The organism is Chryseobacterium rhizosphaerae, assembly GCF_003385455.1.
In the GTDB taxonomy this organism is placed as follows: domain Bacteria; phylum Bacteroidota; class Bacteroidia; order Flavobacteriales; family Weeksellaceae; genus Chryseobacterium; species Chryseobacterium rhizosphaerae.
In genome coordinates, this window is record NZ_QNUF01000008.1 from 115,344 (window position 1) to 173,014 (window position 57,671).

Below are 57,671 nucleotides of genomic sequence, written 5' to 3' on the forward strand. Positions count from 1 at the left end.
TTTTACAACCTAATGTAGAATTTCTAAAAGTTGAAGATCTTCAGGGGATCACAGGGTTGCTGGCACTGAGAGTTTCATTAAAATAAAAAATAACAGTAAACTATTCATGATATGTTTACTTTTTATCATCAATAAAAATGCTCATTTCGAATTCCTCTTTTATTGGAAACCTGTGTACTTTTGCAGACACCCAAGCATTGAGTTCTATTAATTTGAAAATCCTTTCAATCTCTTTTTTAGTATCGTCATCAGTATAACTTAGAATATCTACATTTTCAATAGTATCCTGTTTACCAATTGTTACACGAAACCTATTCTCTCCTTTTTTCGCGTTTTTCGGAATTTTAAAGTTTTGAAATATTCTCTCCCGAAATTTAGCATTTCCACCTTTAAAATTAGCTTCATGCAGACCCATTAATTCCACGTCATCAATACAAGCAGCACCATGAATTTTAACACATTTCTCTAAAGACGTTATAGCTTCCGATTTTAATGAATCAATTATCCGAGATTCTTCTTTTGTTGGTTGAAATGTTCTTATATTTTCTAAAGTTGAAATATGATATGTTACTGATTTTCTCGTTGTGACACAACTGGTGAGGAAAGACAATAATATCAGTGCCAATATTTCTTTTTTCATACTTCCTGTTTTCAATAAAAGCTTCATTAAGTAGAAACCCTCTTCACTGTAAATAAAACAGTCAGCCAACTCAACGCCGGCTGACCATTATAATATATTTTTTGGGTTAAATGCTAAAGAATGCAACGCCAAAAGACAGAACAGAAATAATAATCCCCGCCATAAAGACTTTATACGTTATAGACAGCAGCTTGTATTTCCTGTCAAGCACTTTACCGAGATAATAAAGATCCTTAACCATAGAATCATAAATGTAATCTCTGTCTTTGATCAGGTCTTTCATAGCATTGTGATAATCATCAAACAACATTTGATGGAAGTTACCAAAAAACAGCAGGTTTACTTTTCTGTTAGCAATATCCTGAGGAGTAAACGTCGTTTTAGTAACATTGGGTTTAGTAGATAATATCGCAAAGACGATAGTAAGTACACTGGACAACAGCAATATAAAACTCGGAAGAATCAGGTGTGAGTTTTTAGGAGCGTCCAGTTTCGGAACCAATACGGAAAGACATACGGAAATAATCACGGCATTTACAGACAGCAGAATATTTGCTTTACTGTCGGCAATATCACTCAATCTCGTATGATTATTAAGGGTTACCCTGAATAACGTATCTACACTTCTGTCAGATTTTTCCTTCTCTTTTTTCCCTTCAGAATTATCTTTTTTATCTTCTTTCTTCTCAGCTTCTTTTTCCAGCTTTTTTTCAATCTTTTTGATATTCTTATTTTTTAAAGGTTCCCAGTTTTCTTTCGCATAATCTGTATAAAAAGTATGTCTGTTTTTCAGCATATCCAGATTTCCGGCGTTCCATTCGTCGTTAGAAAAACATTTTACATTGGTAAGTTCCCATTCCTTTCTCAAGGCATCAGAAATATCATTGTAATCATGACCGGCAAAATGACTGAAATCAGCATCCTTCACTATTTTTTCAAGTAGATTCTGAGGTTCATAAGTAATTTTTGTTGCCAGGATCAGCTTTTCAACATCTCCGATATAGTCTTCAGGGTAATTTTCCTGATGTAAAAAATCCTTCATAATCTCTACCCCCCTCTCTTCATGATTCATCGCACATTCTATGTAGCCGGTATCATGGAACCAAAGTGCCACAAGTACCTTCTCCTGATCCGCTTCGGAAACAGGAGTGTTTTTCATGATTTCTTCTGCCTTGTTTACGGTGTAGGCAGTATGAATAAAATTATGATAAAAATATACCGAAGATAACTTATCTTTGAATAAGATTTCAACATAATTTTTAGCTTTGTGTAGAATGCTCATTCCTGAATTTTTGTTATTGTAAATTTATGAATTTATCCTTTAAAACTCATCTAAAAAATACTTCTATTGTTCTAAGGACAGTATTATCCGCAGGAGCCCTTTACTCCTGTGCAACCTATAACGTACAAAAAGGCAAAAACTTATTTGAAGTAAAAGATTCTGATATAAAATCTGAAAACGATTTTAAGCTTTTCCTGATTGGTGACGCCGGAAACACAGATGAAGTTCAGGCACAGAAAACATTGAACTTACTGAAAGGCAAGCTGGATTCGGCAAACAGCAACTCTATGCTGATCTTTTTGGGTGATAATATCTACCCTAATGGAATGCCTAAAGAAACTGATAAAGACTATAATCTTGCCAAACAAAAACTCGAAAATCAGCTTTCTATCACCAAAAACTTCAAAGGAAAAACATTGGTGATTCCGGGAAACCATGACTGGTACAGCGGTATGGATGGATTAAAAGCCCAGGAAGCTTTTGTAAAGAGTTATTTCAATGATAAAAAACCCTTTTTACCTAAAAGTGGCTGCCCTATTGATGATATCAACGTATCCAAGGATATTAAATTAATTGCTATTGATACGGAATGGGTTATTGCCAACTGGGATAACTACCCGGGAATTAATAAAAACTGCAATATAAAAACCCGTGAAGATTTTTTCACAGAGTTTAAAGACCTGGTCATCAAAAATCAGGGCAAAAGAATTATTGTGGCCCTGCACCATCCCATTATCAGCAGCGGAACTCATGCGGGATTCAGCTCTGCAAAATCTCATCTCTACCCTCTTAAAAGTAAAATCCCTGTTCCCATTGTGGCCAGCGCCATCAATATATTGAGAAGTTCATCGGGAGCAAGCCTTCAGGATATCAATAACCAGCATTATGCAGATCTTGCCAACCGGTTGAAAAGTATTGTTCAGGATAAAGAAAATATCATCTTTGTTTCCGGACATGATCACAATCTTCAATATCATGAAGATGGAAATCTAAGACAGATCATCAGTGGTGCGGGTTCCAAAATTGATCCATCCACCATTGTTGAAAAAACAGATTTTTCTTATGGAGGAAATGGTTTTGCCGTTTTAAATATCAGAAATGACCAAAGTACCGATGTTGAATTCTTTTCAACAAAAGATACACAGCTTCAGAAGCTGACTCAGATCTCGGTCATTTCAAAACCGGATGTGTTTGTGAATAACTTTCCAAATTCTTTTCCGTCAACAATATCTTCCACTATCTATCCACTCCAGCTTACCCAAAAAAGAAAATTCTACAGGTGGCTTTGGGGAGATCACTACAGAAGATATTATGGAATCCCTGTTGAAGCTCCTACAGCCAATCTTTCGGAACTTAATGGTGGTTTTATCCCTTTCAGAGAAGGAGGAGGAAATCAATCAAACAGTTTAAGATTACAATCTTCAGACGGACAGGAATTTGTAATGCGGGGTGTAAAAAAAAGCGCCATCCGTTTTCTCAACAATATGGCTTTTACCAAAAGTACATTTGGTGAGGAACTTACCGATACTTTTCCTGAAAAGTTTTTACTAGACTTTTATACCACCAATCACCCTTTCACTCCTTTTTCAGTTGGAAATATGGCGGATAAACTGGGGATTTTCCACAGCAATCCAAAATTGTATTATATTCCTAAGCAACAGGCTTTAGGAAGATACAACCAAAACTATGGAGATGAAATGTACATGATTGAGGAACGTTTTTCTTCAGATCCCAAAACCTTAGCCTCACTGGATAACGCAAAAGATATTGTATCAACTGATGATGTACTGAAAAACCTTATCAAAAACTATAAATATTCTGTTGATAAAGAATCCTATATGAGAGCCCGGATCTTTGATATGCTAATCGGGGATTGGGACCGCCATTCTGATCAATGGAAATGGGCTGAATATGAGAAAGGTGATAAAGTGATTTATAAACCAATCCCTAAAGACAGGGATCAGGCTTTCAGTAAATATGATGGAGCTGCATTCAAACTTATTATGAATGTTCCGGCCATCCGCCATATGAAAACATTCACAGATGATATCAGTAGTGTAAAATGGCTAAGTATGGAGCCTTATCCAATGGATTTGGTATTTCTAAAAGGATCTACACAGGAAGAATGGGTAGCACAGGCAAAATACATCCAGGAACATCTTACCGATTCCGATATTGATGAAGCGTTCAAAAATCTTCCCAAAGAAGTACAGGACGAAACCATTGCCGATATTCAGAAAAAACTGAAAATAAGAAAAACCAAATTACAGAATTACGCCTTTGACTATTATGATGTACTTCAGAAAAAAGTTCCACTGGCAGGAACCATAAATCCTGATAAATTCGTCATTACAAAGAATGGGAAGTCTGTACTTGTACAACAGTATAAATTAGGTAAAAACAAAGATAAAAATGAATTGGTTTTTGAAAAAACGTATGATGATTCAAAAACAAAAGAACTATGGATTTATGGGCTGGAAGATGACGACATTTATGAAGTAACAGGAACCGGAAATCCTAAGATGAATATCAGATTGATTGGTGGATATAACCACGATGTATATAATGTGGCAGACGGAAGAAAAGTGAAAATCTATGATTTTAAATCACAGAAGAATACTTACAATGCCGGCAATGCCACCAAGAATATTTCTGATGATTATGACCTCAACAGCTACAATTATAAACACCCGAAATACAATTCATTTGCCGGGTATCCTAACTTTGACTATAACCCTGATGACGGGGTAATTGTTGGTGTTTTAGCTAATTATACCGTGAATAACTTTATTCGCGATCCCTACACCCAAAAACACAGTTTAAAAGCCAACTTCTATACTGCTACGGCTGGGTTTAGCCTTACCTATAAAGGGATTTTCAAACAGGCAATTTCAGGATGGGATTTCAATATAGATGCTGCCTATACCACACCAAGGTTTTCTCAGAACTTCTTTGGCTTATCCAATGAAAGCCCATATGACAAAGAAAATACAGAAAGAGAATACAATAGAGCCAGAATTTCCAAATTCAATGTAGCTCCTTCAATCTCCAAGAAAAGCTGGATGAATCTTAATCATCAGATTCAGCTTACCTTTGAAGACAATAAAGTACAGGTAAAGGAAGGAAGATTCATCAACCAATCTCCCGATGTAAGACCTGAAGTCTTCAGTAGCCAGCAGTTTGTAGGGGCCAATTATACATTCAGCTATAAAAATTCAGATAATATAGCCTTCCCTACCCTTGGAATGGAATTCATGCTTAATGCCGACTGGAAAGCAATCTTATCAAATTTTAACCGAAATTTCCTCACCCTGAAAGGTAAGCTGGCCATTGACCACAGAATTGATAAAAAAGGAAATTTTGTTTTTGCCAATTCCAGTCATGCCATGTGGATTAATAATGATAGTTTTGAGTTTTATCAGGCTGCAACTATTGGTGGAAACAATGGAATGAGAGCATTCAGAAATGAAAGATTCTCCGGTAGATCATACTTTATCAATAATTCAGAGATCCGATGGGATTTTGGAAGAATCAGAAATAATATTATCCCTGCTAATCTGGGAATTTTGGTAGGCTACGATATCGGACGTGTATGGAATGATGGTGAATATTCAAGAAAATGGCACCAATCTGCAGGGGCAGGCGTTTGGCTAAGCCTTGCCGAAATGATCTCTGCAAGGTTAAATTATTTTTACGGTTCAGATGGCGGAAGGATTTCAGCAGGTATTGGAATGAAATTTTAAATGAATAAATAACGAAATAAAAAAACTCAGGTTGCCCTGAGTTTTTTTATTTATAAATATGTTTGTATTATTTCTTGATGAATTTAATACTTTCAGAAATTTTACGATCCTGTATTGTAATAACATAAGTACCTTTCACTAAGTCAGCTACACGTATCTGACTATTCTCAATTTTACCTTTCTTTACAAGCTGTCCTACAGCATTATGAATTTCAAATTGTGCTTCTCCAGAAACAGATGAGATATTAAGTATATCATTAACCGGATTAGGATATATTCCAAAATTATTTTTCGTATCCGTTTCCTTAGTTCCCAATGTCTCTCTTGTTGTGAATGTTTTAGTTTCATAAACAAACTCACCATCTTTATGGAATACTACCTGTCCTGAACCTGTAGATAAATCTACATAACCATTTGTTAAGCCATCCCCAAAATCATCAGAAATAGTAAATGCATAACAATCTTGAGGAAGAGTCCATGTTTGTGTAAGGAGTGTTGGACTTGGCTGCCCCGGTTGTGTGTTAGAGTAGTTTCCGGACTTAACAATCTGGCCGGCACTGTTTCTCAGGTTCCATCTTGTCTCATTTCCATATCGGTCTCTCAGTAATTTAAAAGTAAATGTAGTAGTACCAAAATATTCAGGTGCTATAGGTTTCACATAATTACCGTTGGAAGTATTATTTGTACTTCTTTCATCCGTTGTTCCGTTGACTGAGGTGATAGCTAATGAAACAGGAGAAGAAGGCACAGCTCCATCAACAGGAATATTGATAACGCTTGATTTATCCTGAGCTAAATTACCTGTCCAGTTATAATTTTGGGCAGTACCACCATTAAATGAATAGGAGATAACAGCTGATGTCAAATTACTTGTACCTCTGTTATTAAGAACAAGACGCACTACTCCGTCCCCACAATTAACCACACCAATTGAACAGCCTCCATCAAATTTAATCTCAGCATCATTAGCAAATAAAGGAATAGGCTGATCTGCATTAGACGTCTTCAGCTCTACCCTTCTTGGAGAGTTGTCCATTACTGTTCTGATTCTTGTTTTCTGATCATTCGTATAAATGTTCATACAGGTATCATTTGTATAATCCATATAATTCTGAACCATTTCATAGACTGATGTATTATCACAGCTAGCTATTGTAGCATTACATGTATAATTTGCGGTATGTGCTGTTGGAGTATCTGCGCAATAGTCATTTCCACAGTTAGCATCTCCCCAGATATGTCTTAATCCTACAAAGTGTCCTACCTCATGAGTCATTGTCCTTCCTCTATCATAACCTGCCTGCATAAGAAATGTTCCATCATTATAATCCATACTTCCAAAAGTAGAGAACCCCGCAACAACACCATCTGTATTGGCTAGTCCACCATTAGCCTGAAGTCCCTGAAGTCCGGAATTAGATGGAAATTGAGCAAACCCCAGCAAGCCGCTGTCTGCAAAATTCACACTCCACATATTCATATATTTTGTAGGATCCCAGATTGTTCTGGGCTTTACGGTACTATTAATAAAGTTTTCATAACCATCTGCAGGGGATCCGTTTGCCCAGAATTCCCGGCAAAGATTTACTCTATCAATACCATTCGTAGGATTTCCGTTAGGGTCCACCTTTGCAAGTACAAATTGTATTTCAGTATCTGCTCCTACAAGGCTGGCATTAAATCCCGGAGTTCCCGTCATTCGTCTAAAGTCGTTATTCATTACTGTAATCTGCGACAGAACCTGGCTATCTGTAATATTGGGAGCAGTTCCTATATCCTGACCGTTGTGAATAACATGCACCACTACCGGGATGGTAATGACATTTCCGTTCTGGGATCTATTCAATTTATTCTTTTCTATCAGAGGAGCCAGCCATTCTTCAAATTGTTCCGTTGTGAACCTTTCAGGAAACTGCTTCCTCAGACCTTCTTCATACGCAACAGTTCCACATCTTTCAATTCCCCGAGGATCCCTGTTCACCTCTGCAGATCGTTTTGAAAATTTTGAACCTTCTTTATTTTGAGCATTGGTAAATACAGCTCCGGAAAATAATAGGGGTATCAAAAAAAAATTCGAAATAGTAGTTTTTCTCATGTTCTTTTTTATATTTTAGCAAATATATAAACAAAAATAAAAAATCAAGCAACAATAGTCAGTAAAAACACTAATTACATAAAAATAATTCAATGAAAAAGCATTTTATATTAATTAATTTTATATTAATATTTTCAATTATAAGTTGTATTAATCAAAATAAAAGTGAAAACAACGGAAAAAATTTAACCATAAATACAAAACAAGGGAAAATTGAAAAAGTGCAATTAATCGAACAAACAAGAGGAGTTAATAATAGTGTGACTTTCACAGCTACCTCTAAAGCCTACACCTCCAATAATGCAGACCCAACCAATTCTTCTATCTCTCCTTCTGAATGGGAAAGCATTTCCAAACAGGCAGAAGCACTTGATTTATCTGCTATATCCAAACTCCAATCCCCCACAACAGGAAGATATTCTGATAGCGCTTTGGCTGCTACCATTATTATTACTTCGGGCGGGACAACATATACCTCTGCAACTTTTGACTCAGGTCATCCGCCTAAAGAATTGGAAGCTTTGTATAATGAAATTCAAAAACCTACAAGAATTCTAAAAAAGAAACCTTAAATAAATCAACAAAAAAACCACAGATATTTTCTGTGGTTTTCTATTTATAAAATATTGATGCATTTAAAAAGCAAGCTGGTATACATTTCCTCCTTCGGTCTTAGCCCTTTCATCAGCAATTATTAGTGTTTTGTCATTAAGGAAAACAATGGCTTCTTTCTGCGAATTGTGATCTAATGGTATTTTCTGAACTTTGGCAGGACTGAAATCCTCTGCTGTAAACCCGGTAAGAACATGAATATTTTTATGAGTCAGCAGTACAATTTTATCTTTGGTACTGTTAATTGTTGCAGAAGTAATAGCAGCATCATTATAACCTCCATCAAGTTTTAATCTTCCGATTAATTTCGCTTCAAAGTCCCCTTCTTTATTAGGAACTTTAAAAACAAGGAAAGTTCCATCAAAACCCTTGCTTCTATTTTTAGTAAAAAGATAGAAATTACCATCCATTTCTACAAAAGCCTCGCAGTCATATAATAGGTTTGATTTTTTGGGAGGAAATTCTGTCTGTCCCTCATAATGAAATTTTGTCGTCTGAATCACTTTGGTTGTTGTCTGAGTGATATCTTTCAGATCGGTTTTCAAAATAGCAAGATCCTGCCTGCTATTATCATTGTTACCGAAATCTCCGATATAAATATTTCCCTGTGCATCTGAGATAATATCTTCCCAATCTGTATTTTCAGCATTTTCAACCGGAATACGGGCCATCAACTCTCCTTTATCATTAAGTCCGTATACAGCATTTTTATTTCCGCTGTCTTCTATGACCCAGGCAGTTTTTTTATCCTGAGACAATGTAATCCCGGAAACTTCCTTTAACTTTTTAGGTAAGGTATACTGTACTTTCAATTTATCATCATTAGTGGGTTGATTCTGCGCCTTAGGATTGCAGCTCAGTAAAAGTGAAATAGGTAAAATAAGAAATCTCAACATGTTGTATTTTTTTAAAATTGTAATAAAAATAAGAAGCATTAATTGTTCCAAATATGACTTTATGAAAGAAGCTTTGCTTTTTCCCAAAGAACATCCATTTCTTCAAGAGACATATCGGCAAGTTTTAAATCCTGCTCATTAGCCAGTACTTCCATCTTTTGAAATCTTGAAATAAATTTCAGATTTGTTCTTTCCAATGCAGAATCAGGATTAATACCTGAAATCCTTGCATAGTTGATCAATGAGAAAAACACATCTCCCAGCTCCTGTTCTTTTTTATCAGGATCCGTTTCCTCATGAAACTCCTGAATTTCTTCATCCACCTTTGCCCAAGCATCTTCCGCATCATGAAATTCAAAACCAATCCCTTTTACCTTATCCTGGATTCTGTAGGCTTTTACCATACTTGGAAGACTTTTCGGAACTCCTCCAAGGATAGATGTATTACCCTCCTTTAATTTTAATTTCTCCCAGTTCTGTTTTACCTCTTCTTCATCTTTTACTTCAGTATCCCCGTAAATATGAGGATGACGGAAAATCAATTTTTCATTAAGAGAATTGATCACATCTGCGACATCAAAACTTCCCTTCTCAGATCCTATTTTAGAATAGAAAACAAGATGAAGCAATACATCTCCCAATTCTTTCTTTATTTCCTGTAAATCTTCCTGAAGTATTGCATCTGAAAGTTCGTAAGTCTCTTCAAGAGTCAGATGACGAAGCGACTGTAAGGTCTGCTTTTGATCCCACGGGCACTTTTCACGCAGATCATCCATAATATCCAGTAGTCTTCCGAAAGCTTCCAGCTTTTCCTGTTTTGTATTCATAAGTAATGGGAAATTCAAACTTATACAAATGTAAGGGTTATTTTGACTTTAGTGCAAGCCTTGGAGTTGAAAGTTAAGGGTTGAAAGTATGAAGCAGAGGAATTGTGAATGGTCAATCCGCTACACTTGTTAATTTTTAGAGATAGCAACTATTCACTTGCTAAGCAGAATTCTCTCCTGGCTTAAAGTTGTATCCAAAACATACAATATCTGAAGTCTGGCATCTTGATTTTCCTCCACAAAAGAAAAAACCTTGTCAAGAAAATTCTCAACAAGGTTGTATTGTAAAATCCGGTGATTGGATTATCCTTTTTTAGTGTGTGTACTTTTCGGAGCTGATTTTGCAGCTGAAGTAGCTTTCACTTTTGGAGCAGCAGGTTTTTCTGCTTTAGGAGCAGCTTTTTTAGTTTCCTTTTCAATGCTCACTTCTTCTGCAGGCTCACCTTCCAAAGTTTCAGGCTCTGCTTTTACAAAGCTTTCAGGAGTGATATACCCTGCTTTGTGAAGAATATTGTACCACTGAGCCAATTTCTTGATGTCAGATGCGTATACTCTTTCTGTATCATAATTAGGAAGAGAAGACAACATAAATTCCTTCAATTCAGCATCAGAAGATTTGTGAGAAATAGTTTCTTTATAATCATTGTTTTTAGCAACATTTTCAAAAACCTCGAACAAAGGAACTTCTTTATCAAATGTAAACATTGCAATATTATCCAATAAGCTTACCTGGCTAGAGTTACCAATGCTTACTTTTTTCTTGTTTGTAACATCTTCAATAATGAATCCGTTTCTTAATTGAGAAACTAATTTGAAAAGTCCTGGTTTTCCAGAAATTGAAATTATTTTTTCTAACAGCATAATTTTATTTTTTGTAAATTCTGCAATCAGCTTTCAGCTTTTTGCCTTTTATTATTCGTTTTAATCCTTGTTTAAATTATTTTGGAAATCTCATTTTGTAACCAATGCTTACCTCACCTTGAGAGATCTTTGTCAGTTTTCCCTTTACGAGCTTCTTCTTCAGTGCACTCAGATGATCGGTAAATAAAACCCCTTCAATATGATCGTATTCATGTTGAATTACGCGGGCTCTAATATCGGAAAAAGTTTCTGTATGTTTTACAAAATTTTCGTCATAATATTCAATGACGATGGTTCCTTTTCTTTTCACATCTTCTCTTACATCCGGAATAGACAGACAACCCTCATTAAATTTCCATTCTTCCCCTGATTCTTCAAGAATTCTGGCGTTGATGAACACTTTCTTGAACTCTGCCAACTCATCTTTAATATCTTCATAATCCTCATCATCCGCAAGGGGCGTCACATCTATTATAAACAGACGGATATCCAATCCGATTTGAGGTGCAGCAAGACCAATGCCATTTGCACTGTACATCGTTTCGAACATATTATCCAGTAATTCCTGTAATTCGGGATAATCTTTATCTATATCTTTTCCTACTTTTCTCAAAACAGGATCCCCAAAAGCTCTTATCGGTAAAATCATCTTAATCTTTGTTCTAAAAAATTCTGCAATATGATTGTTGCACTTACTTTATCTATTAATCCTTTTTCCTGTCTCTTTTTTTTGCTTTTCCCACTTTGGGAAATAAAAAATGAGGCCATTTTGGAAGTAAATCTTTCATCAAAACGGTGGACTGCAATATCCGAAAATTCTTTCTTAAATTCTTCAATGAATTTTAAAATATCCGTTTCCACTTCTGAATTATTCCCTTTCAAATCTATGGGAAGCCCAACTACTACTTCATCCACCTTATTTTCGCTGAAATATTTTTTCAAAAATTCCATGAGAAAACGGGTCTCTACAGTATCCAGTCCACTGGCTATAATCTGCATATCATCTGTTGCAGCAATGCCACAACGCGCCTTTCCATAGTCTATCGCAAGGATTTGTCCCATAATTTTGCAAATTTAGTAAAATTTAATGATTTTATTCATAACGCAGTTTTTTTATATAAATCATGTTTTATTCCATTATTTTTTTTATAATTTTAATCCTCCAAAAAACAAATATATGAAGAAACTCATCCTCGTACGACATGCAAAAAGCGACTGGCCGGAAGAAACGGAGGATTTTGACAGACCTTTAGCAGACAAAGGTTTAGAAGACGCTATGAACATGTCCAGGTTCCTGAAAAATCATCAGATCTCTATTGATCATTTTATTTCAAGCCCGGCAGTCCGTGCGTTGAATACCTGCAAAATTTTTAACCAAACATATCAGCTTAATTTTTCTACTGATGAAAAACTCTATAATCCTTCAGAAAGAAATTTTGAGTCTGTAATTTATGATCTGGACGACAACCTTTCCTCAGTTGCCTTTTTCTCCCACAATAACGGAATTTCAAATTTCGCCAATTCTATTTCTGAAGATATTTTTCATTTTCCGACCTGTGGTGTCGCAGGGTTTGAAGTAGACTGTACTTCATGGTCTGAATTTGACGGAGCCAAAAAGAAACTTCTTTTCTTTTATGAACCGGGAAAAATATAGCTTCTTTTCAATAATTCTTTATTCAGTATTATGTACCTTCTTTTTTTCTTGCCAAAAAAGGGAGAAAACGTATTTTGAAGCTATTGCTACCAATGATATAAAACTTTCTGAGCCCCAATCAGGAAGCTGGAGATATAATCATCAGGAAAAATTCCAGCAATTCGAAGATTTTCAAAAATCAAAAAAAATAAAACCGAAACCAGGAAAAAATACTATTTATCTTCAGCCTATTGGAGAATTTAGTGAACTTCAGAAAAAGGAAATCGAACTCACAAAAGAATATCTCAGAATATATTTCCAGCTGGAAACAAAAATATTACCAGCCTTACCAAATACTATTTTTCCTGAAAAAGTCAAAAGAATCTCAAAAGAAGGCCAGGAGCAGATTCTGGCCGGCTATATTCTGGACAGTATTCTGATCAAAAGAAAACCTAAAGATGCTGTAGTACTCATGGGGATTACAGAGAAAGATCTTTTCCCAAGAATGGACTGGAATTATGTTTTCGGGCAGGCTTCTTATGAAGATGGTGTGGGAGTAACATCTATCTACAGATTTTCAGGTGGTCAGGTAACAGACTCCAATTTCAATGAGAGCCTTTTAAGATTAATAAAAGTGGGTTCACACGAGATTGGACATATGTTCGGCATCAGCCATTGCCTGAATGCCAACTGTGTAATGAACGGAAGCAATTCACTCCCTGAAACAGATTATCACCTTGCCAGAGCCTGTTCACTTTGTCAGCAAAAACTGAATTCAAGCATTCATTACGATCATAAAAAACGATTGCTTGCCTTAAAAAACTTTTTTGCAAAACAGCACCTTAATTCAGAGCTTTCAAGAGCTGAGCAGGACATAAATGTACTCCAATAAATCTACATTTATTATTATTTATGACCTACTTCTTTCAGGTATCTGTTATAATCTGAATAAGGTTCATGACTTTGCCCATTGGGTTGTAAATAAAGTATTCCTTCCTTATTATCCAATATCACATTAAACTGACTGAGAATCTGATTTCCAAATAAAGTGGGTCTTCCAGTTGGTTTTAAAGGGTCCGCTGCATTGGTGACAATATCCTTAAACGCTCTCCCTCCTATAAAAGCATCCAATCGGATAAGTTTTCTTTCATTCAGCATCTGCAGCTCTTTCAGTTTTCCCCAGTTTTCCCCCTCTCTTGTAAAATCATCTCCAATAAGCATGGTCCCTTCACGTCCGGTATCGAAAAGAAACCAGAAAGAATATTTTCTATTATTCTGGGTTATTTCTGCTTTAAATTTTGGACGGTGCTGTTCATAAAATACAGCCTGCTTTGTAAAATCCTTTGCATTTTTCGGCAGCTCATTATAAATTAAAAAGACCTTTCTGTCATAATTGATCTCTATAATTTTATCCCTAAAAAAACTGTTCCCCATAATAAGATCTTCATCGGGTTTCATATTACCTACTTCTGTTAAAGGGACAGCGTTCCAGACAGCATCACCTATCTGTATTCTATTTTCAGAACTTGTACGTGCTTCATTGATCCCTTGTGTATTGCTGACCATTAATTTTCCTGAAAACAACAGTTTTAATTTTTCGGAGGACTGCTTGCTGACACAGGAAGTACCCGCCCCAAGATCAAATTGTATATTCACTTCTTCTTTCTGATTCAAAAGCCCTTTAAAGTAAATCCGGGACCCGGTCATTGTAAACGGAATTTCCAAAGGATAAGGCTTATTTTTATTTTGTGTCAATACAATAAAGGAAGGATCTTCTTTAGCCAGAATACGAACAAAGCAACTGTCTTTACCGTTGAGTAAAACAATCAGATCATGACTTTTTCCATATTGGGTCTTGAAACTTATTGCCCCCTGGTCGGTAACCAACTTTACCTTACTTTTTTTATATGGTAGATTTACATAATAAATATCCGGACGTACTTTCGGATTCAGTTTCCAGTTTAGCTTTACATTTTCACCATCATAAATCACAGCATTCTCATGGGTCGCTTTTAGAACAAGAATCTTATCTTGTGCTGATACAGTATTTATCCAACCGAAGGAAACTAAAAGAAATGTAAAAAACAGGAGAATAAAAGTTCTATTTTTCATGGCAATATCAGCTATAATATCCATTTACCCTAAAAACATTTAACACCTTCATTTACAAAAGAGTAAACCCATATTTATTTACAATAAAGATATAAATAAATATGGGTTTTTTATTTTAAATTGAAAAGACTGTTTATTTCCTTTTCAGATCAAGATCATCAAAATCAAAACTGAAATCTGTAACATCGGAAATGGCTTTCAGTTTCGCGGATTGTGCTTTTCCATTCTCATCATAGCTGAAAACAATAAAAGCATCTGCATCATAGCTTCTGTCATCCCATTTTACAATGAAAGAATTGTTGGAATAGGGAAGCAGCTCACCTTTCAATCTTGGAGAATTTTTACACAATATTCTGTAGGTATTTCCTTGTTGGGCAATCTCTACATCTCCAAACCAGATGTCATGATAAGTTCCGGTAAACTGTTCTGCTTTTGGCTGAAGTCCTTTATCTTTTTTAAAAGTCTCAGATTTTACATAAGCTTCTTTCTTTTGCTTATCATATTCTGCATTTATTTTAGACATTCTCTCACCATAAGTTTTCAGCCAGTTTCTGTCTGCTACTCCCAGATAGGAATCTTTCACCGTATTGGTAATTGTATTGAAAGCAGCTCCGGATTGCTGGTTGGTTAATACCACAATTCCAAGTTTCAAATCAGGAATCAGGGTAAATTGTGTCACCGTACCTATAAGTCCACCGGTATGCTGAACCTGCTTATGACCTTTAACATCACTTAAAAACCATCCTAACCCATATCCGTAAAAACTGGTATCATATGGATTTTTTGCGGCCACTCTATCTGGAATCTGTAAACTCCAAAGCTGCTGAACATTCTTATCAGATACTAATTTTTTACCCTCTTTCGTTGTAAAATTATTCAATAGACATTCTGCCCACGTGGTCATATCTTTGATATTACTCATGATTCCGCCTGCCGCATTACCGGTTTCATTCCAATCGTGGGGAACAGCAATTGCTTTCCCATCTACAGGAGCATGTGCATCAATTTTATTGGAGCTAGCTTTCGCTCTGTTATAGCTTCCAAAACTCGATGTCATCCCTACCGGCTTCATAATTCTCTGCTCAATAAATTCGGCCCAGCTTAATCCGGAAATTCTGTGGATAACTTCTCCAGCTACAATGAACATGATATTATTGTAATCTAATTTCGTTCTGAAAGCGTTTTCAGGCTTCAGATACCTTACATTGTGAACAATATCGTTAACCGTCAGGTTTCCTCCTTCCGGAAAGAACATCAGATCTCCCTGTCCCAGCCCTAGCCCGGCTCTGTGAGTAATCAGATCCTTTATGGTTATATTTTGAGAAACGTATGGATCGTACATTTGGAATTCAGGGATATATTGAGAAACTTTATCATCCCAGTTCAGCTTTCCTTCATCTGCCAAAATAGCCAATGCTACGCAGGTAAACCCTTTGGAGTTGGAAGCTATACCCACCAGAGTATTATCATCCATGGGTTGTTTTGTGGTAAGAGAACGTAGTCCGAAACCCTTTGAATAGGTTACTTTTCCATCTTTTACAATACCTACTGACATTCCCGGAACATCGAAGGTCTTTAATGTATTCTGGATTAATTCATCCAGTTTTTTTTCTTCAACCTGGGCAAAGGAAATCAAAGAAAAAAGAATAAAGAACAAAGAGAAATTATGCTTCATTATTACAAATTTTCTGTGAAGATAAGAAATTTGGGGTATGCCACTTACATTTACTTATCTAACAAAAAAAGGAAACTTATCAGTTGATAAGTTTCCTTTTTTGTAAAAATCTAATTTTGAGTCAGATTATTTCCATGATCATAGTAATTAAAATCCTTAATATGAAGATGTTCATTATTTCCCCATAATGATATGGGTGGGTATGTGTTCCATTCTGTGAATTGAAAATCATCCCTGAAAGCATTTCCCATCATATTTAAATAATGCTCGTGATTGGTATATTGTAGCTCTTGATTATAATATCTGAAATCTATGACAATATTATGTGTAGCACCTTGATACACTCTGCTAAAACTGTTGCCTATCAAATTTATTGTACCTCCGGTATAAGGAACGTAAAACAAGTCAACTCCATTTACTGTACCCTCAAAATAGCAGTTAATTAAGTTTAAAGAATTTTTGCCATTTTTACCGATATATGAGCAGACTAGAACATCTCCAAAATTACCTTCAAAATCACAAGTGTCAAATTTTACATTATGCGCGCCTTCTAAGTGAACTCCTAAAGTTTCATTAGAATTAAATACACAGTTCACAAAATTTAATAGATTAGGGTTTGTGACATTGTTGGTCGGAATAGGGTCATTACCAATATCGGCTTTAAATGCTTCTTTACAATAATCTATTTTTAAATTTTTAAAATAAGATACACAACAGTCAATTAATGTAAACCCTCTTGTAAATCTAAAAATATGTATTTCCTCAATATTTAATAAAATTAACTTTTCAATTTTTATAGCAGTTCCACCTGTTGCATTAGTTGTATCAGCCCTTTTTATTGAAAAATGTTTGGCATTAAATCCATTAACACGATCAGGAGAACTGCCTTTTACATCAAAAACAACATGTCCATCATCGCCTTCATCATAAATCTGAGTCAAATTTATTCCTCGTCCTATTAATTCAAATTTCCGATCTTTACCATTGCTGTTTCCATCATTATTATTAGTTGTAAAATCAATAGCTATTGTTTTTGAAACTTTTATTTTGCCCGCCGGCAACGTAATATTCCACCCTACTCTAACCCCAAAATTTACAGCTTTCTGTAAAGCATCGGAATCATCAGTAATATAATCAGCTTTTACACCAAATCTTTTTGCCGATATTTCTGAACCTGACAGAATACTGGTATCCACATAATATTCACCATTTCTTTTTCGATAAATAATCCCATCCACTTTAGAATCGTCCATTAAATAATTATTAATCCAATGGGTAATCTTTTTAAAATTTACATTTTCGTGGGTGTAGCTATCAACTAACTGTACTAAATCATCATTTTGATAAGTACTTCCGGCTGTAAAAAAATCTTCTGTATAAATCATATTTTTTAATTTTGTTTCATAAATATAGGATACATCAGCGCCAAAACTTGACGCATTAAAAAAATAGATATCTTATAGTTGCAAAGAAGTTTTTTTTGCGCATAATTCTTTATTAATTTTGCAGAAATAAAATACATCCCCTTTCTGAATGACAAAAATCCTTCTCCTTTCCGACTCCCATTCTTATATTGATGACCGAATCTTAGAATATGCATCCCAGGCAGATGAAGTCTGGCATTGTGGTGACTTTGGAAGCATGGATGTTATAGAACAGCTGGAAAAAATAAAACCATTAAAAGGGGTTTACGGAAATATAGACAACGCTCAGATCCGTTCTGAATTTCCTGAAGTAAACCGTTTTCTTTGTGAAAAACTGGAAGTTTTGATGATCCATATTGGAGGATATCCCGGAAAATACACTCCATTAACCAGGAATGAAATAACCCACAAGGCTCCAAAACTGTTTATCTCAGGACATTCCCATATTTTAAAGGCTATGTATGATGAAAAGAACAACCTTTTACACCTCAATCCCGGAGCTTGTGGAAAACAGGGATGGCACAAGATGAGAACCATGATGCGTTTTGTCGTTGATGGGGAAGAAATAAAAGACCTTGAGATTATTGAATTGGGACCGAGAGTGTGAAGAGTTTGAGGGCTTGAGAATAAAGGAGCTTGCCTTCAATACATTTTACTTTTTACCTTTGTACAAATTAGTGATCCAGACAAGTCTTAAAAAATTATGAAGATTGGCGATAAAGTTTCTGTGGTAGATGAAGATTTAAGCGGAGTTGTAACTTCCGTGAAAGGAAATATTGTGGTTTTTAAAGATGAATACGGCTTTACTCATCAATATCCAAAAGAAAAACTGGTTCCCAAAGATGCTGATCTTTATGAAAATATAAGAATCATAAGAAAAGCAGAACCTAAAAAAATCATTTCTAAGAAACATCAGAAAAATCATTTGGTTCTGGACCTTCATTTTCATAATTTAGTAAAGAATCCCAGCGATTATGACAGTTTTGAAAGACTGTTTATTCAAAAGGAGAAATTGACAGAAGTGTTGGCCTTCTGCAGAAAAAACAATTTGAAAAGACTTGAAATTGTTCATGGTATTGGGGATGGTACTTTACAGAGGATGGTACGGGATGTTTTGGAAAGCCAGGTGAATATTGATTTTTATAATAAGGAAATACTTCACCACCAATCGGGTGCGGTAATGGTAGAATTTCACTAAATTTGCAGCAATTGAAATATGAACGTACTTAATTTACTTTTTACCAAAGACGGATTGATCTACCAGATTGTGAAGAATAAAAGCATTCTGGAGGAAAAATCTTATTTCGTTACAGAAGAAACACCAGCCAATCTTATTGAAGAAAAGCTTGATGATATTCTTATCAAACAGCGTTTTGATGAGATTCAGATCATTTCTGCACTGAATCATTTTACTCTGATGCCGGAAGGATTTTCAGAACATGATGCAGGATTTGACCTGATAGCCTTCAATGCTCCGGCAGACAGGAACAAAGAAGAGCTGATGCTTTCAATTAATAAAAAATTCAATATCCAGTTTTACTATACTTTTCCAAAACATTATTACAAAAAAATAAAAGAACTGGCTGTTCCGGTGCATTTTAATTTTTCCGGAGAGAAGTTTTTAAGTTCTATCAACAATAAAAATAACAAAGAAATTCACATCAATCTTTACCATAATCAATGTGAGTTTTTTGCTATCGATCAAAAAAAAGTAATCCTGTACAACAACCTGGATGTCAATTCAGAGGTTGACTTCCTTTACTTTATTATGTTCACGTTAAGCAAATTAGGTTTTGGAATCAATGATACCAACTTTTTCGCTTATGGAGAAACCACGGAAAATGAAACATTCATTTCCGAGCTGCAAAAATTTGTCAGAAATCTTAAAATAGTTTTTGACAATGTTCCCAACAAAAATTTTATACTTAATTAGATTACAGCTACAGGAAACAGAGAGGGAATCTCAGAAATATGTACCCTGTTTTTATAATCTACCACATAAACCTTAAAAAAATATGTTCAGAATAATATCCGGAAAATGGAAAGCTAAAAAAATTGCCGCTCCAAAAAACTTCGATGTAAGACCCACTACGGATTTTGCTAAGGAAGCTTTATTCAGTATTCTGGAAAACAAATATGACATGCAGTCCATTTCCGTTCTTGATTTATTTGCGGGAATCGGTTCCATTTCATTAGAGTATGCTTCCAGAGGATGCAAGAATGTAACCTCCGTAGAAATGAATCCTAAACACACAGGTTTCATTAATTCTACAGCATCTGAATTGGACATGTCACTTCAGATCAATGTACAGAGAGACGATGTTTTCGACTGGCTTAAAAAGTTCAGAAATAAAAAATCTTTTGAAATTGTTTTTTCAGATGCCCCATTCGAAATGGAGGAGAAAAAATATTATGAACTGATTTCTTTAGTATTAAATAATAAATACTTAAAAGAAAACGGAGTTCTTATTGTAGAGCATCAAAGCAGAATGAAGCTTGAGCATCCCAATCTGGTAGATACCAGAAAATACGGAAATGTAAGTTTCAGTTTTTTTGAGCCGAATAAAGAAAATGATAATCAGGAAATTTAATTCCTGATTATTTTTTTTGATATATCAGGTGCACTTTTCCCCCAGTTTGTAATTGCTTCCAAAACAGGCAGCAGGGTTTTTCCAAAATCAGTTAAGGTATATTCTACCATTAAAGGTGGTTTTTCCGTGAACACTTTTCTGTCAATAATTCCATCTTCCTCCATCTGTTTAAGCTGAAGGCTCAACGTTCTTTCCGTAATGGTGGGAATTTCCTTTCTTATTTCATTATATCTTTTGGCTCCTGCAATTAAATGATATAAGATTACCGCTTTCCACTTGCCTCCTATAAATCTCATCGTTACACTGGTGCAGCAAGGATATGATTTGTTATCTACTGTGTACATTTTTTATACTATCATTTTTTACCGTTATTGCAAAGTTAATAAACTTAAATTAATTTTGTAACTATAAAAATGATAGTATAAAATTATGAGTTTTTTAGAAAAAATGAAAACAAGGTATACTGTAAAAAAGTATAACCCACAGGGAAGCATCAGTGCAGAACAAGTGAAAGAGCTACAGGAAATTCTGAGCCTTAGCCCTTCTTCTATCAACAGCCAGCCATGGAATTTTATCTTTACAAATAATTCTGAACTTAAAAATCAATTGGCAGAAGTCTCTTACATCAATAAAGAAAAAGTATTGGATTGCAGTCATTTGATTATTTTCCAGGTATTAAAAAATACACAAGATTTTGAAAGACAAATTGAAGAGAATCTTCCGGAAGGAGCTGTAAATTATTACCGAAACAGGGTAAAACCTAAAGGTGAAGCAGCGGTAAAATCCTGGCTAGCCCATCAGGTATATTTATCATTAGGAATATTCCTATCTGCATGTGCAGCGATGGGTATAGACTCTACTCCTATGGAAGGAATAGAACCTGAACAATATGATGATATTCTGAAAAATGAAAAGTATGAAACGCTGTTCGCCGTAGCTATTGGCCAAAGGGAAGAAACAGATTCCAATCAACCCAAATTCAACCCGAAAACAAGGCTGAAAGCTGAAAAAGTAATTATAGAGGGATAAAATATCTCTTTACAAAACCTGGAATACGAATGGATCAATGCATATAATATTCCAGGTTTTCTTTCGCTATAATTTGTACCGGTGACATATAAAAAGAATTCAGCTGTTCTCCATGTACAAGATGTTCAAACATAAGTTTGACACTTTTATATCCTTGCTGAAAAGGTTCCTGACCAATAAGAAAAGTAATAATATCCTGATTCAGATATTTTTTATTCTCCTCAGTCACATCATATCCAACGACCAGATCCAGTTTTATCTGGTGTGTTTCAAAATACCGTCCTGCTTTGGTTATGGAGTTGGAGGGAAAGAACACTCCACCAATATCTTCATGAGCATGTAAGCTTTCTCCTAACAATTTATAATAGAGTTGAGTATTTTTATTCGGAACTCTTAATTTCTCAATGATCACATGAGAAGTATGGTCTGAGAAAAAGCTCATAAATCCTTTCACCCGCTGGTCCAATCCATAATAGTTTTCAAAGTCTTCTAAAACCTCCACTATTAAGACCCGGGGTTTATTCGTATTTTGAGCGATGTGGAAAATTTTGGCAGCAAGCCTCCCGCTTGCAAAAGAATCCTGTCCTACAAAAGAAATGTTATTGAGTCCTTTCAAGGGAACATTCAAAAACAGATAAGGAATATTAAGGGCATCCAATGCAGCACTTCTTTCCTGTGTTTCTTTAGCAAAATGTGGAGCTATAATAATCCCGTCCAGATTTTTATTCTTCAGGATTTTATCTAATTCCTTATTGTAAGAATCTACATTAAATTCATCAAAATAAGAAACGGAAACTTTCATTCCATAGCTCGAAACTTCTTCTACTGCTTTAAGCACTCCTTTTTTAGGATATTCCCAAAATGGACTGGCCGCATTAAACAAAGGCATTAAAACCGCTACCTGATACACTTTATTAAGTGCCAAATTACGGGCAATAACATTAGGCTTGAATCCGCCTGCCTGTTCTATTATTTCTATTACTTTCTTTTGGGTACTTTCCGCCACTCCCCCTCTGTTATGCAGTATACGGTCCACTGTTCCAGGGGAAACATTCGCTAATCGGGCAATCTCCTTAATTGTCAAAATATATGATTTAGTGTAAATAAGTCTTCAACAAATATAGAAAACATTTCATTCCTTTTGTTCTACCCGTCTCAAATTCCCATGAAATCTACAAATAACTAAAAATAAAATAAATATTTTATAAATATTTTGCTAATTATAAATAAATATATAAATTCGTGTTCGAACACAATGATAAAAAATTAAACAATCAAGTTGATTTTTTATAAATTCAATAATTAAATGAAAACTAACTCGGTTACCCTTTTTAAAGAAGCTTACGGAAAGTTTTGTATTCCTGCGATCAACATTTCGATGCCTGAGCAGATTCATGCTTTATTTAGTACAGCACAAAAGATGAATGCTCCATTTATTATTCAGACTACTCCGGTTGCCAGAGAATACATGCACCCTCTTATGCTGATCAACTGCGTAAAGGCTGCCGCTAAAATATATCCCGATGCTCTTTTCGCCCTGCATCTCGATCACGGTAATGAACCGCATATTGACAGTGCTATTGAATCAGGAGAATATACATCTGTGATGATCGATGCCTCGCATGATCCTTTGGAAAAGAATATTGAACGGACAAAAAAAATATCCCACAGAGCCCATCTTAAAAATATTTCTGTTGAGGCAGAGCTTGGGGTACTGAGTGGTGTGGAAGATCATCTTAATATAGAAGAAGAGAACGCATTGTATACCAATCCTGCCGACGTGGAGTACTTTGTAAAAGAGGCGGGCTGCGACAGTCTTGCTGTTGCTGTAGGAACAAGCCACGGTGCTTATAAATTCTCCGGAGGCAAAGGACTCCGTTTCGATCTCCTGAAGGATATTCAGAAAAGAGTCCCGGATTTCCCTATTGTTCTTCATGGTGCTTCATCCATAGACTATGAAGAAATAAAACGTATAAATGCAGCGGGAGGAAACATTAAAGAAGATGCAAAAGGTATTACGGAAGAAGAGATCAGAAAAGCCATCCCCTACGGAATATGCAAACTCAATATCGCTACCGATCTTAGAATATTATGGATAAGAATTCTCAGAGAATATTTACAAAATCACCCCGATCAATTGGATCCTTTAAGACCGGGCATTCAGTATATGCAGGAACTCGAACTTCTTATCGCTAAAAAGTTTGAAATACTAGGCAACACTAATAAAACACAACTATATAAAAAACACATATGATACAATTAGGAATTGCTCCCATTGGCTGGACTAATGATGACATGCCTGAGCTGGGAGAAGATATTACTTTCGAACAATGCATCAGTGAGATGGCCCTGGCCGGCTATAAAGGCTGTGAAGTTGGAAATAAATACCCTAAAGATCCTGTAATCTTAAAGAAATATCTCGACATCAGAGGGCTTACTATCTGTAACCAATGGTTTAGTTATGAATTGACTGCTAAATCGTATGAACAGGTAAAACAGGATTTCATGAATCAGCTGCATTTTCTAAAACATTTCAATTCTAAAGTAGTGGGTGGTGCAGAATGTGGGAATACCATTCATGGGAAATACAATACTCCCATCACACAACGGAAAAAAGCATCGGATGAAGATTGGAAAAAATTAACCCATGGACTGAACGAACTGGGTAAAATAGCATTGAATGATTTTGGAATGCACCTTTCCTACCATCATCATATGGGAACAATGATACAGACCATTGATGAAACTGACCGCCTGCTCAATGAAACAAAAGAAGAATATGTAAAACTTAATTATGATTGTGGCCATTTTGCTTTTGCCAATGAAGATCCGGTTGAAGCATTAAAAAAATTCATAGGCCGGACAACCCATATCCATTTCAAAGATGTAAGAAAAAATATTCAGGAACAGGTATATAAAGACAACAACAGCTTTTTACAGGCAGTGAAACTAGGCATATATACTGTCCCTGGAAATGGTAACCTCGATATGCATACGCTGGCTCAAATTATACATCAAAATGATTATAAAGGATGGATCGTAGTAGAGGCAGAACAGGATCCCGCTAAAGCCAACCCTTTTGAATATGCCCAGAAAGGCTACCAATTCATGACAGAAACTTTAAAATTTTAAAAAAAGAAAAATACATTTATGAAAAAATTGAATATTGGAATTGTAGGATTGGGTAGGCTGGGTAAAGAATATGCAAAAAACCTTACCTATCTGGTTCCAAATGCCAATCTGATTGCAGCATGCAGTATAAGAAAGGAAGAGCTGGATTATGTAAAAGAGACCTATAACGTTCCCAACCTATACACCTCCTACGACCAAATGCTTGATCAACAAAAAGATATGGATGCTGTGGTTATTGTTACCTCAACAGATCAACATGCTGATGCAATCATTAAAGCTCTCGAAGCCGGTTATCATGTTTTCTGCGAGAAACCCTTAGCGCTCAATATAGAAGATTGCCTCCGTGTTGAGAAAATAACAGCCAGGCATCCCGACCGGATTACCATGTTAGGGTTTGTCCGGAGGTTTGATTCCAGCTATGCAGAAGCTAAAATCAAAATTAATGAAGGACTGGTAGGAACTCCCTATCTTTTACGTTCCCAAACAATAGATAAAGATACTTTTGCACCATTTCAAATTGAATTTTGTACCACTGGTGGAGGAATCTTTCATGATTATAATGTTCACGACATAGATCTGGCCCATTGGTATCTGGGTTCCAGAATAGAAAAAGTTTGGGCTTTAGGAGGAGCGTACAGATTCCCGGAATTTGGCCTCGCAGGAGATGCAGACAATACAGCTGCTATGTGTGAGCTTCAAAATGGAACTATGGCTGTATTGCTGGCCTCCAGAATTTCCTCTTTCGGGCATAATACCTGTACAGAAATTTTCGCCACAGAAGGTAACTTAAAAATTGGTGATCCTCCCGTAAAAAATATGCTTCAGATATCAGACAAACATGGCATCCGAAGAGAAGGAATGGAAACTTTCTTTGACAGATTCCAGCATGCATTTCTAATACAGATTCAATCTTTTGTAGATCATGTATTAGAAAATAAACAACCTGAACTAACAATGCATAACGCAACCAATGCCACTTTAGTGGCTACAGCATTAACGAAATCATTTAAAGAGAAAAAGCCTGTCACCATTGCCGATTTAATCTCTTAGACCAGAACGCGCCTAATAAAACACAAATGAATCTTATAGTAAAATCCAAAAAACAGAAAATTTACCAAAGCATCTCTGCCGAAAATGCAGGCTGGAACTGGCTAAATTTTGAAGCCCGTCTTATGGGTCCATCTGAAACATGGACCTGTGATACGGGAGGAAATGAAATGGTAATTGTATTATTATCCGGCAATTACAGAGTGGAAAGCAATAAAGGAAACTGGGAAACAAAAAATGGAAGAAAGAATGTATTTCAAGGAGTAGCCCATACCCTTTATCTGCCCAGAGAAACTCAATTTACTCTTATATCAACCTCTGAGGCGCTAGACATTGCCTATTGTTGGTGTAGTGCTGATCATGATTTTGAACCTCAGCTGATTACTCCGGAAGAAACTCCCACCGTGATTTTTGGCGGAGATAATGCCACCAGGCAGTTCAATGATTTAATTCCGCCGGGATTTGGATGTTCCCGACTTGTATGCCGGGAGGTATATACTCCATCCGGAAATTGGAGCTCCTTTCCCCCACACAAACATGATGAAAGAATTATTGATCATAATGGAGAATTGCAGGAAGCCCAACTGGAAGAGATCTATTTCTATAAATTTCAAAAACCTGAAGCTTATGCTATCCAGCAGATTTATACAAAAGATCATCAGGATCCTTTAAATGAGATATTACGGGTAAGACATGATGATGCAGTATTGGTTCCTAGAGGGTATCATCCGGTAACAGCAGTACATGGCTATCATTGTTATTATTTAAATTTTCTGGCGGGATCCGATCAGTCACTCGCCAATACTCCCGACAGTGACTATGAATGGATTTTTGATTCATGGAAAGGAAAAGACCATCGTCTTCCTTTAGTAACTCCTGCCATGAATAATCAGCAACACGATTAATATAAAGTAAAATGAAATTTGATCTACTAACATTCGGAAGAGCCAGCATAGACCTGTACTCTAAAAATATTGGTGCAGAGTTTAATGACATCAAAGAACTTACCACTGCCATTGGAGGATCTCCGGTAAATATATCCGTAGGAGCACAAAGACTCGGCCTCAAGACAAGTATTGTAACAGGAGTTGGAAATGATCCTGTTGGAGGTTTTATTACCCATACCTTAAAGCAGGAAAATGTAGATGTTTCCCATGTCAATATCATCAGGGATACTACCAGTACGGCTGTCGTTTGTGGTATTGTACCTCCTGATAAATTTCCTCTGGTATTTTATCGGGATAAGGCACCAGATAACTATCTCACAATAGATATGGTGAACACAATAGACTTTGACCAATATAAATCTTTCCTGATGACGGGTACAGCATTATCCGTAGAGCCTACCCGGAGTGCGGCTATCTATGCTACTGAAAAAGCCAGAACAAAAGGAACAACCATTTTTTTAGACATCGATTTCAGAGCCAATCTATGGCATGATGTACGGGCATTTGGAGTTACCCTTCGTCAATACCTTCCTCTTTGTGATATTGTTATGGGTACAGAAGAAGAACTTTTGGCAATGGGGCTTACAGATTCCGATCAGGTAACAATTAAAGACAGTGCTATTTCTTCCCCAACTATCGAAGGTGATATCAACGGGGTGATCAAACAGGTATTATCCTCCGGAATAAAGCTTCTTTTGGTTAAAACAGGATCCAAGGGGGTGACCGCTTATTATCCTGACGGAAAGACGGAAGATATCCCGGGATTTCCGGTAGAAGTTGTCAATGTATTAGGTGCAGGAGATGCATTTGCATCGGGGTTTATTTATGGATACCTCCAAAATTGGGATACGTATCAATCTGCCCGTCTTGCTAATGCTTGCGGCGCATGGATTGTGACCAGGCAGGGATGTAGCAATTACGCGCCTACTTATGAAGAAATAATTCAGTTCATTACAGACAAAGGAGGCTTTTAACCCTATCAACCGTTGAATTATGGAAACAAAAAGATTAACGGTAGCACAGGCTACTATTGAATTTTTAAAAAATCAGTACACCAAAAGGGATGGTAGAGAACAGCTATTTTTCGCAGGGTGTTTCGGGATTTTCGGGCACGGAAATGTAGCTGGTTTAGGAGAGGCGCTGAAACAAAATCCAGATTTCACCTATTACCAAACCCGTCATGAGCAGGCCATGGTCCATACCGCTGCCGCCTATGCAAAAATGAAAAACAGACTGCAGACATTTGCCTGTACGACCTCCATAGGTCCGGGAGCACTTAATATGATTACAGCTGCTGCCGGTGCTACCATTAATAGATTACCTGTATTATTGTTACCCGGAGATTTTTTTGCGACCCGCTCTGCAACTCCTTTATTACAGCAATTAGAATCTGCCCAAACCCAGGATATTTCTGTGAATGACTGTTTTAAGCCCATTTCAAAATACTGGGATCGCATCCAACGCCCGGAACAACTTACCTCATCTTTACTGGAGGCCATGCGTGTTCTTACTTCACCTGCTGAAACAGGAGCTGTAACACTGGCTCTTCCACATGATGTACAAACGGAAGCCTATGATTTCCCTGTTCAGCTTTTTGAAAAAAGAATCTGGTATATTCCAAGGCCGGTACCTGATCTTCAATTATTAGAATATGCCGTAAGCCTTATAAAAAATTCAAAAAAACCAATGCTCATTGCAGGAGGAGGAGTTATCTATTCTGAAGCAGAAGAAGAATTAAAAACTTTTGCAGAACAGTTTGGAATCCCGGTTGCTGAAACCTATGCAGGAAAAGGATCTCTTCATTATGAACATCCCCTCAATCTTGGGGCAATGGGGGGAACTGGTACCAAAGGAGCCAATAGAATTGCTGAAGAAGCAGATCTTGTCATTGGAATAGGGACCCGGTATGGAGATTTTATGTCTGCCTCCAAATCAGCATGGAAAAATCCCAATGTCACTTTTATCAATATCAATATTGCAGAAATTGATGCTTTCAAACATTCTGCAGTTCCTTTACAGGGAGATGCAAGGGAAACTCTTAAAGCATTACGTAAAGCGTTGAGAAATTATCACACGGAAGAAAAGTACGTCGAAAAAGTTCACGGCTATCATAAAGAATGGGATGAAATTGTAACAAAAGCCTATGCATGCGAAAACCCTGACCGTCCTGTACAGGCAGAGTATATGGGAGCCCTCAATGATTTTATAGAAGATAAAGATGTCATTCTCTGTGCTGCCGGCTCATTGCCTGGAGATCTGCATAAATTGTGGAGAACCAAAAACTCTAAAGGCTTTCACCTGGAGTATGGAAATTCATGCATGGGATATGAAATTCCGGGAGGTCTTGGGGCTAAAATGGCGGATCCTGACCGCGAGATTTATGTGATGTGTGGGGATGCTACTTATCTTATGATGCCTTCTGATCTGATTACCACATTACAGGAAGGATATAAGATCACCTTAATATTAATCAACAACAATGGCTATGCCTCAATAGGTGGGCTTTCCAATGCTGTTGGAGAAGAAGGGTTTGGAACTTATTTTAATTATAGAAATGAAAAAACAGGCCAACTGGATGGCCCCCCTCTGGCAACTGATCTGGCAAAAAATGCAGAAAGTCTGGGAGCTAAAGTATTCCGCCCTAAAAATATGGCTGAATTTCAGGAAAGTCTGATCAAAGCTAAAAATAATAAAGAAACAACAGTTATTTACGTAGAAACCATCCGGGACAGGAAACTCCAGGGTTACGCTTATTCGTGGTGGGAAGTTCCCATCCCTGAAATATCGGTTTTCCCTGAGGTTATTGAGGCCCGAAAACAATATGAATCCAATAAAAAACAACAACAGCAATACATAAAACCTAATCAATACAAATGATGAAAACACTAGAAAATTACATCAACGGAGAGTGGCAGAGCAGTATCTCCACCCAATATACCTCCGTACATAATCCGGCAACTCAGGAGGTTATTGCACAGGTTCCTTCCGGCCCGGATACCGTAAAAGATGTGGAAAAAGCGATACAGTATGCCCAAAAGGCTTATCTGGAATGGAAGGATGTCCCGGCAATGAAGCGAGTACAGCCTTTATTCAAAATGAAAACGTTATTAGAAGACCACAAGGAAGAGATTGCAAGGCTCATTACCAATGAATGTGGGAAAACCTATGCAGAATCTTTGGGTGAAATACAGCGTGCTATTGAAAATGTGGAAGTAGCCTGTGCCACGTATGTTCTCAATCAGTCTGAGTTCTCTGAAAATATAGCTCCGGGGATTGATGAATTCATGATCAGACAACCCCTGGGAGTCTGTGCCTGTATTACCCCTTTTAATTTCCCGGTAATGATTCCTTTTTGGTTTCTTCCCTATGCAATCGCTACGGGAAACTCTTTCATTTTGAAGCCTTCAGAAAAAGTACCTGCCACCATGCAGTATGTATTTGATCTTATCCACAAGAACTTAGATCTTCCGAAAGGCCTTTTAAGTCTGGTACATGGTGGAAAAGATTCTGTAGATAGTCTGCTCCGGCATCCGGATGTAAAGGCTATCAGCTTTGTAGGTTCTACTCCCATAGCCAAATATATTTACTCGGAAGGAGCCAAATACGGAAAACGCGTCCAGGCACAGGGAGGAGCTAAAAACCCTATTGTTATTATGCCAGATGCAGATATTGATATGACTACAAAAATCATTACAGATTCAGTATATGGCTGTGCAGGCCAACGCTGTCTTGCGGCATCCCTCGTAATTACCGTTGGTGATGATAAAAAAATCAAGGATGCTCTGGTAGAAGCTGCCAAGTCCAGAAAAGTAGGATACGGTCTTGAAGACGGAATAGAAATGGGACCTGTGATTTCTCAGGAAAGTAAAACAAGAATTCAGGGGCTTATTCAAAAAGGAATTGCCGAAGGCGCTAACTTTCTGGTAGATGGTACTCAAAAAAATGTTTCCGGATTTGATCGTGGAAATTTCCTTTATCCTACTATCCTGGAAAATGTTCCGCTAGATAAAGAAATTATTTCTACGGAAATATTCGGTCCGGTAATGAGCCTGCTTAATTTCAAATCTATGGAAGACTCTATTCGGTTTATCAATAGTGGACGTTATGGCAATATGGCCTGCATTTTCACTCAGGACGGTCTTTCAGCACGTCAATTCCGGAGTGAAGCAATGGCCGGAAACATAGGCATCAATGTAGGGGTAGCAGCACCGGTCGCGCAGTTTCCTTTTTCAGGATGGAAAGAGTCTTTCTTTGGTGATCTTCATGCACAAGGACGCCACGGCATCGAATTTTATACCCAGACAAAAGTAGTCATCGAACGCTGGCCTAAAACCTGGTCTAGAACCTTTTAATTCCAGGTTCCATATCAAATAAAAGGGTTCGGAATACAGGAAAGCTAAAAACACAAATTCAACTATACATAAAGTGGACACCCAATTAAAAATAGGTATTATAGGACTTGGAAGAATCGGACAGGTACACCTTGCAGCATTAAAAACTATAAAAAATGTTGAGGTTGTAGCGCTATCGGATATTTCTTTGGATCATGTAAAAAAAACAGCTGAAGAGTATCAGATTCCTCATTTCTATACTGATTATCATAATATTCTGCGTCGGTTGGATATTGATGCCGTATGGATCTGCTCCCCCACCAGCCATCATTTTACTCAGGTTATGGAAGCTTTAGGGAACAATAAATATGTATTCTGTGAAAAACCACTGGATGCAGATAAAGATAAAATCCAAACCATCATAGATTCTTATCCGGATATCAATCACCGTCTTATGGTAGGTTTTAACCGACGATTTGACCCTGACTTTGCCAATGCCAAAACGACCCTAAAAAAAATAGGAAAGCCGGTCATTATTAAAATCACCAGCAGGGATCCTTTCCCGCCATCGGCGGAATATTCCAGACAATCCGGAGGAATTTACAATGACATGAGTATCCATGATCTGGACATGGCCCGTTTTATCAGTGAAAGTGAGGCTGAACAGATCATTGCCATAGGTTCCCGCAATTTTACGGAAGATACAGATACAACCCTTATTACCATTAAGTTTAAAAATGGGGTGATCTGTAATATAGATAACAGCCGAAAAGCTTCCTATGGATATGATCAACGGTTGGAAATATTGGGAGATCAGGGAATGATCTCTGTGGAGAATAAAAAGATCAGCCATACCCGTTTTTATTTTGAAAATGCTATTGAAAGCAGTGTACTCGAACCCTTTTTCCTGGAGAGATATAAAGATTCATATATAGAAGAAGCAAAAGCATTTATTACTTCTATAAAGGAGAAAAAAGAATTTCCTTCCACCGCAGAGGATGCTCTTAAGGCTTCCTTATTAGCTGATGCCTGTGCGCAGTCGTTAGAACAACAAAAACTGATTTTTCTATAACGAAAATAATGTTTTACAATGGTCATCAAAAAAACTTAACTCTATGCTTACAACATTAATCACATTCTTCATATTTACTGCCGGAGTCGCCTTTATTTCCTGGAGATTCACAAGAAAGACAAAAATGGCCCACTCCTCAATCGGCTACTTTTTAGGGGGGCGGGATCTGAATGCTATTTTAATAACGGCCTCGCTGCTACTCACCAATCTGTCAACAGAACATTTGGTAGGACTCAATGGAAGTGCCTATGCCTTTGGAATGGAAGTAATGGCCTGGGAAACCCTGGCTGCTTTAGCTTTGGTGCTTATGGCGGTATATTTTCTTCCCAGATACCTCAAGATGGGACTGGTCACTATTACAGAGTTTTTAGAACTTCGTTATGATAAACAAACCCGGGTAATTTGTTCCGGATTATTTCTGCTGCTGTACATCACTACCCTTCTTCCCATTGTACTGTACACAGGTGCTATTACGATGGAAAGTATTTTCAATGTGTCAGAAAATCTGCACATTGATAAATTCACAGCAATGGTCATAATGGTTGTCGGGATTGGTATATTGGGATCTTTATATGCTATTTTAGGAGGGTTAAAAGCAGTTGCCATATCAGATCTCATCAATGGGATAGGCCTTATTATCGGAGGTTCACTAATCCCGATACTTGCTTTCTACAAAATTGGGGACGGCAGCTTTTCAAATGGAGTTCATACTGTTTTTGAAGCTGTTCCCGACCGTTTTAATGCTATAGGAGAATCAACTTCTGATGTACCGTTTTCAGTACTTTTTACAGGAATGTTTATTCCCCAGGTATTTTACTGGACAATGAACCAATCTATTATTCAACGGGCATTTGCAGCCAAGAATCTTGCTGAAGGACAAAAAGGAGTGCTGCTGACTGCATTTTTCAAGATATTTATTCCTTTTGTTGTGGTAGTTCCCGGCATTATCGCTTATTATTACTTTAAAAACAGCTTAAACGATCCTGATTATGCCTATCCCGAACTGGTAAAAGCCGTTCTGCCGGTGGGTCTTATCGGTATTTTTGCAGCTATTGTAGTAGGGGCTATTCTCAGTACCTTCAATGGAGCATTAAACAGTGCTTCAACCTTATTTTCAATTGATATTTATAAAGGGTATTTTAATCAGAAAGCCACAGAAACCGAAATCGTAAAATTTGGTAAAAAATGTGGAACCGTCATGGCCATAGCGTCTATGGTCATCGCTCCATTTATCAGTATGGCGGGTAAAGGCCTCTATATTATTCTTCAGGAATTTAGTTCCATCTTCAACATGCCTATTTTCGCCATTATCATTGCGGGATTACTATTACCTAAAGTATCTGCAAAAGCAGCTAAAATAGGATTAATAACCGGCACATTACTTTATTTATTCTCGAAATTCGGAATGGAGGCGATGGGATTTCGCATTCATTTTTTACATCGCCTGGCAGTTGCCTTTATTGTTACTATTCTTACCCTTGTTATTGCCAGCAGATATTATCCCAGAGAAAATAATTTTGTTATTAAAGATACTGGAGCCGTCAATGTGGAAAATTGGAAATATTTAAAACCAGCCTGCATTTTTATTGCCATCCTCACTATTTTGGTTTTCTTATTTTTCAGCCCAATAGGGATTATTCCCAGTCAATAATCCATTATTCGCTGAACTTAGGTTAAAATTCAGTACCCATTTAGTATATTTTTAGAATGCAAACTGCCGGTAAATGAATATTACCGGCAGTTTCTTTATTTTTTTTCTTAGAGAATATCAAAAATATTACTCCTCTATTTTTAATTATAAAACAAGATGTACTTACAATACTTTCAATTCCAAATCAATGGTTTTACCAAAGAACTTTTTGGAAATTTTCTCAAAATTCTTAGTAAGATCTGAAAGGTAAAAGTGATAATTCGGTTTCGGATTATTATCATTCAAAAGATGGTATTTATCCAGGATAATTTTAAGATGATTGGCCACAATATTTGGAGAATCAATCACACGAACCCTGTTTCCATAATACTGTTTGATCTCATCAATTAAAAGTGGATAATGCGTACACCCCAAAATTAATGTTTCAATATTTTTCAGCTTATTGTTACTAAGATAATTGTAAATAATAGCATGGGTAATCGGATGATTCTTAAATCCTTCTTCAATAGCAGGAACCAGTAATGGGGTTGCCAATTCATCTACCTTGATCCATTTATTCTGTTTTCGGATGCTCTTTTTATACAATCCTGAATTTACAGTAGCTTTAGTAGCTATCACTCCAACGTTGTTATGGATTTCGTAAGCTACTTTTTCAGCAACAGGATTAATAACGTCTATCACCGGAACTTTACCTCCCACAGACTGCATTACTTCATTCAAAGCATTTGCAGTAGCAGTATTACAGGCAATAACTATGGCCTTACAATTCTGTTCCATCAGAAAATTGGTGATCTTTGTAGAGTATTCAATAATTGCTTCCTTAGATTTTTCTCCATAAGGAAGGTGTTTGGTATCTCCAAAATAGATCAGATCCTCGTGAGGAAGAAGTCTTTTGATCTCTTTAGCTACAGTAAGCCCTCCCACACCACTATCAAAAATACCGATAGGCTGGCTGGGTGAAAGATGCGAATAATCTTGTTTTTTAGTTTTCAAATTGTGAACTGAAATTTTATACAAAAATAGTGAATAATCCGATACTTACTTAAGATTACTAAGTGAAAAATCTTTCGGATACCTTACTTTATAGCTTACTCTAAATTTCTTGGTTTCCGACGGAGAGATTTTAACATTCCAACTCAAGAAACCTTTCTCTTTATCAAAATCTGCATTATCGCTTTGAAGAAGCTCAATTTTGATGGATTCATCTTTACTCAAAGGGATCTGATCCTTTATATCGATAGTGATCACTTCCTTTTTATTATTGCGTACAATAAGATCATATGTGAATGTCTTCTCCTGATAGGAAGAAAAAAACTTCTCATTGGATTTATCATTCACAACTTCCTTGCGAACGCTTATTCTTTTATCATCACCAAGAGTAATACTCATTTTATCGTCCGTCTGATCAGGATTTATTCTAGTCTCCCCAACATACATATTTTCAAAGATCACATTGGCAGAACCGGAAATCAGATCGTATGTATTAAAATCTTTAATATCAGCTACCAGATAAGCGGTAGTATTATACTTGGGTACTGTATAATATTTATATACTGCAGGAATTTTTATTTGCTTTAAATTGATAAAATGATCTTCATTATTAGACAAAACATCATATGGAACGTCAACATCGAAGCTTATGTTCAATTGGTTATCATTAATTTTAAATCCTCCATACCCCGTCACTACCACTTCTTCAATTTCCCGGGTTCTGGCAGTATCTTTTCCGCTGGAATAAGCCTGAGTAGGTCTTTCCTCATTTTTGTAAGAATTCAGAAACCATGGATTCATGACCGGAGCATTATTATTTCTTGACGATCTTGCATTGATCAGGGTAAGTTTTACCCCCTTCCAGTCAAGACCTGTATCCTGTCTTAGTTTTGCTTTAAAGATCACATCCAAAGGTTCTGTTAATTTATTACCCTTTACTTCATAAAATGGTTCCCAGGAAACATTTTCAACAAGATATCCAAGATCCATTTTTGCATTTCCGGCCACACTGCTTGCAATTTTTAAAACAAAGACACCATCAGAAAATGTTTCTTCAGATTCTGTATTGGCTTTCAGTCTTTTTTTAAGTTTTTCAAGTTTTGATACAGCCTCCGTATATTTTTTATTGATATCGAGCTGGGCAATACTTATCTCATTCCTTTTGGTTTTATAATATTCCGTCAACTGCATGAGCTGTGCTACGCTGGAAGTATTGCTTCCCACTAAGAGGGCCTGATTTTTATCTAACAGCTCAAGGGTCTTTTCATTCGTCTGACGCTCAATATTGATTTTTGTACTAAGATTTTCTAAAATAGCTATACTGTCTTTAATTCTTTTCCCGTTTGGGTTATTATTTTCAAAATAATGGGAGTTGTAATCATCCCTGTACTGAGCGGAAAGAATCGAAATATTCTTGCTGTTGGTATTAATCTGTATTGATTTCTCTACAATTTCATCGGAAATATTGGTAATCACCACTTCAGAATTCCCTGAAGGAAGTGAAATAGTTACCACATTTTGTAACTCAGCAGAAGTTCTGTACACGTTTACTGCATTCACTTTCGCTTTTGTGAAAATTGGTTTTTGAGAAAAGTATAAGGTACTTGAAAAAAGGAAAAAGAGTAATAAGCTTCTTCTCATAGTTTTTAGTTTTTATTTAAAGTCTGGCTTCAAATATACACTAATAAACATTATACCAGAAATAAATCCGAAGCAATACCATCTGCCATAAACCAATGCTTTTCGGGAATTTTCAGGTGATCTTTTTCAATGATTAAAATGCCTTCTTCTATTTTAGATTTTATCTCCGTTTGAAAATGATCCATTACCTTATCGGAGAATTTATTCTTTAAGCTTGTAAGGTCTACTCCCCAAGTGGTTCGCAGGCCAATCATGATCATCTCATTAAACTGATCTTCCTGAGACAGTAATTCTTCTTCTTTGGCAAGATTTTTAACCGCCAGTTTTTTAATATACTGTGGATTATTGGCAATATTCCAGCTTCTGACATCAAATCCGTTATAGGAATGTGCTGATGGACCTATTCCAAGATATTCCTTATATTTCCAATATGCTGAATTGTGTCTGGAATAAAATCCCGGTTTTGCAAAATTGGAAACTTCATAATGCTCAAATCCATTATCCTTAAGAAAATCCGAGAGATAGTAGAATTCTCTGTTTTGCTCTTCTTCTTTCGGGCTGGTCACTTTTCCTTTTGAAATCCAGTTTTCCAATGCTGTCTTAGGTTCCACAGTTAAAGCATAAGACGAGATATGAGGAACTTCTAATTCAATGGTTTTATTCAGGTTTTCCTTCCAGATCTCAAGATTTGAAGTAGGTGAACCATAGATTAAGTCAATACTCAGATTTTCAAAACCAAAATCCTGAGCCCTTTTAATAGAACTTTCTGCTTCAGAAGCACTGTGAGCACGGTTCATCAGTTTCAGATCTTCTTCAAAAAAACTCTGTGTTCCAATAGATAAACGATTCACGGGAGTTCCTGCCAGTTGTTTTACAAACCGTTGATCCAGATCATCCGGGTTAGCTTCCAGAGTAATTTCTATGTCTTTATCAAAGCTGAAGTATTTTAAAGCTTCATCAATTAAAGAATGGATCTCATCTACCGAAAGAATGGAAGGTGTCCCCCCACCAAAATATAAAGATTGTAGGGTTTTGTTCTGTAATTCATCTTTCCGAAGCATCATTTCAGTTTTCATAGCCTGAAGCATTTCATCCTTAAAATTCAGGGATGTTGAAAAGTGAAAATTACAATAGCTGCATTTTTGCTTGCAGAATGGGATGTGAATATATATCATAAAAAAAGCTCTGAAAAAATTCAGAGCTCAAATTTATTTAAATTAAATTGATTAATATCTAAATCCTCTAACATTAATAAAGTTGTCAAAGTTATAACCAAGGCCAAGCATAAAGCTATTCCCTCCAGATTTCTGAATATCAGACATTCCCAGGTTATAAGTGGCACCGATCATAAATTTGTTAAATCTCACTTTTACAATAGGAGAAATACTCAAATCCTGGCTGTCGAATCTGTTTTGAACAGTTCTGTAGCTTACCCCAAAAGAAAATGCATTAATCTCATTGGAGAATGTTGCCATTAAATTCCAGTCAATCATTCTTGTTGAGTTGGTATTTAAGTTGATCAATGCTGATGGTGCAATTGAAATATTATCAGCAATATTCCAGTTGTATCCTAAATTTAAAAAGAATTTAATAGGTGATGGTTCATATCCGTTTACAATAGACTGATCATTACTTAAAGCAATATCATTAACGGAAACTCCACCGAAAAGTCCTCTGTACGTAGCAGCCAAACCAAAGTTAGCATACACCATAAAAAGGTTGCTCTCTTCTCCTCTCAATAATGGGTCATTAGCTTCCTCAGTATTAATTTTTGAATAATCAAAATTCATGTTATAGAAGTTAACACTTGTACCGAAAGAGAATTGATCCTTTCTATCTCCTTCGCTGCTTAGTGGAATAAAATAGGAAGCACCCGCTGTAATACCTCCGGCAGAAATAGGCCCATTGCTATCTCTAAAAACAGAAATACCCGCACCTACTCTATCAAAAATATTCGCATTAATCCCGATTGATTGTACATTCGGAGAGTTGTTGAATTTTGAAAATTGTTGTTGATAATTAGCGTTGAGCTGTACGTAGTCTGTTTTTCCGTATTGAGCTGGGTTGAATAGGAACTCACCATCCATAAGATATTGCTGATAGTAGGGTAGTGTTTCCTGTGCTTTGTATGCATTTGACAAAAGAGCTAAACATACGATAGCATATAGTTTTCTCATAACAAATCTTGATTTCAATTCAACAAATATAAAAAAAATCTCAATATATTTTTAGTTTTCTAAATAATTTCTCCATTTTTTTACGGCATCCACCATATCTTTGGGCATTGGGCTCTCAAAATATAATTCCTTTTTTGTTGTTGGGTGTATAAATCCTAGGGTATGCGCATGAAGTGCATGTCTGGGTAGAATTTCAAAAACATTTTTTATAAACTGCTTATACTTAGGAAGGTTCACTCCTCTTAAAGGAGTATGCCCCTCATATCTTTCATCATTAAATAAGGTATGGCCAATATGTTTGAAATGAGCACGGATCTGATGGGTTCTTCCGGTCTCAAGTTTACATTCTACCCAAGTCATATACCTGAACCTTTCCAAGACTTTATAATGGGTAACAGCATGTTTTCCATGGCTTCCGTCTTCATAAACAGACATCTGCATTCTATTTTTAGGATGTCTTCCGATATGTCCTTTTATTGTTCCCTCGTCTTCCTGTGGATTTCCCCATACAAAAGCCCAGTAAAGCCTTTTAGTGGTTCTGTTGAAAAACTGCTTGGCTAAAAAGCTTAATGCATATTCATTTTTTGCAATTACCAATAGTCCGGAAGTGTCCTTATCAATCCTGTGTACGAGCCCTACTCTGTCCAGATCAGATTTCTCTCCGTTCTTTTCAAAGTGAAAGGCCAATGCATTCACCAGCGTACCGTCCCAATTTCCAAATCCCGGATGAACAACCATTCCCGGTTCTTTATCTACAACCACTAAATCATCATCCTCATATACTATATTAATAGGAATATCCTGTGGAATAATGACATTTTCTCTTGGAGGACGCGTCAGTAAAACAGAGATCTGATCACCAGGTTTTACCCGGTAATTCTGTTTTACCGGATTTCCGTTCACCACTACATTCCCGGCCCTGCAGGTTTGGGAAATTTTATTTCTTGAAGAATTCTGTCGGTGTATTAACAGGAATTTATCTATTCTTAATGGCTCCTGTCCATTGTCAACAGTGAGATTAAGATGTTCGTACAATCCTTTATTTTCTTCATCAATATCGATGTTTTCAATACTGTTGGAATCTAATAATTCTTCATCTAAAAAATCTTCGTTATCTTCTGACATTGTTTTATATTTTTTACACAAAAGGCCTCAACATTTTGCAGTTGAAGCCTGTATTTATTTATACTATTTTGATATTATTCTACGACTACTTTTTTAGCCTTTGGCTTTTGAGCAGGTTGTTGGCCTGTAGAAGCAGCAGGCTTAGCTGTGCTTCCTGTTGCCGGGCTACTGGAGGAGGTTTTAGGCTTCTCTGTTCCGGAAACAGTGGATTTAGGAGCTGTAGTCTGAGTTTTAGGAGTTTCTGTTTTTACAGGCTCAGGTTTTGGTGTTTCCCTTTTGGGTACCGGTGCCGGAGCTACCGGAGGATCAAAGCTTGGTTCATTGTGAACTTCCTCATATCGTACCGGTGGCAAAGAAGTATCTACCTTCATACGGTAAATAGAATTCAGCTGCTCCACTTTAGCTCTCAGCTCAGCCGGAGTTCGCTTACTTGCCCATAAATCGATCTGCATACCCTGGTCACGTACATCTCCTGCAGCAGGATCCTGATAGTAAATGATATCAGATTCGTCATTGCTGCCATCTTCATGTTCTACCAATCCTACTTCAAACATTCCTTTTGTAATAACCGCTCTTGCTTCTTTTACAGAAAGTCCCACTACATTAGGAATAGAAATATTTCTCATAGGACCTGTTCCTACTACGACATCTATGATAGAGAATCTAGGCAAACGTGTTCCCGGATTAACGGCATTACCTTTATATAATATTCTTAGAAGAGCATCTTTCTGAATACTTGGTTCATAGATGGTATCGCCTATTTTAAGACCCACCTGATCCAGTCTCTGGAAGGCCAGTCCGGAATATTTATTGATAACATCAGGCACAGCAATCTGAGCCCATGTTCTTGGATTAACTTTCAAACGTACCGTTCTTCCGTCTTTTACACGGGAACCCGGTGCCGGATAAATCTGAAGAACCTGAAAAGGTCTGTATTTTGGATCATAATTGGCACTGTCCACTTCATATTCAAGACCGGTATCATCTAATATTTTAATAGCATCATGCACTGATTTATTAACAACATTAGGAACAGGAATTTCCTGTCCATGGTTTGTATGATATTCCAACCAACGAAATGTGAGCCATACCAGACCCACGAAAATGCCGATGGCTATTACTAAATTAAGTAAAACTTTCCAATTGAAAAGTGATTTAAGCATATTTAAAAATACTTTTATTACAACCGCAAATATAACTAATAATTTTAGAATGTGCTTTTTATTTAACAATTCATTTTTGATTTTAAAATTTCCAGTTTTCCCATATTGCATTGCATAAAATGATTAAATTTGCCTTAATTGATACTATATGGTTATGAACAAAAAAAGCGTTGCCGTAGTAATGGGAGGCTATTCTGATGAATATGTTGTTTCCTTAAAAAGCGGACAGTTGATTTATGATTCTTTAGACAGAAATCTGTATGATGTATATAAAGTAGTCATTCTAAAAGATGAATGGTACTTTTTGGGAGAAAATGATAAAAAATACGACATCAATAAAGGAGATTTTTCTGTAATTTTAGATAATGGTGAAAAATTAAAATTTGATGTCTGCTTCAATACCATCCATGGAACTCCGGGAGAAAATGGAATTCTACAAGCATATTGGGATGCAATAGGACAGCGATATACGGGATGCGATTTTTATCAGAGTGCTCTTACCTTCAATAAAAAAGACACCCTTGCTGTATTATCAAAATATGGAATTCCTTCAGCCAAAAGTGTATACTTAAGAAAAGGAGAAACTATTAATGTTGATAAAATTATAGAAGAATTAAGTCTTCCGGTTTTTGTGAAACCGAACCAGTCCGGATCATCTTTGGGAATTTCAAAAGTAAAAGAAAAATCAGAATTGATTGCCGCTACAGAAATAGCTTTCAAAGAAGATGATGAAATCCTGATTGAGAGCTTCCTGAACGGAATGGAGGTCTCTGTAGGAGTTATAGACTTTAAAGGAGAAACCATAGTACTGGGAATTACCGAAATTGTACCTACCAATGAGTTTTTTGATTATGAAGCAAAATATGAAGGAGCTTCAGAAGAAATTACTCCGGCAAGAATTGATGCAGAAACCACAAAAAGAGTGGAAGAAATAGCAAAAAGAGCTTACAATTCATTAGGAATGAGCGGATTTTCAAGAAGTGAATATATTCTAATGGATGGAATTCCTTATATGCTTGAAATGAATACCAATCCAGGATTCTCTCCTGCAAGTATTCTTCCACAGCAGGCAAAATATTATGGAATTTCCCTTTTGGATCTTTGCGGAAATGAAGTTGAAAAAGCACTTAATAAATAAATGCAATGATCAGACTTCTTACCATTTCAATATTTATTTCTTCTTTGGCATCAGCTCAAAAAGATTTTACTCCGCTTAAACTGCATTTGCCAAAAAATCAGCTTGAGCCGAAGCATATCAATTTTGCTAATGAAGCAATCTATCTGGATGACCAAAAGTGTTTCAGCTATGTCAAAAAGCAAAATGTAATTATTGATAATGAAACAGTTCCCAACTATTTTGAAATTAGCTCTTTAGACCATAAAGTATTGTTTTCAGGTATAATAAGAAAAAATGCGGACGGAAATTTTGAAAGTAAGATTACATTTCATCCAATTGATAAAATTTATACAAATTCAAAAGTTATAGGAAGAAATGATTTGATTTTAAATCTATCTTCCAATCAGGTTATAAATAACAACTGCAGCCTAAATCTTGAAAACCTAAGGCTGTTCTACGAAAAATCAAACGAAAACAACTAGGATATGAAAATTGCTGTTTTCCCAGGATCTTTTGATCCTATTACTTTGGGACATTACGATATTATAGAAAGAGCGGCACCGCTATTTGATAAGTTAATTATTGCCATTGGGCAGAATTCTCAGAAGAAATATATGTTTCCTCTTGAAAAAAGGATGGAATTTATTCAAAACTCTGTGGCAGAATTCCCCAATGTAGAAGTAGATTCATTTGAAGGATTAACAGTAGATTACTGTTTTGAAAAAAATGCCCAGTACATTCTAAGAGGTTTAAGAAATCCTGCTGATTTTGAATTTGAAAAAGCAATCGCTCATACCAACAGGACATTAGCTCACAAAAAACTGGAAACCGTATTTTTATTAACTTCATCCGGTAAATCTTTTATCAGCAGTAGCATTGTAAGAGAAATCATCACCCACGGAGGAGAATACGAACTGATGGTTCCCGATTCCGTGAGAGTGAAGAGATAAAACATAGGTAACTGGCAATGAGTAATAAGTAATTTTGATAGTATGGATTTTAAAAACTTTTCTATTGCTATCATTAGAACACTTTCTTCATTACCCTATTCTGATGGACCTTTCAATAATAAGGAAACAGATCATCCGATCAGCTACTTCTGTAGCAGCAAATTACAGAGCTGTTTCAAGAGCAAGATCTGAAAAAGAAAAATTTGCTAAAATATGTATTGTTGTTAAAGAAATTGATGAAACTCAGCTTTGGCTTGAGATCATTGAAGAATTAGAATATGTAAATCCTGAAAAAATTCTATATTTAAAAACAGAATGTGAAGAATTAGTAAAAGTCATGACCAAATATAAGTTCAAACTATCACGAATTTAAATGGCATAATTTTTATTACTCATTGCTCATTACTTATTATTTATCACTTATAACTATATGCACGAACAGTTCAATTTCGCCATAGAAGTACTTGGAACCATTGCCTTTTCCATGTCAGGAAGTTTTGCAGCGATGCAAAAACGGCTTGATCCGTTTGGAGTACTTATTATTGCCTTTGTTACTTCTGTAGGTGGAGGAACGGTGAGGGATCTCCTGCTGGACATTCCTGTATTCTGGATGCATGATCTTCTCATGTGTGCATTGATCCTCATTACCAGCATATTTTCAATGGTCTTCAAATCTCTTGAAAAGAATTTTAAAGTAACCCTGTTTATCTTTGATAGTTTCGGATTGGGGTTATTTACCATTATTGGGATTCAAAAAGGGCTAAACGTAGGGATTCATCCTTTGATCTGTATCGGACTGGGAACCATTACCGGCTGTTTTGGTGGGATTATCCGGGATATCTTACTGAACAGAATTCCTTTAATTTTCAGAAAAGAGATCTATGCAACCGCCTGTATTGTAGGAGGGGCAGCATTTTTACTGATGACAAAATATACTCCGCTATCCTATACTTTTATACAGATCTTTACTATTTTACTGATCGTTGCCATCAGAACCTTTGCCGTAAAATATCACTGGCAGATGCCTAAGTTTTATGGCTATGACCATAATTCGGAAATGTAATTTTCTATAGGGTTCTGTTCACTACAAAAATTGGAAACATAACTTTTACGACGATGGTCTCCGGGACAAATTCAAAAAACGGGATCCTTTACTCTTTGTAAAAGAAAATATTTATCCTACAAATCCTTTTTCAGGTAAGAAACTTGACCTCCACTTGTTATAAGTACAAAAAGAAAGTCCTGAAAAAATCAGGACCTTGTCTATAATGTATAAGAGAAAATCAATTAGTAGAACTTCCCTCTTTGTCTCATATTAGGATTATGCATATGCTTTTGCATCGTAGGCATTTTCAACTGATCTTTCATCATTTTGATCTGATCTGTCATCATTCCTGCCGTATCTAATCTTTTTGCTTCTTCCAACAATTTCTGACCTTCCTGCTTTCTTCCTTTAGAGATAGCCGATGCAGCAAGATTTAAAGTAGCCATAGCTCTGTCATGCTTCATATTTAAACCATACTCCAATGCTTTTTTCATCAAAGGTTCTACTTTGGTAGGATGATCCTGAGCTTGCGTTAATCCCAGTAAATAGTGGAAATATCCATATTGGGTTTTGTGAAGCTGTGACTGATAGTTGGTAATCTTAGTTAGCCATTCTGCAGCTTTTTCCATATTCTGCTTTCTCAGTTGCCAGAAAGCCAAAAGGATATATTCATTTTTAAAGAAAAGAAGGATCGGAAATGCTGCAAGAAGAAAAACAACAATCCCCCAGCCCAGATTTCTTGTAAAAAACATCATATAAACTCCCGTAAGGATAAGAAGAGCTGCTATTACAATTTTTATGTATTTATTCATTATTAAATTTTAGAAGTGCAAAGATAATAAATTTAAGGTTTAGAGTTTAAGGTTTACAGTCCAAAAAAGTCAATTATGAATTGTCAATATGCTTAGTCTGTCTATTTTTATGTAAGCTAAAGACATTCACTATTCATTTGCAGAGCAAAAACTGACTATTGATGTTTACCCCTTCTCTTCAGTCTTTATTTTTTCAAACGTCTGGAAGCAGAAATCATAAGCGTTTTTCTCATCTTTCTCATGACAGATTTCATTGGTCTTTTTCCAGATCTTCCCATCAATTTTTGGGAAAAATGTATCAGCCTTCAGATCAGCTTTTACTAAGGTTACCTCAAGTTTATCTACCACATCCATCGTCTGCTCATAGATATTGCCACCACCAATAATAAAAACTTCTTCATCTATTTTTTTTGCAAACTTCACCGCTTCTTTAAGGCTGCCTACAATAAGAATTCCTTCTTCAAACCAATCTTTCTTTCTTGAAACAACAATGTTGGTACGGTTAGGAAGAGGCTTCCCGATACTTTCATACGTTTTTCTCCCCATAATAATCGGATGCCCCGAAGTAAGATCTTTAAAATGTTTTAAATCTTTGGGAAGATGCCAAAGTAACTGGTTTTCAAAACCAATTTCATTTTTCTCTCCCATTGCCACCACTATTGTTGTCATTCAAATAATTTTCTACAAAATTAGCACATAATTTGTATATTTGATTAGCACAAAAAATTAAAAAAAAATAAACTATGAAAAATAAAGGATGTCTGGGCGCCGGAACAATTGGTATTGCCCTCCTTGTTATTGTTGCAATTCTATTCTTTTGGGGAAAAAGCGGATATAATAACTTCGTGACCAAAGAACAGACTGTGAACACAAAATGGTCTAATATAGAGACCGTATATCAGAAAAGAGCCAATCTTATCCCGAACCTGGAAAGAACAGTTAAGTCTTATTCAAAATTTGAACAGGAAACTTTAACACAAGTGGTTGAGGCACGTTCCAAAGCAACTTCTATTAATGTTGACCCTACGAATATGACAGATGCTGACATTGCTAAATTCCAGGCTGCACAAGGAGAATTGTCCGGAGCTTTAAGCCGATTGATGGCCGTTGTGGAGTCTTATCCAAATCTAAAAGCAGACCAGCAGTATATCAACTTCCAAAGAGAATATACCGCTATTGAGAACAGTATCAGAACAGAAACTGTATATTACAATGAGGCTGCGCAGGATTACAATACCTCCATCAAAACTTTCCCCAATAATATTTTGGCGAATTTTACCAACTTTAAAGAAAAACCTTATTTCAAAGCTGAAGCAGGAGCTCAAAAGGCACCTGAGGTATTCAAATAATGAGTAATTTCCTTACAAATCAACAGATCGCTTCCCTTGTGGAAGCGATTCAGTCAGCGGAAGATCATTCTACAGGCGAGATCAGGGTGCATATCGATTCCAATACGGAAGAACGAAATGCAAAAACTGCATTTGAAGTATTCAAAGAGCTTTGTATGGATAAAACAGCGGATAGAAACGCCGTGCTTTTTCATATTAATTTCGAACAAAAATATCTGACCATCATTGGAGATATCGGGATACATGAAAAAGTACAGCAATCTTACTGGGATCATTTGCATGACTATGTGACCTCTGAATTTGCCAAAGGAAATTATCACCAGGCACTAAAAAGTGCCATCCTGGAAACAGGTCTTGAACTCAAAAAATATTTTCCTGTGAAAGGAGAAAACCCAAACCAACTCCCGAATGAAATTACGTTCTCTTAAAATAGTATTTTCATTTTTATTGATCTGCTTGTACAGTTTTGTATCAGCACAATATACTGTTCCTGAAAAGCCGGCAGTGCTATATCCGGTTTTTGATGAAGCCGGACTGCTTTCTCAGCAGGAAAAGGATGAGCTTAATAATAAGCTGATCAAATTTGCAGATTCAACCTCAACGGAAATTGAAGTCGTAATCATCAAGTCTACGAAAGGAGAAGATGTGAACTTTCTGGCCACCATGTTTGGTCAGAAATGGAAGATCGGAAAAAAAGGAGTAGATAATGGAGTTGTTTTCCTGGTTGCTACAGAAGACAGAACAATGTCTATCCAGCAGGGAAGAGCTGTAGAGCAATATCTCACAGCTTCGGTAGCAGGACAGATTCTGGATTATATTGTGACCCCTAATTTCCGGAAAGGACTTTGGTATGAGGGTATCAATCGCGGTACCTCAGCCATTATGGAAGCTGTTCAGGGGAAATTTAAACCTGAAGAAACCACAGCCCCTTCCGGTAATGGAAGCGCATTTAAAGTACTGCTCATTGCTTTTGTCATTTTCATCATTATAGCCATTCTTTTTGGCAACAGAGGTGGTGGTCCCGGCAGAGGGAACAACGATGACGATGATGATGTCATTATCACAAGAAGAGGACGCAGAAACTATCCTGGTGGATTCTTCCCATTCCCTGGAAGTTTTGGTGGCGGAGGCTTCGGTGGTGGAAGTTCCGGCGGTGGTGGCGGCGGCTTTGGAGGCTTCGGCGGTGGCGGAAGTTTTGGAGGCGGCGGTGCATCCGGCGGATGGTAATCCTTTAACACAGAAACAATACATAGAAACAGATCAGGCCAGTATGGCCTGATTTTTTTATTTAAAAACTCAAAATACTATTGTTTTTTTGCTTTTTCTCAATAGTAAATTGCCTTTTCCATATTAAAAAATTAATAAATCAAACCAAAACCTACCTTTTATTCATTATTTTTTTACTATATTTACTGAAAACAGGATTATGAAGAAGACGCTGGTAGTATTTGCTCACCCTTATCTGGAGCACTCTAATTCGAATGTAGAGCTCATCAATTTCTACGTTCGCCACCAGCATTATACCTTACGAGATCTTTATGAAGAATATCCCGATTTTCATATCGCCGCCTTCAGAGAGAGAAAACGTCTTGCCAATTATGACCGCTTTGTCTTCCAGTTCCCACTGATATGGTTTGGAATGCCTCCATTATTAAGATTGTGGATCGATGAAGTTTTCGATAGAGATTGGCTTCAGCCAGGAAAAAATAATCCTTTAGAAAATAAAGAAGTTTATATCCTGATCACTACCGGAGGAAAGGAAAGATCTTTCAGCAAAACAGGAACGTATGAATACACCGTTGATGAACTGATCAGCGGACTGATCGTTTCTTTAAAGGTTTTCAAAGCAGATATCAAACATATTAAGATTGTTTACGAAGCCAATAAGCTTTCAAAAAAAGAAATCATTTTACATAAAAAAGAATTTACAGAACTTCTCAACCAATAGAATATGGAATCCAGTTTAGCAATGAACACATTACTTTTCCTAGGTGTAGCTATTATCATGGTTCCACTGGCCCGAAAATTTGGCCTAAGTTCTGTGATCGGTTATATTTTAGGGGGGATCATCATTGGTCCTTATGTTCTCAGGCTTACAGGAAATAATGTAAACGATATTATGCACGCCAGTGAGTTTGGGGTGATCATGCTCTTATTTCTGGTAGGACTTGAGCTGGAACCGCGAAAATTTTGGGATATGCGTAAGAAAATCATGGGCCTGGGCCTCACGCAAATGGTCCTTACGATTTCTTTACTTTTTGTGATATTCATCAGTGTGGGTTGGAGAGTAGATAAGGCCGTGGCCGTGGCCATGTGTTTTGCTCTTTCTTCTACAGCAATTGTACTGCAGACTTTACAGGAAAAAAACAGTTTTAAAACAACAGCAGGAGAAGCTTCATTCTCTACGTTGCTATTTCAGGATATTTCAGTAATTCCTATTCTGGCTATACTTCCCATCATTGCCAACTACAAAGCTAAACATCATGATAATGAAATTCAGATTCTGATTCAAAAACTTCCGGAGTGGCTTCAGGCCGGAACAGTAATTATAGGGGTAGCTCTGTTGATTTTATTAGGAAGGTATGTATTTGTTCCTTTTTTACGCTATGTTTCAAAATCAGGAATGACAGAACTCTTAACTGCCTCTTCCCTATTTTTAGTGATTGGTGTTTCTGAGCTGATGATCGTTATTGGTCTTTCTCCCGCATTGGGTGCCTTTCTTGCCGGAGTAATGCTGGCCAACAGTGAATTCCGTCATGAGCTTGAAGCACAGATCAATCCTTTTAAAGGTCTTTTATTGGCTGTATTTTTTGTGAGCGTAGGCTCTACCATCAATTTTAATATTATCCAGCAGGATCCTTTATTTATATTTAGTACCGTTTTTGCAGTGGTAACGGTAAAATTTATTGTCTTATACGCTATCGGGAAGTTTTTCAGGATAGATACTCCACAAAGCCTTTTCTACGCATTTGCGCTTTCCCAGGTGGGAGAATTTGCCTTTGTCCTGATCAATTATGCTTCGGACCTTTATCTGTTGAGCCCCGAACTGAATGCACAATTAATGGCTGTTACAGCAATTACCATGTGCATCACTCCTATCCTTCTTATTGTAAATGATAAGTTTATTACCCCAAAATTCATTAAAGAAATTCCTGAGGAGGAACATGATTTCAATATTCTGGACAGTGATGTGAGTCAAAAGAAAATTATTATTGTAGGTTTCGGACATTTTGGAAGTACCGTAGGACGTCTTTTAAAGGCAAACAAAATGTCAGCAACAGTTCTGGACAGAGATTCAGACCGTGTAAAGCTGCTGAGAAGCTATGGTTTTAAAGTATATTACGGTGATGCTACCAGAATCCCAATTTTAAGGGCAGCAGGTATTGAAGACGCCGAAATTCTGATCTTATGTCTGGATGATCCCGATGACAATAAATTCATTGCCGAACTTGTCCGTGAACATTATCCGGGGGTGAAGATTTTTGTAAGAGCAAAAAACAGAATTGATGCTTATAATTACCTGAATAACGGAATCAATCATATTTATCGGGAAACATTAGGTACCGCGGTAGATATGGCTGTAGATGTACTTCATGAAGCAGGGATGAGAAAATATGCCGCCAGACGTCTTGGCCAAAGATTTATGGCTATTGATAAGGCTTCTATAAGAAAACTGGCAAGGGCAAAGGATGATGACGATATAGCATTATTTACGACAAAAGAAATCCTCCAGCGAGAGGAGGAATTATTAGCTTATGATAATCTTAATTTTGATAATAAAAATTGGGAAGGATCCTCATCTGCTGATGAAGAAGATGAGGAAGAATCCCAGGATTAATTTATTGAATATTTACACTTCCGCCACTACTTTCTTCTTTAGTAACATTTTTAAGTTCTCCTTTTTTAGTAATATCTACACTTCCACCTGATGAAGCACTTGCTTTTACACTCGTAACAGCACTAATCTGAACGCTTGCCCCACTTGAAGCCTCAGCCTCTACATTATCTGCAATAACGCTTCTTGCCGATATGCTGCTTCCTGAAGAAGAATTGATATCCGCATGTTTAGCCTTACCTGAAATTTCAATACTGGATCCTGATGAAGATTCTATATCAAGGTTGACAGCCCAGATTTTTCCACTGAAATTACTGCTGCTACCTGCTGTAATCTCAAAATCATTAGCTTCCAGATCCCCGGAAACACTTCCTGCACTGGATATCTCAATATCTGTTTTTTCCTGAGTAAATTTATCCTTTACCGTTATTTTTGCGGCTGATCCTGCAATCAGTTTTGTAAAGTCTTTGGTATAAATTTTTGCAGTCACCTTATTGATATTCATCACTCTGATCCCCGGCTTATAATGAATATGAAGCTTTCCTCCTTCATTGTCCACAAGAATCTCATTAATGATACTTTGAGGAGCCGAAATAACAACTTTCTCTGTTTCAGATTTTATTACCTCAGCATCAATCGCCTGAGAAACCTGAATTTCATCAAAATCACCATTAAATTCCTTTTGCTGTACCGGTCCGCTATCTTTATTGATCACCTTATCTACCCAATCACCTTTTTCTCTGTTTTTTTTCTCATGTCTTTCATTACATGAGGCCAATACCACTAAGGCAGAAAAAATAAAAAGAGTCCTTTTTTTCATGTTTATTTATTTTATAGATTATTACTTTGATCGTATTATTTAACAACAACTAAATTATGAAAAATATTACATCTTCTTCAAAAATCCTGTTATTGCTCATCACTAAATGATGAATGACTAAGTTTATTTTACCAATTATTTAATTTTATTTTATTTAAAAAGGCTGTTAAACTCTTCAATAAAAACACAAAATATCAGACACTTGAGTGGTATTTAAGTCGCATGCATAGAGCATACATAAGTACACCATTTTTTTTCGAAAATCTTTGATTTTCTTCTTGTGTCAACTTTTTATATAACATCATTTTAAAATAATTAAAGTGTTTAAAATAAAAGCTTTTCTGACATTTATGGATAAAATATATCCAACATTCCTGTGAGGTAAAAAGTGAAGTCAGCTTTGAAAATATCTATACCGTCTTTTCACTAAATACATTTAAGCAAAATACATTCTATGATGCAAGTTTTTAATATCTTTATACTTTAATAACAACTATTTTATGAAGAATATTTCATCGGTATTATTAATTTCTGCTTTGGCGTTTAATCAATCTTGTACCACAATGAAACCAACTGATACTCAGCAGGAACTTCCTGCACCGGATCCCTCTTTATCTTCCAATCCTTTCATGAAGAAAAGTAAACTTCAATATGAAGCTCCGGAATTTGATAAAATTAAAAATGAACATTTTAAACCTGCTTTTGATTTTGGGTTAAAACAGCATGAAGCTGAAATTGTAAAAATTGCAAATAATCCAGCTGCTGCTACTTTCGAAAATACTATTGTAGCATTGGAAAAAAGTGGTGAAGTCCTGAGAAGGGCACAAATTGTTTTTTCAAATCTTACCAGTGCCAATACCAATCCTACACTACAAGCCCTGGATGAGGAATATGCTCCTATCTTTGCTGCGCATTCCGACAAAATGTACCTGAATGAAAATCTTTATAAAAGAATAAAATCCATCAAAGAAGAGGGTCTGGATTCTGAAAGTAAAAGACTTGTACAATATTATAAACAAAATTTTGAGATTGCAGGGGCTAACCTTTCTGCAGCGGATAAAGAGAAATTAAAGCAATTCAATCAGGAGCTGGCTTCTCTTTCCACTCAATATGCCAATAAATTGCTGGAAGCAAGAAAGCAAGGGGGTGTCTTCTTTTCTGACGCAAAAGAACTGGATGGACTTTCTGCGGATGAAATTGCTGCAGCAGCAGCCGATGCCAAAACTGCAGGCCAGCCCGGAAAATACCTTTTGGCTTTACAGAATACTACACAGCAACCTCTTCTACAAAACTTAAAAAACAGAGCTACCAGAGAAAAACTGTTTAAGGCTTCATGGACAAGAGCAGAAAAGGGTGATGCCAACGATACCAGAGAAACCATTGAAAAACTGGCTAAACTCAGACTTAAAAAAGCTCAGATTTTAGGTAAAAAGAATTACGCTGAATGGAAACTTCAGGATCAGATGGCAAAAACTCCGGAAGCAGCTACCAAGCTGATGAATCAGGTGGCCACTCCTGCCGTGGAAACAGCCAGACAGGAAGCCAAGGATATCCAGGATCTTATCGATCAGCAGAAAGGAGGTTTCAAAGTAGAACCATGGGACTGGACTTTCTATGCAGAACAGGTAAGAAAAGCGAAATTTGACCTTGATGAAAGTGAAATAAAACCTTATTTCGAAATCACAACAGTTCTGGAAAAGGGAGTTTTCTTTGCGGCTGAAAAATTCTATGGACTGACATTTAAAAAGAGAACTGACCTTCCTGTTTATCATCCTGATGTAGTTACTTATGAAGTTTTTGATCATGATGGAAAATCTATTGCGATCTACTATCTGGATTTCTATACAAGAGATTCTAAAAATGGAGGGGCATGGATGAGCAACTTTGTAGAGCAGTCTTATCTGATGGGAACAAAACCAGTGATTGTAAACTGCTATAATTATCAGAAACCAGCTCCTGGAAAACCATCATTAATTAGCTATGATGATGTTTCCACTATTTTCCATGAATTTGGTCACTCTATCCACGGGATGTTTGCAAGTCAGAAATATCCTTCTCTTTCAGGAACCAATGTACCGAGAGATTTTGTAGAGTTCCCTTCACAAATTAACGAACACTGGGCATTAGATCCGGTTGTCTTAAAAAATTATGCCGTTCATTTTGAAACAAAACAGCCTATTCCACAGGCTTTGGTAGAAAAGATTAAAAAAGCTTCTACCTTCAACCAGGGGTATATGACCACAGAATTGGTTTCTGCTGCGGCGTTGGATATGGACTGGCATTCTGTAACCAATGACAGCCAGCTGATCCCTGTTTTGGATTTTGAAAAACAGTCCTTAACTAATCATGGATTTACGTTATCAACCGTTCCTCCAAGATACCATACTCCTTATTTCGCTCACATTTGGGGCGGTGGCTACTCAGCAGGATATTATGCTTATTTATGGTCTGAAACATTAGATAATGATGCATGGGAATGGATTAAAAATAATGGCGGATTAACCAGAGAAAATGGTGACCGCTTCAGAAAATATATTCTTTCTGTAGGAAATTCTGTAGATCTTAACCAGGCATTCAGAGATTTCACAGGACATGATCCGGATATCAAACCTTTATTAAGAAACAGAGGGTTTATTAAATAAAACAATCAGACGTATTCTTTAGGAATGCGTCTTTTTTTATGTTTTGCACAATCACTTATTTATTCATCTTTTTTAACGGACTAAGCCTGTTTCTATTGATATTTATTATTTTTGTGGCTCAAATTTAAAACCAGATATATGGATTGTCCCTGTTGCTCAGGAAAAACCTATGAAGAATGCTGTAAGCCTTATCATACCGGAGAAAAACATGCTCCCACTGCAGAAGCATTGATGCGTTCCCGATTTTCGGCATTCGCTATTCCGAATGGTGAATATCTAATGGAAACCACTCTTCCCGGAAAAAGGAAATACCACAATACCCGCGATCTTCAGGAATGGGGAGAAATCAACCAATGGACCCGACTGGAAATTATCCGGACACCCGCTTTAAATCAGGTAGAATTTAAAGCCTACTATACCGATGAGGATGGACATCCACAAATTCACCATGAATTTTCCATGTTCCAAAAAATGCATGAACGTTGGTATTATGTTTCTGGTGAATTTTTAAATTCATGATATGAAAAAGAATATTATATACACTCTGCTATTTCTGCTTTGCAGCTTTAGCTTTTCCAATGCCCAGACTGCTGATGACAAAAAGCAGATTACTTTAGCTGTTACGGATATTTTAAATGGTTTTCAGACTAAAAACGGAGACCTTATGAACCAATATATCAATCCCACTTATGGAGTTGGTGTTCTTTTTAAAAGCAGTGGTGATCTGGGATTTGTTTTAAATGAAGATGTAAATTTCAGTATGCCATTAGGGTACATTCAAAAGGCATGGAACATTAAAAATCAATTTCCGATTCAGTTTGAAGCAGCACCTGCCTATGATTCGGGAAATAAAAAATGGAAAAAAGAAGGCTTATCTGTTCAGTTCAACTCTAATGCGGTCAATGACTATGCAGACAAATTCCTGGAACAGTATTCTATAAAGGATCAGGAAATTTTTAAAATTAATACTGATCCTAAAAATGTAGTTTGTGTAACACTTGCTGAAAATACTAAAGAAAAGGCTCCTATCAATGGATTGAGATTTTTCATGACCAAAATAGATACCAAGTGGTTCCTGACGCTTATTGACGTTACGGAATATGACGCCGAATAGATAAGATAATAGGTGGAGTAATTAATGCGCAAACCATCCCGTCAAGTCTGAGATTTGCCACCCGGTGGAGAGAGAATGGGCCAGCCATTTTATTCATTCTTAATCTTATAATAAAAATAAACCACAGTTGAGTTCTGTGGTTTATTTTTTTATCTCGATACCAATTCTTACCCAGAATCTCTTTTTCAAAAACTTCAGGAAAAACGGATACGGGAATTATCTGCAAAGCATTTTATGATGATCATATTCATCTTCGGAAGAAAATATAATCACTGATCATATGAGTATGACAAAAAAAATGTCCGAAAAAATCGGACATTTATATTATGTTTTAGTGAGCTTCAGTTCCGTCAATTCCATGAGCATGGCCATGTGACAATTCTTCTTCTGTTGCCGGACGTGTATTTAAAATTTCCACCTGGAAATCTAAAATTTTACCTGCCATTGGGTGGTTAAGATCAGCCACTACAACTTCCGGTGTTACTTCTACTACAAATGCCTGGAAATTATTTCCCTGATTATCAGATAGAGGTAAAATAGCTCCTACAGGTGGAGTTCCTGATTCTTTAAACATCTCAATAGGTAATTGAGCAATAGCATCCGGTTGTTTTTCACCATAAGCATCTTCAGGCTGGATTGTAAAAGCAGCTTTATCACCAGCTTTCAAACCAAGGATATTTTCTTCAAATTTTGGAATCATCATTCCCACACCATACAAAAATGTAAGTGGATTTTCTGGTGCTGTTTCTTCTACAAGAATCTTACTTCCATCCTCTTCGATCGTGTGAAGTATGTAACTTACAGCTACAACATGGTTGTTTTCAATTGTCATATTTTTCCTTTTTTTCGTGTATCTTATTCACGATTAATAATACAAATATACTATTTTTGAAATGATTGCTTAGAGGAAAAGAGCTAAAAGGAGAATCTTACAGCAATATCCTGGCTTCTACTTTCCACTCTTCGTTTCGTCTCTTTTTTTCTGTCTCAGCATAAAGAGATACAAACTTTCAACTTTTGTTCTTGCCCACGGAGTCTTCCGTAAAAACTTCAGTGAAGAAGTGATACTCGGATTATCCGTAAAACATTTTATATTGATTTGTTTTCCCAATTCCTCAAAACCCTGATAGTATTCTACCAGTTCTTCAAGGATAGCATCAAGCCTTTTTCCGTGTAAAGGATCTTTTGATTTTTCTTCCATAACGCAGTAAAATTAAAATATTTTATCAGACTTACCGACTAAAATTGTTTAAACTCTTAATCTTTAGTATTTTTGATGAGGCTATTTCTTACCCATAAAAAATTATTCGTTACAAAAAGATATGAGCAAAAATAACGAAGCGAACAGGAAAAAAAATAAAAAGAAAATTGATCAGAAAAAACGTAAAATACAAAATGCTGAAGCAGAAAGGAAAGCACGTTTAAAACAAATTCATGAAGATTTTCAGGCAAAAGAAACCGATCATAATCTATAGAATCCGTTCATTACCAAACCTAATGGGGTTTAAATATTGTTCTGTATTTTAATAGTTCACATACAGATTTTAGTTCAATCAATTTGAATTATTCCATTTCATATTTCCTTTAAACAATGATAAACTTTTTATGAAAATTCTGCATACCGCCGACTGGCATTTAGGAAAACGACTGGACCGCTTTTCCCGTCTGGAAGAGCAAATTCTGGTCATGGAAGAGATTATTGGCATTGCTGATGAAGAAAACATTGATCTTGTCATTGTTGCGGGTGACCTTTTTGATAATTTTAATCCGGGAGTAGAAGCTACTGAGCTATTGTATAAAACCCTGAAACGTTTATCTCAAAATGGTAAACGTCCTGTGATTGCTATTTCCGGAAACCATGACTCTCCCAACCTCATCGATGCTCCCGATCCTTTAGCCAGAGAATGTGGAATTATTCTGATAGGCCATCCCAAAGCAGAAGTTATTCCTTTTGAAACCGAACATTTTAAAATTCTGAATTCAAGAGAAGGTTTTATCGAATTGGCTATTCAAAATATAAATTTTCCTGTAAGAGTTCTTCATACACCTTATGCCAATGAGATCCGTTTAAAAGAATATTTTGGTGAAAATAAAGAAGAAGAAATCAATAAAGTGCTTTCACAGATGTGGAAAAATCTTGCTGACGAATTTTGTGATGAGCAGGGAATTAACCTTCTGACCGCTCATTTGTATATGAATAAAAGAGGTGCTGAAATTCTGGAGGAACCAGAAGGTGAAAAGCCCATTAAAATTGGCAATGCAGATCTGATCTATTCGGATGCCATTCCTGAGCAGATTCAATATACGGCTTTAGGACATTTGCATAGTTTTCAGAATATAGGAACATCAGAAAAACCAGTTGTATACTCTTCTTCCCCTTTATGTTATAGTTTTAGTGAGGCAGGACAAACAAAATATGTTTCCATTATGGAAGCGTTTCCGGGAAAAAATATTTCTTTTGAAAAGAAGGCGCTGAAAAATGGAAGGACATTGGTAAGGAAATCTTTTACCTCTGTGGAAGATACCGTTCGGTGGCTGAATGAAAACCCGAATACTTTTATTGAACTGACTTTGGAAAGTGAAACCTTCCTAACAGCTGATGAAAGAAAGATGATCTACCAGTCTCATTCCGGTATCGTTCATCTTATTCCAAAAATCAAAAACAGTGAAATGACCGGAAAAGAGCACTATGAAATCAATTTAAATCAAGATATAGGAATATTGTTCAAAGATTATTTTAAATCCAAAAATGGAGGACAGGAAGCCAATGAAGAGCTTATGGATTTGTTTAACGAAATTTTAAATGCCTAAATTATGATTCCCATTCAACTCACACTTGAAGGTTTATACTCTTACCAGGAGCGTCAGACTATAGACTTTAAAAATCTCACTGATGCAGGGCTGTTTGGGATTTTCGGTGCTGTAGGGTCCGGTAAATCATCGGTTCTTGAAGCTATTTCATTTGCTTTATATGGTGAAACCGAGCGTCTGAATATGCGTGATAAAAGGGCTTATAATATGATGAACTTAAAGTCAAACAGTTCTTATATAGAATTTGATTTTATCAATTATGAGAATAAGCTGTTTCGTGCGACAAGAGATTTCAGGCGTAATTCTAAAAAATTTGAAGATGTAAAGCCTTATTCTGTCACTTTTTACGAGAATATTGACAACAAATGGATTCCATTAGATCATTCTAATGCAGAAACTATCATTGGTTTAAGCTACGCCAATTTTAAACGCACCATTATTATTCCGCAGGGACAGTTTAAGGAATTCCTTGAATTAGGG

General features: G+C 36.4%; 59 protein-coding genes (2 of these 59 cut by a window edge). 35 read left to right on the forward strand and 24 right to left on the reverse strand.

The genetic code is table 11. From position 1 onward, the window contains the following. Positions 1 to 86 carry the 3' end of a GAF domain-containing protein gene (locus DRF57_RS09275; protein WP_115918147.1) on the forward strand. It extends 2,215 nt beyond the left edge of the window, so the window shows 86 of its 2,301 coding nt (coding positions 2,216-2,301); its start codon lies off the left edge, out of view; the stop codon is at positions 84 to 86. 29 nt (positions 87 to 115) lie between these two features. Here DRF57_RS09275 and DRF57_RS09280 read toward each other — a convergent pair whose 3' ends face one another. Both DRF57_RS09280 and DRF57_RS09285 read right to left on the reverse strand, forming a co-directional pair. After that, the gene (locus DRF57_RS09280) at positions 116 to 640 is read right to left on the reverse strand and encodes a hypothetical protein (RefSeq protein ID WP_123863307.1); all 525 of its coding nucleotides are present in this window, start codon (positions 638 to 640) and stop codon (positions 116 to 118) included. A 106-nt stretch (positions 641 to 746) separates the two neighbouring features. Continuing rightward, on the reverse strand, positions 747 to 1,922 hold the full coding sequence (locus tag DRF57_RS09285; protein ID WP_047494313.1) for a Pycsar system effector family protein: 1,176 nt from the start codon (positions 1,920 to 1,922) through the stop codon (positions 747 to 749). 26 nt (positions 1,923 to 1,948) lie between these two features. On the opposite strand from DRF57_RS09285, the gene DRF57_RS09290 reads away from it, so the two are divergent. After that, entirely contained in the window at positions 1,949 to 5,665 is a 3,717-nt protein-coding gene (locus DRF57_RS09290; RefSeq protein ID WP_115918151.1) for a metallophosphoesterase, read from the forward strand. Positions 5,666 to 5,732: 67 nt separating this feature from the next. Here DRF57_RS09290 and DRF57_RS09295 read toward each other — a convergent pair whose 3' ends face one another. After that, the gene (locus DRF57_RS09295) at positions 5,733 to 7,760 is read right to left on the reverse strand and encodes a M43 family zinc metalloprotease (protein ID WP_115918153.1); all 2,028 of its coding nucleotides are present in this window, start codon (positions 7,758 to 7,760) and stop codon (positions 5,733 to 5,735) included. Between the two features lie 92 nt (positions 7,761 to 7,852). On the opposite strand from DRF57_RS09295, the gene DRF57_RS09300 reads away from it, so the two are divergent. Further along, the gene (locus DRF57_RS09300) at positions 7,853 to 8,332 is read left to right on the forward strand and encodes a hypothetical protein (RefSeq protein ID WP_115918155.1); all 480 of its coding nucleotides are present in this window, start codon (positions 7,853 to 7,855) and stop codon (positions 8,330 to 8,332) included. 63 nt (positions 8,333 to 8,395) lie between these two features. On the opposite strand, the gene DRF57_RS09305 is transcribed toward DRF57_RS09300, so the two are convergent. From DRF57_RS09305 to ruvX, 5 genes are all read right to left on the reverse strand, one after another. Next, entirely contained in the window at positions 8,396 to 9,268 is an 873-nt protein-coding gene (locus tag DRF57_RS09305) for a hypothetical protein (RefSeq protein WP_047493229.1), read from the reverse strand. 59 nt (positions 9,269 to 9,327) lie between these two features. Further along, on the reverse strand, positions 9,328 to 10,095 hold the full coding sequence (gene mazG, locus DRF57_RS09310; protein WP_084086816.1) for a nucleoside triphosphate pyrophosphohydrolase: 768 nt from the start codon (positions 10,093 to 10,095) through the stop codon (positions 9,328 to 9,330). 303 nt (positions 10,096 to 10,398) lie between these two features. Continuing rightward, a complete protein-coding gene (locus DRF57_RS09315; RefSeq protein WP_084086817.1) occupies positions 10,399 to 10,956 on the reverse strand; it encodes a DUF5606 family protein in 558 nt (185 codons plus the stop codon). A 76-nt stretch (positions 10,957 to 11,032) separates the two neighbouring features. Further along, positions 11,033 to 11,605 (reverse strand): peptide deformylase, encoded by a 573-nt coding sequence (gene def / locus DRF57_RS09320; RefSeq protein ID WP_047493205.1) that lies wholly within the window; start codon positions 11,603 to 11,605, stop codon positions 11,033 to 11,035. Beyond that, entirely contained in the window at positions 11,602 to 12,018 is a 417-nt protein-coding gene (gene ruvX, locus DRF57_RS09325; protein ID WP_115918157.1) for a Holliday junction resolvase RuvX, read from the reverse strand. The genes def and ruvX overlap by 4 nt, the downstream gene beginning before the upstream one ends. Before the next feature lie 115 nt (positions 12,019 to 12,133). Between ruvX and DRF57_RS09330 the strand changes: the two genes are divergently transcribed. Beyond that, positions 12,134 to 12,610, forward strand: a complete 477-nt coding sequence (locus tag DRF57_RS09330; RefSeq protein ID WP_047493226.1) for a SixA phosphatase family protein — start codon at positions 12,134 to 12,136, stop codon at positions 12,608 to 12,610. Further along, positions 12,591 to 13,481, forward strand: a complete 891-nt coding sequence (locus DRF57_RS09335; protein WP_115918159.1) for an archaemetzincin — start codon at positions 12,591 to 12,593, stop codon at positions 13,479 to 13,481. Before DRF57_RS09330 ends, DRF57_RS09335 begins: the two co-directional genes overlap by 20 nt. Before the next feature lie 14 nt (positions 13,482 to 13,495). Here DRF57_RS09335 and DRF57_RS09340 read toward each other — a convergent pair whose 3' ends face one another. From DRF57_RS09340 to DRF57_RS09350, 3 genes are all read right to left on the reverse strand, one after another. Then, positions 13,496 to 14,725, reverse strand: a complete 1,230-nt coding sequence (locus DRF57_RS09340; RefSeq protein WP_115918161.1) for a retropepsin-like aspartic protease — start codon at positions 14,723 to 14,725, stop codon at positions 13,496 to 13,498. Positions 14,726 to 14,834: 109 nt separating this feature from the next. Beyond that, on the reverse strand, positions 14,835 to 16,376 hold the full coding sequence (locus tag DRF57_RS09345; protein ID WP_115918163.1) for a serine hydrolase: 1,542 nt from the start codon (positions 16,374 to 16,376) through the stop codon (positions 14,835 to 14,837). 110 nt (positions 16,377 to 16,486) lie between these two features. Beyond that, the gene (locus tag DRF57_RS09350) at positions 16,487 to 17,761 is read right to left on the reverse strand and encodes a hypothetical protein (protein ID WP_115918165.1); all 1,275 of its coding nucleotides are present in this window, start codon (positions 17,759 to 17,761) and stop codon (positions 16,487 to 16,489) included. A 148-nt stretch (positions 17,762 to 17,909) separates the two neighbouring features. Between DRF57_RS09350 and DRF57_RS09355 the strand changes: the two genes are divergently transcribed. The 4 genes from DRF57_RS09355 (at position 17,910) to rsmD (ending at position 20,391) form a co-directional block, all read left to right on the forward strand. Continuing rightward, complete coding sequence (locus tag DRF57_RS09355) at positions 17,910 to 18,407, forward strand: metallophosphoesterase family protein (RefSeq protein ID WP_047493190.1); 498 nt, start codon at positions 17,910 to 17,912, stop codon at positions 18,405 to 18,407. Positions 18,408 to 18,503: 96 nt separating this feature from the next. Next, positions 18,504 to 18,998, forward strand: coding sequence for a Smr/MutS family protein (locus DRF57_RS09360; RefSeq protein WP_047493187.1), 495 nt, complete (start codon positions 18,504 to 18,506; stop codon positions 18,996 to 18,998). Positions 18,999 to 19,016: 18 nt separating this feature from the next. Then, on the forward strand, positions 19,017 to 19,733 hold the full coding sequence (locus DRF57_RS09365; RefSeq protein WP_047493185.1) for a DUF3822 family protein: 717 nt from the start codon (positions 19,017 to 19,019) through the stop codon (positions 19,731 to 19,733). Between the two features lie 82 nt (positions 19,734 to 19,815). Continuing rightward, a complete protein-coding gene (rsmD, locus tag DRF57_RS09370) occupies positions 19,816 to 20,391 on the forward strand; it encodes a 16S rRNA (guanine(966)-N(2))-methyltransferase RsmD (RefSeq protein WP_047493182.1) in 576 nt (191 codons plus the stop codon). Here the strand turns inward: rsmD and DRF57_RS09375 are convergent. Continuing rightward, positions 20,388 to 20,735: a winged helix-turn-helix transcriptional regulator gene (locus tag DRF57_RS09375; protein ID WP_047493179.1), complete on the reverse strand. Its 348-nt coding sequence runs from the start codon at positions 20,733 to 20,735 to the stop codon at positions 20,388 to 20,390. The genes rsmD and DRF57_RS09375 overlap by 4 nt on opposite strands. An 85-nt stretch (positions 20,736 to 20,820) precedes the next feature. Here DRF57_RS09375 and DRF57_RS09380 point away from each other — a divergent pair, with 85 nt between their 5' ends. Then, complete coding sequence (locus DRF57_RS09380; RefSeq protein WP_047493176.1) at positions 20,821 to 21,420, forward strand: nitroreductase family protein; 600 nt, start codon at positions 20,821 to 20,823, stop codon at positions 21,418 to 21,420. 34 nt (positions 21,421 to 21,454) lie between these two features. Here the strand turns inward: DRF57_RS09380 and DRF57_RS09385 are convergent, their stop codons facing one another. Further along, positions 21,455 to 22,504, reverse strand: a complete 1,050-nt coding sequence (locus DRF57_RS09385) for a substrate-binding domain-containing protein (protein ID WP_047493172.1) — start codon at positions 22,502 to 22,504, stop codon at positions 21,455 to 21,457. Between the two features lie 222 nt (positions 22,505 to 22,726). On the opposite strand from DRF57_RS09385, the gene DRF57_RS09390 reads away from it, so the two are divergent. The 9 genes from DRF57_RS09390 to DRF57_RS09430 all read left to right on the forward strand — a co-directional run bounded on the left by DRF57_RS09390 (position 22,727) and on the right by DRF57_RS09430 (position 33,600). Continuing rightward, positions 22,727 to 23,674: a class II fructose-bisphosphate aldolase gene (locus DRF57_RS09390; RefSeq protein WP_047493169.1), complete on the forward strand. Its 948-nt coding sequence runs from the start codon at positions 22,727 to 22,729 to the stop codon at positions 23,672 to 23,674. Further along, positions 23,671 to 24,552 carry a myo-inosose-2 dehydratase gene (gene iolE, locus DRF57_RS09395; protein ID WP_115918167.1) on the forward strand — a complete coding sequence of 294 codons (882 nt, stop codon included), beginning with the start codon at positions 23,671 to 23,673 and terminating at the stop codon, positions 24,550 to 24,552. The genes DRF57_RS09390 and iolE overlap by 4 nt, the downstream gene beginning before the upstream one ends. An 18-nt stretch (positions 24,553 to 24,570) precedes the next feature. Further along, positions 24,571 to 25,602: a Gfo/Idh/MocA family oxidoreductase gene (locus DRF57_RS09400; RefSeq protein WP_047493162.1), complete on the forward strand. Its 1,032-nt coding sequence runs from the start codon at positions 24,571 to 24,573 to the stop codon at positions 25,600 to 25,602. Positions 25,603 to 25,628: 26 nt separating this feature from the next. Further along, the gene (iolB, locus tag DRF57_RS09405) at positions 25,629 to 26,504 is read left to right on the forward strand and encodes a 5-deoxy-glucuronate isomerase (protein WP_084086827.1); all 876 of its coding nucleotides are present in this window, start codon (positions 25,629 to 25,631) and stop codon (positions 26,502 to 26,504) included. 11 nt (positions 26,505 to 26,515) lie between these two features. Further along, positions 26,516 to 27,520 carry a 5-dehydro-2-deoxygluconokinase gene (gene iolC / locus DRF57_RS09410; RefSeq protein WP_047493156.1) on the forward strand — a complete coding sequence of 335 codons (1,005 nt, stop codon included), beginning with the start codon at positions 26,516 to 26,518 and terminating at the stop codon, positions 27,518 to 27,520. A 19-nt stretch (positions 27,521 to 27,539) separates the two neighbouring features. After that, the gene (gene iolD, locus DRF57_RS09415) at positions 27,540 to 29,423 is read left to right on the forward strand and encodes a 3D-(3,5/4)-trihydroxycyclohexane-1,2-dione acylhydrolase (decyclizing) (RefSeq protein ID WP_115918169.1); all 1,884 of its coding nucleotides are present in this window, start codon (positions 27,540 to 27,542) and stop codon (positions 29,421 to 29,423) included. Then, the gene (locus DRF57_RS09420; protein ID WP_206607188.1) at positions 29,420 to 30,898 is read left to right on the forward strand and encodes a CoA-acylating methylmalonate-semialdehyde dehydrogenase; all 1,479 of its coding nucleotides are present in this window, start codon (positions 29,420 to 29,422) and stop codon (positions 30,896 to 30,898) included. The genes iolD and DRF57_RS09420 overlap by 4 nt, the downstream gene beginning before the upstream one ends. A 73-nt stretch (positions 30,899 to 30,971) precedes the next feature. Then, positions 30,972 to 31,949 carry an inositol 2-dehydrogenase gene (gene iolG / locus DRF57_RS09425; protein WP_157969883.1) on the forward strand — a complete coding sequence of 326 codons (978 nt, stop codon included), beginning with the start codon at positions 30,972 to 30,974 and terminating at the stop codon, positions 31,947 to 31,949. 43 nt (positions 31,950 to 31,992) lie between these two features. Next, positions 31,993 to 33,600: a solute:sodium symporter family transporter gene (locus DRF57_RS09430; RefSeq protein WP_115918173.1), complete on the forward strand. Its 1,608-nt coding sequence runs from the start codon at positions 31,993 to 31,995 to the stop codon at positions 33,598 to 33,600. A gap of 162 nt (positions 33,601 to 33,762) precedes the next feature. Here DRF57_RS09430 and murI read toward each other — a convergent pair whose 3' ends face one another. From murI to DRF57_RS09460, 6 genes are all read right to left on the reverse strand, one after another. Beyond that, positions 33,763 to 34,593 (reverse strand): glutamate racemase, encoded by an 831-nt coding sequence (murI, locus tag DRF57_RS09435; RefSeq protein WP_047493144.1) that lies wholly within the window; start codon positions 34,591 to 34,593, stop codon positions 33,763 to 33,765. Between the two features lie 45 nt (positions 34,594 to 34,638). Continuing rightward, a complete protein-coding gene (locus DRF57_RS09440) occupies positions 34,639 to 36,231 on the reverse strand; it encodes a DUF4139 domain-containing protein (RefSeq protein WP_115918175.1) in 1,593 nt (530 codons plus the stop codon). Positions 36,232 to 36,281: 50 nt separating this feature from the next. After that, a complete protein-coding gene (gene hemW / locus DRF57_RS09445) occupies positions 36,282 to 37,406 on the reverse strand; it encodes a radical SAM family heme chaperone HemW (protein ID WP_115918177.1) in 1,125 nt (374 codons plus the stop codon). 51 nt (positions 37,407 to 37,457) lie between these two features. Further along, on the reverse strand, positions 37,458 to 38,408 hold the full coding sequence (locus DRF57_RS09450; RefSeq protein WP_047493137.1) for a PorP/SprF family type IX secretion system membrane protein: 951 nt from the start codon (positions 38,406 to 38,408) through the stop codon (positions 37,458 to 37,460). A 51-nt stretch (positions 38,409 to 38,459) separates the two neighbouring features. Further along, positions 38,460 to 39,533: an RluA family pseudouridine synthase gene (locus tag DRF57_RS09455; RefSeq protein ID WP_047493136.1), complete on the reverse strand. Its 1,074-nt coding sequence runs from the start codon at positions 39,531 to 39,533 to the stop codon at positions 38,460 to 38,462. A gap of 74 nt (positions 39,534 to 39,607) precedes the next feature. Further along, positions 39,608 to 40,696: a PASTA domain-containing protein gene (locus tag DRF57_RS09460; RefSeq protein WP_115918207.1), complete on the reverse strand. Its 1,089-nt coding sequence runs from the start codon at positions 40,694 to 40,696 to the stop codon at positions 39,608 to 39,610. Between the two features lie 154 nt (positions 40,697 to 40,850). Here DRF57_RS09460 and DRF57_RS09465 point away from each other — a divergent pair, with 154 nt between their 5' ends. The 5 genes from DRF57_RS09465 (at position 40,851) to DRF57_RS09485 (ending at position 43,826) form a co-directional block, all read left to right on the forward strand. Beyond that, positions 40,851 to 41,834 carry a D-alanine--D-alanine ligase gene (locus DRF57_RS09465; RefSeq protein WP_047493217.1) on the forward strand — a complete coding sequence of 328 codons (984 nt, stop codon included), beginning with the start codon at positions 40,851 to 40,853 and terminating at the stop codon, positions 41,832 to 41,834. Positions 41,835 to 41,839: 5 nt separating this feature from the next. Continuing rightward, on the forward strand, positions 41,840 to 42,295 hold the full coding sequence (locus DRF57_RS09470; protein WP_084086833.1) for a hypothetical protein: 456 nt from the start codon (positions 41,840 to 41,842) through the stop codon (positions 42,293 to 42,295). Between the two features lie 3 nt (positions 42,296 to 42,298). Continuing rightward, positions 42,299 to 42,763, forward strand: coding sequence for a pantetheine-phosphate adenylyltransferase (gene coaD / locus DRF57_RS09475; RefSeq protein WP_047493126.1), 465 nt, complete (start codon positions 42,299 to 42,301; stop codon positions 42,761 to 42,763). A 103-nt stretch (positions 42,764 to 42,866) separates the two neighbouring features. Beyond that, on the forward strand, positions 42,867 to 43,136 hold the full coding sequence (locus tag DRF57_RS09480; RefSeq protein WP_228450357.1) for a four helix bundle protein: 270 nt from the start codon (positions 42,867 to 42,869) through the stop codon (positions 43,134 to 43,136). Positions 43,137 to 43,193: 57 nt separating this feature from the next. Continuing rightward, positions 43,194 to 43,826: a trimeric intracellular cation channel family protein gene (locus DRF57_RS09485; RefSeq protein WP_047493124.1), complete on the forward strand. Its 633-nt coding sequence runs from the start codon at positions 43,194 to 43,196 to the stop codon at positions 43,824 to 43,826. Positions 43,827 to 44,050: 224 nt separating this feature from the next. Here DRF57_RS09485 and DRF57_RS09490 read toward each other — a convergent pair whose 3' ends face one another. Next, positions 44,051 to 44,620, reverse strand: a complete 570-nt coding sequence (locus DRF57_RS09490; protein WP_047493121.1) for a tetratricopeptide repeat protein — start codon at positions 44,618 to 44,620, stop codon at positions 44,051 to 44,053. 165 nt (positions 44,621 to 44,785) lie between these two features. Further along, on the reverse strand, positions 44,786 to 45,289 hold the full coding sequence (locus tag DRF57_RS09495) for a dihydrofolate reductase (RefSeq protein ID WP_047493116.1): 504 nt from the start codon (positions 45,287 to 45,289) through the stop codon (positions 44,786 to 44,788). A 74-nt stretch (positions 45,290 to 45,363) separates the two neighbouring features. Between DRF57_RS09495 and DRF57_RS09500 the strand changes: the two genes are divergently transcribed. The 5 genes from DRF57_RS09500 (at position 45,364) to DRF57_RS09520 (ending at position 49,807) form a co-directional block, all read left to right on the forward strand. After that, positions 45,364 to 45,969 (forward strand): LemA family protein, encoded by a 606-nt coding sequence (locus tag DRF57_RS09500; RefSeq protein ID WP_047493113.1) that lies wholly within the window; start codon positions 45,364 to 45,366, stop codon positions 45,967 to 45,969. Continuing rightward, the gene (locus tag DRF57_RS09505; RefSeq protein WP_174772371.1) at positions 45,969 to 46,397 is read left to right on the forward strand and encodes a TPM domain-containing protein; all 429 of its coding nucleotides are present in this window, start codon (positions 45,969 to 45,971) and stop codon (positions 46,395 to 46,397) included. The genes DRF57_RS09500 and DRF57_RS09505 overlap by 1 nt, the downstream gene beginning before the upstream one ends. Further along, positions 46,378 to 47,196, forward strand: a complete 819-nt coding sequence (locus DRF57_RS09510) for a TPM domain-containing protein (RefSeq protein ID WP_047493107.1) — start codon at positions 46,378 to 46,380, stop codon at positions 47,194 to 47,196. The genes DRF57_RS09505 and DRF57_RS09510 overlap by 20 nt, the downstream gene beginning before the upstream one ends. A gap of 199 nt (positions 47,197 to 47,395) precedes the next feature. Next, entirely contained in the window at positions 47,396 to 47,917 is a 522-nt protein-coding gene (locus DRF57_RS09515) for an NAD(P)H-dependent oxidoreductase (RefSeq protein ID WP_047493104.1), read from the forward strand. Positions 47,918 to 47,920: 3 nt separating this feature from the next. Further along, positions 47,921 to 49,807 (forward strand): monovalent cation:proton antiporter-2 (CPA2) family protein, encoded by a 1,887-nt coding sequence (locus DRF57_RS09520; protein ID WP_084086835.1) that lies wholly within the window; start codon positions 47,921 to 47,923, stop codon positions 49,805 to 49,807. 1 nt (position 49,808) lies between these two features. Here DRF57_RS09520 and DRF57_RS09525 read toward each other — a convergent pair whose 3' ends face one another. Beyond that, the gene (locus DRF57_RS09525; RefSeq protein WP_047493099.1) at positions 49,809 to 50,624 is read right to left on the reverse strand and encodes a GIN domain-containing protein; all 816 of its coding nucleotides are present in this window, start codon (positions 50,622 to 50,624) and stop codon (positions 49,809 to 49,811) included. A 500-nt stretch (positions 50,625 to 51,124) separates the two neighbouring features. Here DRF57_RS09525 and DRF57_RS09530 point away from each other — a divergent pair, with 500 nt between their 5' ends. The 3 genes from DRF57_RS09530 to DRF57_RS09540 all read left to right on the forward strand — a co-directional run bounded on the left by DRF57_RS09530 (position 51,125) and on the right by DRF57_RS09540 (position 54,380). Beyond that, the gene (locus DRF57_RS09530; RefSeq protein ID WP_047493096.1) at positions 51,125 to 53,266 is read left to right on the forward strand and encodes a M3 family metallopeptidase; all 2,142 of its coding nucleotides are present in this window, start codon (positions 51,125 to 51,127) and stop codon (positions 53,264 to 53,266) included. A 138-nt stretch (positions 53,267 to 53,404) separates the two neighbouring features. Then, positions 53,405 to 53,785 carry a YchJ family protein gene (locus DRF57_RS09535; RefSeq protein WP_047493094.1) on the forward strand — a complete coding sequence of 127 codons (381 nt, stop codon included), beginning with the start codon at positions 53,405 to 53,407 and terminating at the stop codon, positions 53,783 to 53,785. 1 nt (position 53,786) lies between these two features. Further along, positions 53,787 to 54,380: a hypothetical protein gene (locus DRF57_RS09540; RefSeq protein WP_084086837.1), complete on the forward strand. Its 594-nt coding sequence runs from the start codon at positions 53,787 to 53,789 to the stop codon at positions 54,378 to 54,380. A gap of 331 nt (positions 54,381 to 54,711) precedes the next feature. Here DRF57_RS09540 and DRF57_RS09545 read toward each other — a convergent pair whose 3' ends face one another. Continuing rightward, positions 54,712 to 55,212: an FKBP-type peptidyl-prolyl cis-trans isomerase gene (locus tag DRF57_RS09545; protein WP_115918179.1), complete on the reverse strand. Its 501-nt coding sequence runs from the start codon at positions 55,210 to 55,212 to the stop codon at positions 54,712 to 54,714. Between the two features lie 117 nt (positions 55,213 to 55,329). Continuing rightward, entirely contained in the window at positions 55,330 to 55,581 is a 252-nt protein-coding gene (locus DRF57_RS09550) for a VF530 family protein (protein WP_047493085.1), read from the reverse strand. A 121-nt stretch (positions 55,582 to 55,702) separates the two neighbouring features. Here DRF57_RS09550 and DRF57_RS23900 point away from each other — a divergent pair, with 121 nt between their 5' ends. The 3 genes from DRF57_RS23900 to DRF57_RS09560 form a co-directional block, all read left to right on the forward strand. Next, positions 55,703 to 55,855: a hypothetical protein gene (locus DRF57_RS23900; RefSeq protein WP_167449358.1), complete on the forward strand. Its 153-nt coding sequence runs from the start codon at positions 55,703 to 55,705 to the stop codon at positions 55,853 to 55,855. Between the two features lie 130 nt (positions 55,856 to 55,985). Then, on the forward strand, positions 55,986 to 57,191 hold the full coding sequence (locus DRF57_RS09555; protein ID WP_115918181.1) for a metallophosphoesterase family protein: 1,206 nt from the start codon (positions 55,986 to 55,988) through the stop codon (positions 57,189 to 57,191). A 3-nt stretch (positions 57,192 to 57,194) separates the two neighbouring features. After that, positions 57,195 to 57,671, forward strand: partial view of an AAA family ATPase gene (locus DRF57_RS09560; RefSeq protein WP_115918183.1) — the 5' portion only. Its footprint extends 2,559 nt past the window's final position; the window shows 477 of its 3,036 coding nt (coding positions 1-477); it begins with the start codon at positions 57,195 to 57,197; the stop codon falls past the right edge of the window.

Excerpts from the sequence above, each read along its gene's own strand:
- coaD (WP_047493126.1), top strand. The coding sequence starts at position 42,299 with ATGAAAATTGCTGTTTTCCCAGGATCTTTTGATCCTATTACTTTGGGA.
- DRF57_RS09530 (WP_047493096.1), top strand. The coding sequence starts at position 51,125 with ATGAAGAATATTTCATCGGTATTATTAATTTCTGCTTTGGCGTTTAAT.
- DRF57_RS09335 (WP_115918159.1), top strand. The coding sequence starts at position 12,591 with ATGAACCGGGAAAAATATAGCTTCTTTTCAATAATTCTTTATTCAGTA.
- DRF57_RS09510 (WP_047493107.1), top strand. The coding sequence starts at position 46,378 with ATGAAATTACGTTCTCTTAAAATAGTATTTTCATTTTTATTGATCTGC.
- DRF57_RS09305 (WP_047493229.1), bottom strand. The coding sequence starts at position 9,268 with ATGTTGAGATTTCTTATTTTACCTATTTCACTTTTACTGAGCTGCAAT.
- DRF57_RS09480 (WP_228450357.1), top strand. The coding sequence starts at position 42,867 with ATGGACCTTTCAATAATAAGGAAACAGATCATCCGATCAGCTACTTCT.
- DRF57_RS09465 (WP_047493217.1), top strand. The coding sequence starts at position 40,851 with ATGAACAAAAAAAGCGTTGCCGTAGTAATGGGAGGCTATTCTGATGAA.
- DRF57_RS09380 (WP_047493176.1), top strand. The coding sequence starts at position 20,821 with ATGAGTTTTTTAGAAAAAATGAAAACAAGGTATACTGTAAAAAAGTAT.
- DRF57_RS09535 (WP_047493094.1), top strand. The coding sequence starts at position 53,405 with ATGGATTGTCCCTGTTGCTCAGGAAAAACCTATGAAGAATGCTGTAAG.
- DRF57_RS09555 (WP_115918181.1), top strand. The coding sequence starts at position 55,986 with ATGAAAATTCTGCATACCGCCGACTGGCATTTAGGAAAACGACTGGAC.
- DRF57_RS09300 (WP_115918155.1), top strand. The coding sequence starts at position 7,853 with ATGAAAAAGCATTTTATATTAATTAATTTTATATTAATATTTTCAATT.
- DRF57_RS09520 (WP_084086835.1), top strand. The coding sequence starts at position 47,921 with ATGGAATCCAGTTTAGCAATGAACACATTACTTTTCCTAGGTGTAGCT.
- DRF57_RS09490 (WP_047493121.1), bottom strand. The coding sequence starts at position 44,620 with ATGAATAAATACATAAAAATTGTAATAGCAGCTCTTCTTATCCTTACG.
- DRF57_RS09505 (WP_174772371.1), top strand. The coding sequence starts at position 45,969 with ATGAGTAATTTCCTTACAAATCAACAGATCGCTTCCCTTGTGGAAGCG.
- DRF57_RS09295 (WP_115918153.1), bottom strand. The coding sequence starts at position 7,760 with ATGAGAAAAACTACTATTTCGAATTTTTTTTTGATACCCCTATTATTT.
- DRF57_RS09280 (WP_123863307.1), bottom strand. The coding sequence starts at position 640 with ATGAAAAAAGAAATATTGGCACTGATATTATTGTCTTTCCTCACCAGT.
- DRF57_RS09375 (WP_047493179.1), bottom strand. The coding sequence starts at position 20,735 with ATGTACACAGTAGATAACAAATCATATCCTTGCTGCACCAGTGTAACG.
- DRF57_RS09315 (WP_084086817.1), bottom strand. The coding sequence starts at position 10,956 with ATGCTGTTAGAAAAAATAATTTCAATTTCTGGAAAACCAGGACTTTTC.
- DRF57_RS09450 (WP_047493137.1), bottom strand. The coding sequence starts at position 38,408 with ATGAGAAAACTATATGCTATCGTATGTTTAGCTCTTTTGTCAAATGCA.
- DRF57_RS09470 (WP_084086833.1), top strand. The coding sequence starts at position 41,840 with ATGATCAGACTTCTTACCATTTCAATATTTATTTCTTCTTTGGCATCA.
- iolB (WP_084086827.1), top strand. The coding sequence starts at position 25,629 with ATGAATCTTATAGTAAAATCCAAAAAACAGAAAATTTACCAAAGCATC.
- DRF57_RS09345 (WP_115918163.1), bottom strand. The coding sequence starts at position 16,376 with ATGAAGCATAATTTCTCTTTGTTCTTTATTCTTTTTTCTTTGATTTCC.
- DRF57_RS09455 (WP_047493136.1), bottom strand. The coding sequence starts at position 39,533 with ATGTCAGAAGATAACGAAGATTTTTTAGATGAAGAATTATTAGATTCC.
- DRF57_RS09440 (WP_115918175.1), bottom strand. The coding sequence starts at position 36,231 with ATGAGAAGAAGCTTATTACTCTTTTTCCTTTTTTCAAGTACCTTATAC.
- DRF57_RS09340 (WP_115918161.1), bottom strand. The coding sequence starts at position 14,725 with ATGGATATTATAGCTGATATTGCCATGAAAAATAGAACTTTTATTCTC.
- DRF57_RS09430 (WP_115918173.1), top strand. The coding sequence starts at position 31,993 with ATGCTTACAACATTAATCACATTCTTCATATTTACTGCCGGAGTCGCC.
- iolE (WP_115918167.1), top strand. The coding sequence starts at position 23,671 with ATGATACAATTAGGAATTGCTCCCATTGGCTGGACTAATGATGACATG.
- DRF57_RS09360 (WP_047493187.1), top strand. The coding sequence starts at position 18,504 with ATGAAGATTGGCGATAAAGTTTCTGTGGTAGATGAAGATTTAAGCGGA.
- DRF57_RS09365 (WP_047493185.1), top strand. The coding sequence starts at position 19,017 with ATGAACGTACTTAATTTACTTTTTACCAAAGACGGATTGATCTACCAG.
- hemW (WP_115918177.1), bottom strand. The coding sequence starts at position 37,406 with ATGATATATATTCACATCCCATTCTGCAAGCAAAAATGCAGCTATTGT.
- DRF57_RS09540 (WP_084086837.1), top strand. The coding sequence starts at position 53,787 with ATGAAAAAGAATATTATATACACTCTGCTATTTCTGCTTTGCAGCTTT.
- iolD (WP_115918169.1), top strand. The coding sequence starts at position 27,540 with ATGGAAACAAAAAGATTAACGGTAGCACAGGCTACTATTGAATTTTTA.
- DRF57_RS09350 (WP_115918165.1), bottom strand. The coding sequence starts at position 17,761 with ATGATTTATACAGAAGATTTTTTTACAGCCGGAAGTACTTATCAAAAT.
- DRF57_RS09495 (WP_047493116.1), bottom strand. The coding sequence starts at position 45,289 with ATGACAACAATAGTGGTGGCAATGGGAGAGAAAAATGAAATTGGTTTT.
- DRF57_RS09525 (WP_047493099.1), bottom strand. The coding sequence starts at position 50,624 with ATGAAAAAAAGGACTCTTTTTATTTTTTCTGCCTTAGTGGTATTGGCC.
- DRF57_RS09420 (WP_206607188.1), top strand. The coding sequence starts at position 29,420 with ATGATGAAAACACTAGAAAATTACATCAACGGAGAGTGGCAGAGCAGT.
- DRF57_RS09355 (WP_047493190.1), top strand. The coding sequence starts at position 17,910 with ATGACAAAAATCCTTCTCCTTTCCGACTCCCATTCTTATATTGATGAC.
- DRF57_RS09485 (WP_047493124.1), top strand. The coding sequence starts at position 43,194 with ATGCACGAACAGTTCAATTTCGCCATAGAAGTACTTGGAACCATTGCC.
- DRF57_RS09545 (WP_115918179.1), bottom strand. The coding sequence starts at position 55,212 with ATGACAATTGAAAACAACCATGTTGTAGCTGTAAGTTACATACTTCAC.
- rsmD (WP_047493182.1), top strand. The coding sequence starts at position 19,816 with ATGTTCAGAATAATATCCGGAAAATGGAAAGCTAAAAAAATTGCCGCT.
- DRF57_RS09390 (WP_047493169.1), top strand. The coding sequence starts at position 22,727 with ATGAAAACTAACTCGGTTACCCTTTTTAAAGAAGCTTACGGAAAGTTT.
- iolC (WP_047493156.1), top strand. The coding sequence starts at position 26,516 with ATGAAATTTGATCTACTAACATTCGGAAGAGCCAGCATAGACCTGTAC.
- DRF57_RS09460 (WP_115918207.1), bottom strand. The coding sequence starts at position 40,696 with ATGCTTAAATCACTTTTCAATTGGAAAGTTTTACTTAATTTAGTAATA.
- mazG (WP_084086816.1), bottom strand. The coding sequence starts at position 10,095 with ATGAATACAAAACAGGAAAAGCTGGAAGCTTTCGGAAGACTACTGGAT.
- DRF57_RS09400 (WP_047493162.1), top strand. The coding sequence starts at position 24,571 with ATGAAAAAATTGAATATTGGAATTGTAGGATTGGGTAGGCTGGGTAAA.
- DRF57_RS09285 (WP_047494313.1), bottom strand. The coding sequence starts at position 1,922 with ATGAGCATTCTACACAAAGCTAAAAATTATGTTGAAATCTTATTCAAA.
- DRF57_RS09550 (WP_047493085.1), bottom strand. The coding sequence starts at position 55,581 with ATGGAAGAAAAATCAAAAGATCCTTTACACGGAAAAAGGCTTGATGCT.
- DRF57_RS09330 (WP_047493226.1), top strand. The coding sequence starts at position 12,134 with ATGAAGAAACTCATCCTCGTACGACATGCAAAAAGCGACTGGCCGGAA.
- ruvX (WP_115918157.1), bottom strand. The coding sequence starts at position 12,018 with ATGGGACAAATCCTTGCGATAGACTATGGAAAGGCGCGTTGTGGCATT.
- def (WP_047493205.1), bottom strand. The coding sequence starts at position 11,605 with ATGATTTTACCGATAAGAGCTTTTGGGGATCCTGTTTTGAGAAAAGTA.
- DRF57_RS09500 (WP_047493113.1), top strand. The coding sequence starts at position 45,364 with ATGAAAAATAAAGGATGTCTGGGCGCCGGAACAATTGGTATTGCCCTC.
- DRF57_RS09290 (WP_115918151.1), top strand. The coding sequence starts at position 1,949 with ATGAATTTATCCTTTAAAACTCATCTAAAAAATACTTCTATTGTTCTA.
- DRF57_RS09515 (WP_047493104.1), top strand. The coding sequence starts at position 47,396 with ATGAAGAAGACGCTGGTAGTATTTGCTCACCCTTATCTGGAGCACTCT.
- DRF57_RS23900 (WP_167449358.1), top strand. The coding sequence starts at position 55,703 with ATGAGCAAAAATAACGAAGCGAACAGGAAAAAAAATAAAAAGAAAATT.